Source organism: Streptomyces sp. NPDC043680 (assembly GCF_056436685.1).
The window spans coordinates 1-56,721 of sequence record NZ_JBWKCE010000022.1 but is presented as its reverse complement, the minus strand read 5'-3'; the positions used below and the strand labels follow the sequence as shown (position 1 = coordinate 56,721).

General features: G+C 68.3%; 48 protein-coding genes, 8 pseudogenes and 3 CRISPR repeat arrays. Of the genes and pseudogenes, 24 read left to right on the top strand and 32 right to left on the bottom strand.

What is annotated here, in order from left to right; genetic code table 11:
* Positions 1-22 precede the first annotated feature (22 nt).
* Together AC0666_RS29930 and AC0666_RS29925 are read left to right on the top strand one after the other, a co-directional pair.
* Positions 23-346 carry a hypothetical protein gene (locus AC0666_RS29930; protein WP_478708724.1) on the top strand — a complete coding sequence of 108 codons (324 nt, stop codon included), beginning with the start codon at positions 23-25 and terminating at the stop codon, positions 344-346.
* 111 nt (positions 347-457) lie between these two features.
* On the top strand, positions 458-1,591 hold the full coding sequence (locus tag AC0666_RS29925; protein ID WP_478708764.1) for a UDP-N-acetylglucosamine--N-acetylmuramyl-(pentapeptide) pyrophosphoryl-undecaprenol N-acetylglucosamine transferase: 1,134 nt from the start codon (positions 458-460) through the stop codon (positions 1,589-1,591).
* Between the two features lie 17 nt (positions 1,592-1,608).
* On the opposite strand, the gene AC0666_RS29920 is transcribed toward AC0666_RS29925, so the two are convergent.
* The 4 genes from AC0666_RS29920 to rfbB are packed head-to-tail and all read right to left on the bottom strand — an operon-like array spanning position 1,609 to position 5,183.
* Positions 1,609-2,037, bottom strand: a complete 429-nt coding sequence (locus AC0666_RS29920) for a low molecular weight protein-tyrosine-phosphatase (RefSeq protein ID WP_478708723.1) — start codon at positions 2,035-2,037, stop codon at positions 1,609-1,611.
* Positions 2,034-3,176 carry a DegT/DnrJ/EryC1/StrS family aminotransferase gene (locus tag AC0666_RS29915; protein ID WP_478708722.1) on the bottom strand — a complete coding sequence of 381 codons (1,143 nt, stop codon included), beginning with the start codon at positions 3,174-3,176 and terminating at the stop codon, positions 2,034-2,036. The genes AC0666_RS29920 and AC0666_RS29915 overlap by 4 nt, the downstream gene beginning before the upstream one ends.
* A gap of 2 nt (positions 3,177-3,178) precedes the next feature.
* A complete protein-coding gene (locus AC0666_RS29910) occupies positions 3,179-4,162 on the bottom strand; it encodes an ATP-grasp domain-containing protein (protein WP_478708721.1) in 984 nt (327 codons plus the stop codon).
* On the bottom strand, positions 4,152-5,183 hold the full coding sequence (gene rfbB, locus AC0666_RS29905; protein ID WP_478708720.1) for a dTDP-glucose 4,6-dehydratase: 1,032 nt from the start codon (positions 5,181-5,183) through the stop codon (positions 4,152-4,154). Before rfbB ends, AC0666_RS29910 begins: the two co-directional genes overlap by 11 nt.
* A gap of 253 nt (positions 5,184-5,436) precedes the next feature.
* Here rfbB and AC0666_RS29900 point away from each other — a divergent pair, with 253 nt between their 5' ends.
* Positions 5,437-6,828 carry a sporulation protein gene (locus AC0666_RS29900; RefSeq protein WP_478708719.1) on the top strand — a complete coding sequence of 464 codons (1,392 nt, stop codon included), beginning with the start codon at positions 5,437-5,439 and terminating at the stop codon, positions 6,826-6,828.
* A 267-nt stretch (positions 6,829-7,095) separates the two neighbouring features.
* Positions 7,096-7,934: pseudogene (locus AC0666_RS29895) on the top strand (hypothetical protein).
* 182 nt (positions 7,935-8,116) lie between these two features.
* Here the strand turns inward: AC0666_RS29895 and AC0666_RS29890 are convergent.
* The 3 genes from AC0666_RS29890 to AC0666_RS29880 all read right to left on the bottom strand — a co-directional run bounded on the left by AC0666_RS29890 (position 8,117) and on the right by AC0666_RS29880 (position 10,564).
* Positions 8,117-8,614, bottom strand: coding sequence for a DUF4265 domain-containing protein (locus AC0666_RS29890; RefSeq protein ID WP_478708718.1), 498 nt, complete (start codon positions 8,612-8,614; stop codon positions 8,117-8,119).
* Positions 8,615-8,733: 119 nt separating this feature from the next.
* A complete protein-coding gene (locus AC0666_RS29885) occupies positions 8,734-9,306 on the bottom strand; it encodes a hypothetical protein (protein WP_478708717.1) in 573 nt (190 codons plus the stop codon).
* Positions 9,307-9,541: 235 nt separating this feature from the next.
* Complete coding sequence (locus AC0666_RS29880; RefSeq protein ID WP_478708716.1) at positions 9,542-10,564, bottom strand: alcohol dehydrogenase; 1,023 nt, start codon at positions 10,562-10,564, stop codon at positions 9,542-9,544.
* 200 nt (positions 10,565-10,764) lie between these two features.
* On the opposite strand from AC0666_RS29880, the gene AC0666_RS29875 reads away from it, so the two are divergent.
* Entirely contained in the window at positions 10,765-11,298 is a 534-nt protein-coding gene (locus AC0666_RS29875; protein ID WP_478708715.1) for a helicase associated domain-containing protein, read from the top strand.
* A 45-nt stretch (positions 11,299-11,343) separates the two neighbouring features.
* Here the strand turns inward: AC0666_RS29875 and AC0666_RS29870 are convergent, their stop codons facing one another.
* Positions 11,344-11,907, bottom strand: coding sequence for an HNH endonuclease family protein (locus tag AC0666_RS29870; protein WP_478708714.1), 564 nt, complete (start codon positions 11,905-11,907; stop codon positions 11,344-11,346).
* A gap of 510 nt (positions 11,908-12,417) precedes the next feature.
* Between AC0666_RS29870 and AC0666_RS29865 the strand changes: the two genes are divergently transcribed.
* A complete protein-coding gene (locus AC0666_RS29865) occupies positions 12,418-12,789 on the top strand; it encodes a hypothetical protein (RefSeq protein WP_478708713.1) in 372 nt (123 codons plus the stop codon).
* Between the two features lie 978 nt (positions 12,790-13,767).
* Positions 13,768-14,244, top strand: a complete 477-nt coding sequence (locus tag AC0666_RS29860; RefSeq protein ID WP_478708712.1) for a hypothetical protein — start codon at positions 13,768-13,770, stop codon at positions 14,242-14,244.
* A 481-nt stretch (positions 14,245-14,725) separates the two neighbouring features.
* Here AC0666_RS29860 and AC0666_RS29855 read toward each other — a convergent pair whose 3' ends face one another.
* Positions 14,726-14,860, bottom strand: coding sequence for a hypothetical protein (locus AC0666_RS29855; protein WP_478708711.1), 135 nt, complete (start codon positions 14,858-14,860; stop codon positions 14,726-14,728).
* A gap of 35 nt (positions 14,861-14,895) precedes the next feature.
* On the opposite strand from AC0666_RS29855, the gene AC0666_RS29850 reads away from it, so the two are divergent.
* The 4 genes and pseudogenes from AC0666_RS29850 (at position 14,896) to AC0666_RS29835 (ending at position 17,307) form a co-directional block, all read left to right on the top strand.
* Positions 14,896-15,096 carry a hypothetical protein gene (locus AC0666_RS29850; RefSeq protein ID WP_478708710.1) on the top strand — a complete coding sequence of 67 codons (201 nt, stop codon included), beginning with the start codon at positions 14,896-14,898 and terminating at the stop codon, positions 15,094-15,096.
* 427 nt (positions 15,097-15,523) lie between these two features.
* Positions 15,524-15,877 (top strand): annotated as a pseudogene (locus AC0666_RS29845) (hypothetical protein); the annotation flags it as partial.
* Positions 15,783-16,367, top strand: a complete 585-nt coding sequence (locus AC0666_RS29840) for a DinB/UmuC family translesion DNA polymerase (RefSeq protein ID WP_478708709.1) — start codon at positions 15,783-15,785, stop codon at positions 16,365-16,367. The pseudogene AC0666_RS29845 and the gene AC0666_RS29840, both read left to right, overlap by 95 nt.
* Positions 16,368-16,839: 472 nt before the next feature.
* Entirely contained in the window at positions 16,840-17,307 is a 468-nt protein-coding gene (locus tag AC0666_RS29835; protein ID WP_478708708.1) for a hypothetical protein, read from the top strand.
* A 53-nt stretch (positions 17,308-17,360) separates the two neighbouring features.
* Here AC0666_RS29835 and AC0666_RS29830 read toward each other — a convergent pair whose 3' ends face one another.
* The gene (locus AC0666_RS29830) at positions 17,361-18,626 is read right to left on the bottom strand and encodes a ricin-type beta-trefoil lectin domain protein (protein WP_478708707.1); all 1,266 of its coding nucleotides are present in this window, start codon (positions 18,624-18,626) and stop codon (positions 17,361-17,363) included.
* Positions 18,627-19,582: 956 nt separating this feature from the next.
* On the opposite strand from AC0666_RS29830, the pseudogene AC0666_RS29825 reads away from it, so the two are divergent.
* Positions 19,583-20,197: pseudogene (locus AC0666_RS29825) on the top strand (IclR family transcriptional regulator domain-containing protein); the annotation flags it as partial.
* 147 nt (positions 20,198-20,344) lie between these two features.
* Here the strand turns inward: AC0666_RS29825 and AC0666_RS29820 are convergent.
* A pseudogene (locus AC0666_RS29820) lies at positions 20,345-20,947 on the bottom strand (transposase family protein); the annotation flags it as partial.
* A 192-nt stretch (positions 20,948-21,139) separates the two neighbouring features.
* Here AC0666_RS29820 and AC0666_RS29815 point away from each other — a divergent pair.
* Positions 21,140-21,451, top strand: coding sequence for a hypothetical protein (locus AC0666_RS29815; RefSeq protein ID WP_478708706.1), 312 nt, complete (start codon positions 21,140-21,142; stop codon positions 21,449-21,451).
* Position 21,452: 1 nt separating this feature from the next.
* Here the strand turns inward: AC0666_RS29815 and AC0666_RS29810 are convergent, their stop codons facing one another.
* Complete coding sequence (locus AC0666_RS29810; RefSeq protein WP_478708705.1) at positions 21,453-22,295, bottom strand: IS5 family transposase; 843 nt, start codon at positions 22,293-22,295, stop codon at positions 21,453-21,455.
* 604 nt (positions 22,296-22,899) lie between these two features.
* Between AC0666_RS29810 and AC0666_RS29805 the strand changes: the two genes are divergently transcribed.
* Positions 22,900-25,281, top strand: coding sequence for a hypothetical protein (locus AC0666_RS29805; protein ID WP_478708704.1), 2,382 nt, complete (start codon positions 22,900-22,902; stop codon positions 25,279-25,281).
* A 292-nt stretch (positions 25,282-25,573) separates the two neighbouring features.
* Here AC0666_RS29805 and AC0666_RS29800 read toward each other — a convergent pair.
* Positions 25,574-25,928, bottom strand: a pseudogene (locus tag AC0666_RS29800) (Tn3 family transposase); the annotation flags it as partial.
* 970 nt (positions 25,929-26,898) lie between these two features.
* On the opposite strand from AC0666_RS29800, the gene AC0666_RS29795 reads away from it, so the two are divergent.
* Together AC0666_RS29795 and AC0666_RS29790 are read left to right on the top strand one after the other, a co-directional pair.
* Positions 26,899-27,264 carry a hypothetical protein gene (locus tag AC0666_RS29795; protein ID WP_478708703.1) on the top strand — a complete coding sequence of 122 codons (366 nt, stop codon included), beginning with the start codon at positions 26,899-26,901 and terminating at the stop codon, positions 27,262-27,264.
* Positions 27,261-27,965, top strand: coding sequence for a nucleotidyl transferase AbiEii/AbiGii toxin family protein (locus AC0666_RS29790; protein ID WP_478708702.1), 705 nt, complete (start codon positions 27,261-27,263; stop codon positions 27,963-27,965). Before AC0666_RS29795 ends, AC0666_RS29790 begins: the two co-directional genes overlap by 4 nt.
* 255 nt (positions 27,966-28,220) lie before the next feature.
* Here AC0666_RS29790 and AC0666_RS29785 read toward each other — a convergent pair whose 3' ends face one another.
* Positions 28,221-28,451: an e9imm peptide gene (locus AC0666_RS29785; RefSeq protein WP_478708701.1), complete on the bottom strand. Its 231-nt coding sequence runs from the start codon at positions 28,449-28,451 to the stop codon at positions 28,221-28,223.
* 316 nt (positions 28,452-28,767) lie between these two features.
* On the opposite strand from AC0666_RS29785, the pseudogene AC0666_RS29780 reads away from it, so the two are divergent.
* Positions 28,768-28,944: pseudogene (locus AC0666_RS29780) on the top strand (transposase); the annotation flags it as partial.
* A gap of 18 nt (positions 28,945-28,962) precedes the next feature.
* Positions 28,963-29,235: a CRISPR direct-repeat array (repeat unit 29 nt; unit sequence CGGACGATCCCCGCGGGCGCGGGGACGAC).
* 91 nt (positions 29,236-29,326) lie between these two features.
* Positions 29,327-30,577: a CRISPR direct-repeat array (repeat unit 29 nt; unit sequence CGGACGATCCCCGCGGGCGCGGGGACGAC).
* A gap of 21 nt (positions 30,578-30,598) precedes the next feature.
* On the opposite strand, the gene cas2e reads toward AC0666_RS29780, so the two are convergent.
* The 8 genes from cas2e to cas3 all read right to left on the bottom strand — a co-directional run bounded on the left by cas2e (position 30,599) and on the right by cas3 (position 40,316).
* A complete protein-coding gene (gene cas2e / locus AC0666_RS29775; RefSeq protein WP_478708700.1) occupies positions 30,599-30,904 on the bottom strand; it encodes a type I-E CRISPR-associated endoribonuclease Cas2e in 306 nt (101 codons plus the stop codon).
* Entirely contained in the window at positions 30,901-31,908 is a 1,008-nt protein-coding gene (gene cas1e, locus AC0666_RS29770) for a type I-E CRISPR-associated endonuclease Cas1e (protein WP_478708699.1), read from the bottom strand. The genes cas2e and cas1e overlap by 4 nt, the downstream gene beginning before the upstream one ends.
* A 6-nt stretch (positions 31,909-31,914) precedes the next feature.
* Complete coding sequence (gene cas6e, locus AC0666_RS29765) at positions 31,915-32,670, bottom strand: type I-E CRISPR-associated protein Cas6/Cse3/CasE (protein ID WP_478708763.1); 756 nt, start codon at positions 32,668-32,670, stop codon at positions 31,915-31,917.
* A gap of 5 nt (positions 32,671-32,675) precedes the next feature.
* Complete coding sequence (cas5e, locus tag AC0666_RS29760) at positions 32,676-33,473, bottom strand: type I-E CRISPR-associated protein Cas5/CasD (protein WP_478708698.1); 798 nt, start codon at positions 33,471-33,473, stop codon at positions 32,676-32,678.
* Complete coding sequence (gene cas7e / locus AC0666_RS29755; RefSeq protein WP_478708697.1) at positions 33,470-34,627, bottom strand: type I-E CRISPR-associated protein Cas7/Cse4/CasC; 1,158 nt, start codon at positions 34,625-34,627, stop codon at positions 33,470-33,472. The genes cas5e and cas7e overlap by 4 nt, the downstream gene beginning before the upstream one ends.
* Before the next feature lie 102 nt (positions 34,628-34,729).
* A complete protein-coding gene (gene casB / locus AC0666_RS29750) occupies positions 34,730-35,335 on the bottom strand; it encodes a type I-E CRISPR-associated protein Cse2/CasB (RefSeq protein WP_478708696.1) in 606 nt (201 codons plus the stop codon).
* Positions 35,336-35,455: 120 nt separating this feature from the next.
* Positions 35,456-37,159 carry a type I-E CRISPR-associated protein Cse1/CasA gene (gene casA / locus AC0666_RS29745; protein ID WP_478708695.1) on the bottom strand — a complete coding sequence of 568 codons (1,704 nt, stop codon included), beginning with the start codon at positions 37,157-37,159 and terminating at the stop codon, positions 35,456-35,458.
* A 271-nt stretch (positions 37,160-37,430) separates the two neighbouring features.
* Entirely contained in the window at positions 37,431-40,316 is a 2,886-nt protein-coding gene (cas3, locus tag AC0666_RS29740; protein WP_478708694.1) for a CRISPR-associated helicase Cas3', read from the bottom strand.
* An 818-nt stretch (positions 40,317-41,134) separates the two neighbouring features.
* Positions 41,135-41,896: a CRISPR direct-repeat array (repeat unit 29 nt; unit sequence CGGACCATCCCCGCGGGCGCGGGGCCGAC).
* 114 nt (positions 41,897-42,010) lie between these two features.
* Between cas3 and AC0666_RS29735 the strand changes: the two genes are divergently transcribed.
* From AC0666_RS29735 to AC0666_RS29720, 4 genes are all read left to right on the top strand, one after another.
* Positions 42,011-42,259 carry a hypothetical protein gene (locus AC0666_RS29735; RefSeq protein WP_478708693.1) on the top strand — a complete coding sequence of 83 codons (249 nt, stop codon included), beginning with the start codon at positions 42,011-42,013 and terminating at the stop codon, positions 42,257-42,259.
* Between the two features lie 624 nt (positions 42,260-42,883).
* On the top strand, positions 42,884-43,498 hold the full coding sequence (locus tag AC0666_RS29730) for an RNA polymerase sigma factor (protein ID WP_478708692.1): 615 nt from the start codon (positions 42,884-42,886) through the stop codon (positions 43,496-43,498).
* 731 nt (positions 43,499-44,229) lie between these two features.
* Positions 44,230-45,174 carry an IclR family transcriptional regulator domain-containing protein gene (locus tag AC0666_RS29725; RefSeq protein WP_478708691.1) on the top strand — a complete coding sequence of 315 codons (945 nt, stop codon included), beginning with the start codon at positions 44,230-44,232 and terminating at the stop codon, positions 45,172-45,174.
* Between the two features lie 748 nt (positions 45,175-45,922).
* Positions 45,923-47,158 carry a NucA/NucB deoxyribonuclease domain-containing protein gene (locus AC0666_RS29720; protein ID WP_478708690.1) on the top strand — a complete coding sequence of 412 codons (1,236 nt, stop codon included), beginning with the start codon at positions 45,923-45,925 and terminating at the stop codon, positions 47,156-47,158.
* 50 nt (positions 47,159-47,208) lie between these two features.
* Here AC0666_RS29720 and AC0666_RS29715 read toward each other — a convergent pair whose 3' ends face one another.
* Together AC0666_RS29715 and AC0666_RS29710 are read right to left on the bottom strand one after the other, a co-directional pair.
* A complete protein-coding gene (locus AC0666_RS29715) occupies positions 47,209-47,664 on the bottom strand; it encodes a hypothetical protein (RefSeq protein ID WP_478708689.1) in 456 nt (151 codons plus the stop codon).
* A gap of 314 nt (positions 47,665-47,978) precedes the next feature.
* Positions 47,979-48,178: pseudogene (locus AC0666_RS29710) on the bottom strand (GlsB/YeaQ/YmgE family stress response membrane protein); the annotation flags it as partial.
* A gap of 17 nt (positions 48,179-48,195) precedes the next feature.
* Between AC0666_RS29710 and AC0666_RS29705 the strand changes: the two are divergent.
* Positions 48,196-48,507, top strand: a complete 312-nt coding sequence (locus tag AC0666_RS29705; protein ID WP_478708688.1) for a hypothetical protein — start codon at positions 48,196-48,198, stop codon at positions 48,505-48,507.
* Positions 48,508-48,660: 153 nt separating this feature from the next.
* On the opposite strand, the gene AC0666_RS29700 is transcribed toward AC0666_RS29705, so the two are convergent.
* The 3 genes from AC0666_RS29700 to AC0666_RS29690 all read right to left on the bottom strand — a co-directional run bounded on the left by AC0666_RS29700 (position 48,661) and on the right by AC0666_RS29690 (position 50,932).
* On the bottom strand, positions 48,661-49,332 hold the full coding sequence (locus AC0666_RS29700) for an Lsr2 family DNA-binding protein (protein ID WP_478708687.1): 672 nt from the start codon (positions 49,330-49,332) through the stop codon (positions 48,661-48,663).
* A 227-nt stretch (positions 49,333-49,559) separates the two neighbouring features.
* Positions 49,560-50,333, bottom strand: a complete 774-nt coding sequence (locus tag AC0666_RS29695; RefSeq protein ID WP_471234510.1) for a DNA/RNA non-specific endonuclease — start codon at positions 50,331-50,333, stop codon at positions 49,560-49,562.
* 323 nt (positions 50,334-50,656) lie between these two features.
* Complete coding sequence (locus tag AC0666_RS29690; protein WP_478708686.1) at positions 50,657-50,932, bottom strand: helix-turn-helix domain-containing protein; 276 nt, start codon at positions 50,930-50,932, stop codon at positions 50,657-50,659.
* 61 nt (positions 50,933-50,993) lie between these two features.
* Here AC0666_RS29690 and map point away from each other — a divergent pair, with 61 nt between their 5' ends.
* Positions 50,994-51,761 carry a type I methionyl aminopeptidase gene (gene map / locus AC0666_RS29685; RefSeq protein ID WP_478708685.1) on the top strand — a complete coding sequence of 256 codons (768 nt, stop codon included), beginning with the start codon at positions 50,994-50,996 and terminating at the stop codon, positions 51,759-51,761.
* Between the two features lie 117 nt (positions 51,762-51,878).
* Positions 51,879-53,015, top strand: coding sequence for an IS630 family transposase (locus tag AC0666_RS29680; RefSeq protein WP_478708684.1), 1,137 nt, complete (start codon positions 51,879-51,881; stop codon positions 53,013-53,015).
* 254 nt (positions 53,016-53,269) lie between these two features.
* Here AC0666_RS29680 and AC0666_RS29675 read toward each other — a convergent pair.
* The 5 genes and pseudogenes from AC0666_RS29675 to AC0666_RS29655 form a co-directional block, all read right to left on the bottom strand.
* Positions 53,270-53,494: pseudogene (locus tag AC0666_RS29675) on the bottom strand (hypothetical protein); the annotation flags it as partial.
* A gap of 15 nt (positions 53,495-53,509) precedes the next feature.
* Positions 53,510-53,719 (bottom strand): DUF6332 family protein, encoded by a 210-nt coding sequence (locus AC0666_RS29670; RefSeq protein ID WP_478708683.1) that lies wholly within the window; start codon positions 53,717-53,719, stop codon positions 53,510-53,512.
* Between the two features lie 985 nt (positions 53,720-54,704).
* On the bottom strand, positions 54,705-55,160 hold the full coding sequence (locus AC0666_RS29665; RefSeq protein ID WP_478708682.1) for a hypothetical protein: 456 nt from the start codon (positions 55,158-55,160) through the stop codon (positions 54,705-54,707).
* A 79-nt stretch (positions 55,161-55,239) separates the two neighbouring features.
* A complete protein-coding gene (locus tag AC0666_RS29660) occupies positions 55,240-55,740 on the bottom strand; it encodes an alpha/beta hydrolase (RefSeq protein WP_478708681.1) in 501 nt (166 codons plus the stop codon).
* Positions 55,737-56,615: a hypothetical protein gene (locus tag AC0666_RS29655; RefSeq protein ID WP_478708680.1), complete on the bottom strand. Its 879-nt coding sequence runs from the start codon at positions 56,613-56,615 to the stop codon at positions 55,737-55,739. The genes AC0666_RS29660 and AC0666_RS29655 overlap by 4 nt, the downstream gene beginning before the upstream one ends.
* Positions 56,616-56,721: the final 106 nt, after the last annotated feature.

Below are 56,721 nucleotides of genomic sequence, written 5' to 3'. Positions count from 1 at the left end.
GCGGCAGGCATCACGCCCCCGGGTGGCCAGCCTGGCGGCTGTGGGAGGCCTGGGATCCGGTCCAAGCCTGCACGGCGTGCAGCCCGTTCGGGCCGACGGCGGCTCGGATGCCGCCCTGGTGGGCGGTGAGCTGCAGGCCGGCTCCGGCGAGGCCTTGACATCGGCGCTCCAGAACACTCAGGAACAGGCCGCCGCCCTGTTCACCGAATTGCTCGCAACCAAGGAAAGCACCCTTGTTCCTGATAGCCACGTCCACCGACGCAACGTCCAGTCAACGAGGGACAGCCTGGCGTACTGGCTGGAGCGGGAAAGAGCGGTAGGCAACCTCGGACCGCTCGACTTGTAGCGGGCGAGCGTGTAGCGCCAGCCTGATGAGGAATTCAGCTCGACTGCGCACGCAGCCAGTAGGGTTACCAGGGTGGACATTTCCTTGCTTCCTCATCCCTTCCGGCTGCTTGTGACGGGCGGAGGGACTGGTGGTCACACGTACCCGGCCCTGACGGCGATCCGTACCTTGCACAGCCGCCTCGCGGCCGCAGGCAGCACGCTGGACGTCCTGTGGATCGGGACCGCAGACGGCCTTGAGGCGCGGGTCGCTCCGGCGGAGGGCATCGCGTTCAAGACGGTGGCCACGGGGAAGATCCGCCGCTCGGCGAACCCGCTCAAGATGCTGTCGGCCGCGAACGTGAAGGACATGGCCCGAGTGCCGCTCGGCGTCGCCCAGGCGCGGTCGATCGTGTCCGACTTCCAGCCCGACGTTGTACTCGCGACCGGCGGGTACGTTGCGGTTCCAGCCGGTTTGGCAGCACGGCTGTGTCGGCGTCCTCTGGTCCTGCACGAACAGACGGTCCGCCTCGGGTTGGCCAACCGGAAACTCGCGAGCTCGGCGACGCGGATCGCGGTGTCTTCGGAGTCTTCGCTGCCGCTGCTGCCGGCGGAGGTACGAGACCGGGCGGTCGTCACCGGGAACCCAGTGCGGCCGGAGGTGCTGACCGGTCACCCGGACAAGGCGGTCGAGGCCCTGGCCCTGCACGGGTTCGACCGGCGCCTGCCGACGGTCTACGTCACCGGCGGAGCGCAGGGCGCCCAGCAGATCAACGGCGTCATCCGGGATGTGCTCCCGTGGCTTTTGGGTCACGCGAACGTGATCCACCAATGCGGGCCGGCGAACGTGGACGAGCTCCGGGCGGCAGCCGCAGGCCTGGACCCGGTCCTCGCCGGCCGGTACCACCTGGCAGGGTTCGTCGGCGGTGAACTTCCCGACGTCCTGGCGCTGGCCGATGTCGTGGTGTCGCGGAGCGGGGCAGGCACGCTGGCCGAGCTGACCGCTCTGGGCAAGCCCGCCGTGTTTGTGCCGCTGGCCACCTCGGCCGGAAACGAGCAGGCACACAACGCACGGCACCTGGCCGACGCGGGGGCCGCAGTCGCCCTGCTCGGCGAGGTCACCGCACAGACCCTGCGCAACGCCGTCGGCCCGCTCCTGACCGATCCCGCCCAGCAGGCGGCGATGGCGGAACGGGCTCGGGCGTACGGGAGGCCGGACGCAGCGGACCGGCTCGTGGACGTGCTCCTGTCCGCAGCGTCCGGCTGACCCCTCCCCTGCAGGGGCTACCGGAGAAACGCTGCGGCTGCTCGCTCGACCACTTCAACGACCTCGGCGTAGGCCTGCGAGGCTTTCCCAAACGGGTCGGGGACGTCCCGGTCTCCGAGATACAGGCTGATCTTCCGGCGGGTCCGCTCGTCCCGGGCCAGCTCGCAGAGGGCCGCCAGGTTGCCGGCGTCCATGGCGAGGATGACGTCGGCCCACTCCATGAGATCGGCTGTGATCTGGGCCGCGCGGTGAGCAGTCAGGTCGTAGCCGCGCGCTGCCGCGGCGGCGACCATCTGCGGGTGCGCGGGCTCGCCGACCCACTTGTCCCGGATCCCGGCCGACCGAACCTCGACGGCCGGCCCACCGTCCTGGGCGAGGACGGCGGCCGCCAGGGGCGAGCGGCAGATGTTGCCAAGGCAGACGGTGAGGATACGGCGGGGTCTCATCGGTTCGCCTGCCCCTCGGCAAGGGCCTTGGCGAGCCCGGCGGTGACGTGCTCGACGTCAGCGTCCGTCATGTGCTGGTGGAACGGGAGGGTCAGGATCTTCCGGCCCAGTCCCTCGGTGGCAGCCAGGTCCCGGCGCCAAGCGGTGAAGGCGGGTTGCAGGTGGTTGGGAGGGTAGTGCGTGCCGACTCCGATGCCGCGCTCGCGGAGGGTGCGGAAGACGCGGTCGCGGTCGCGAGCGGCGACGAGGACGACGCACAGGTGGGGGACGGAGCGCTCGATGTCGACGTCGACGAGGGTTGCGGCGTCGATGTCGCGCAGGGCGTTGGCGTAGGTGCGCCATAAGGCCTTGCGTTTGGTCTCGGCTTCGGTGAAGTGGGCGAGCTGGGCGAGGCCGACGGCCGCGTTGAGGGAGGACATCTGCACGCGCAGGCCGAAGCCGTCCACGGTGTAGCTGGTCGACTCCGCCCGGCGCGCTGGGGACTCGATGATGCCGAGGCCGCGCAGAAGTCGGCACTTGCCGGCTTCCTCCGCCGTGCGGGGGACGATCATGCCGCCCTGGCCGCAGGTGAGGTTCTTGATGGGACCGAAACTGAAGCAGGTCAGGTTTCCGGTGGCCCCGACCCGGCGGTCACCGGCGTACGAGCCGAAGGCGTGAGCGGCGTCCTCGATAACCGTGATGCCCCGGGCCGTGAGCTCAGGCTCGGCATCGGTGAGGTCTACGGCCCGGCCGCCGTAGAGGACGGGCATGACGGCCCGGGTGTTCGGGGTGAGGGCGTCCAGGACCTTCTCGCTGTCGACGCAGAGAGTCCGGGGGTCAACGTCGATGAAACGGGGCCGGGCGCCACTGGCGAGGATGGCCTGGACGGTCGCGCAGAACGTGAGGGAGGGGACGATCACCTCGTCTCCGGAGCCGACACCGGCGGCGAGGAGCGCGATGTGGAGAGCGGATGTGCCGGAGGCGACGGCCACGGTGTCGGGGACGTCGAGGAAGGCCGCCACGGCCGCCTCGAAGGCGTCGGTGGTGTCGGTGTGGCCGTACTGCCCGCTGCGCAGGGCTGCGGTGATCGCCTCCTGCTCTTGGCCGTAGAGGAAGGGGCGGCCGTTCGGGATGGCGGCCGCCGCCGTGGGGTTCGTCATGGTTACTGCTCCTCGGTCGTGGTGGCCAGCGTCTCGGTGTACTTCGTCAGGCACACGCCCGGCCGGTAGGCCAGGCGGCTGTGGTCGATGGGACGGTGGAAGAGACCGGCGAGGAGCTGGCCGGTGAGGTCGGCGCCGGCGGCCTCGGCCGTGAGGAAGCCGCCGCCGACGCGTGCGTTCACCTCGGTCATCCAGACACGCTCGGAGCCGTCGTCGCAGAGGAAGCCCTGCGCGCAGCAGGCCCCGGCGGCACCAACGGCGGCCAGGGTCTGGCGGACGCGTTCTTCTGCTTTCTCGTCGTGAAAGGTGCGGGATACCACGGCCAGGCCCCCCTTGATGAGGAGGCGGTGGCGGAGGATGACCGAGGCGCGGCCGTTTCGGTCGATGAGGCAGTCTGCGGTGAACTCGCTGCCGGTCAGCCGTTCCTGCACGATCGGGTCGGGGACGACCTCGCACAGGATCCGGGCCTGTTCGCGGGTCTCGCAGAGGATGACGTTCCGTGCTCCCTGGCCGCGGCGCGGTTTGACGACGAGGGGCCGGCCGTCGGGGAGGTCGTTGATGGCGTCCGGCAGGACGGTGCGGGGGGTGGGGACGGTGTTCTCGGTCAGTGCCGTGTGGAATGCGGCCTTGTCGGTGCAGGCGTCGATACCGGCGGCATCCGGCAGCCACGTTGTGACGCCGAGGTCGGCCAAGGGGCGGCGGAGGGTGACCAGCTTGGGGAGTTCCTGCTCGACGGTGGAGACGATCGCGTCCGGGCGCAGTTCGGCGCACAGGCGCAGGAGGTCGGCGCGGTAGCCCTCGTCCGCGGCGGGGGCGGTGACACGGGGGGTGACGGATGGCAGGAGCAGGCCCGGGGCGAGCGGGTTGGAGTCCGCGGCGATGACGTCGCAGCCCAGGCGGAGAAGGGCGCGGGTGAGGTCGAAGCCGGGTGCCCCTCCGACGCCGGTCACGAGGATGCGCTGCTGGGTGCGCGGGTCAGTGGACACGCGCAGCCTCCGCCTGAGCGGGGATGGGGACGGGGGCCGCGGGTGGGGTGATCGTGTGCGCGGTGCGCAGGAGCGGGGCCCAGCGGCCGGGGTGCCGGCGGTACCAGTCGACTGTCTCGGCCAGGCCTTCGTCGAGGTCGCGCGTCGGCCGGTAGCCGAGTGCGGCGATCTTGTCCCAGACCATCGAGTACCGCAGGTCGTTGGCCTGCCGGTCGGGGACGTGGATCACCGAGTCCCAGCCCGCGCCGCACAAGGCGAGGAGCCTGGCGGCAAGCTCGCGGCCGGTGAGATCCGTGCCGCCGCCCAGGTTGTAGATCTCGCCGGGCTGTCCCTCCCGGAGGACCAGTTCGATGCCGACGCAGTTGTCCTCGACATGCAGCCAGTTCCGCACATGCTGTCCCTGGCCGTGCAGGGTCAGCTTCTCACCCTTCAGCAGGCGGGTGACGAAGAGGGGGATGACCTTCTCGGGGAACTGGTAGGGCCCGTAGTTGTTCGAACTGCGGGTCACACAGACCGGCAGGCCATAGGTCTGGGAGTGGCTGAGGGCCACGAGGTCGCTGGCGGCTTTCGACGCGGCGTAAGGGACGCCGGGCCGTACGGGGTCCTCTTCTGTCGCGGAGCCCTCGGCGAGGGATCCGTACACTTCATCGGTGGAGACGTGCACGAACTTTGTGATCCCATGCCTGCCTGCGGAGGCGGCGAGGGTCTGCGTCCCGAGGACGTTCGTCGTCAGGAAATTGCCTGCCGCGGTGAGGGAGCGGTCGACGTGGGATTCGGCAGCGAAGTGGACGACGGCCGTGTGCCGGGACATGAGGTCGTCCACGAGGGGCCCGTCGAGAATGTTGCCGTGGACGAACGTCAGCCTCGGGTCGAGGAACGCCTCCCCTAGGTTCTCGGTGTGGCCCGCGTACGTGAGCGCGTCCAGCACGGTCACGCGAGACACGTCGTTGCTGCACAGGATCCGCCGGACGAAGTGTGAACCGATGAACCCGGCACCGCCGGTGACGAGGATTTCGTGCATGTGACACCACCTTGGTCATGGACCGGGAAGTAACGGCGGATCCCCTGGGGCGCCAGAAGCGCCGGGGCCGGGCCGACCTTGCAGCGGGCCGCCGTCGGTATCCAGAGAACCGCCCAGCGGGCGCGCCCGGGAGGCGAACTAGGGGGGCGAACAACGCACACCCCGTTCCTGGTGCCGCGTCGGCGTCCTAGGCTCGGACCCCGCACCCGCGGCGTCGGCGCCGCTGGGCACCGGCTGGCAACAAGGGGGCTCGGTGGCGTCTACCAAGAACCGCAAGGGCGATCCCAACGAGGATCTGGCCCGGCTCATCAAGCAGGCAGGCGCAAGCCACAAGTCCCTGGCCGCCCGAGTCAACCAGATCGGATCCGCGGCGGGCGTGCCGCTGCGGTACGAGCACACCAGCGTCGCCAGATGGGTGAATCTCGGAATGATCCCACGCGGCCGTGTCCCCGAGTTCGTGGCCGCTGCGCTGGGCGAACGCCTCGGCAGGCCGGTGAGCGTCGACGAGATAGGCATGTACAGCAGGTCCGGTGGAAACCCTGACATGGGGTTGGATTTCGCCCGCGACCCTGTCGACGCCGTCCGCGTCGCCGCCACCTACTGGAGAACCGTGGACCGCACCCGCCGCCAGCTCATCAGCAACGGCTTCGCCATCGCCGCCTTCGCCACCCCGGTCACCCGGTGGCTGGCCAAGCCCGCCGACGCCGCCATCGCCCACGAGGGCGGCCGCCGGGTCGGCCGCAGCGACCTCGCCGAGCTCTGGAAGGCAGCCGACGAAGCACGCCTGTGGGACTCCCGCTTCGGCGGCGGGAACTGGAAGGCCAGCTCCGTCACCGAATGCCTACGCCTGAACGCCGCACCACTGCTGACCGGCACCTACACCCAGGCCGTCGGGCGCGAGCTGTTCGCGGCGACCGCTGAACTGTCCCGTGTCGTGGGATGGTCCGCCGTCGACACCGGCCGCCACGACACCGCCCAGCGCCACTTCGTCCAGGCCCTTCGCCTGGCCCGGGCCGCCGGAGATGTGGAAACCGGCTGCTACGTACTGGCAACCATGGCCCTACAAGCCTTCCTGCGCGGCCACCCGGAGGAGGCAGCCGACATGGCCGAAGGAGCCTACGAGCGCGGCCGCGGGCACGCGGCACCCCGCGTACTGGCCTTCGCCAAGCTGGCCGAAGCCCGTGCCCACGGCCGCACCGGAAACGCCCAGGCCGCGAAGGCCGCGCTCGGCCGGACCGAGGAACTGCTGGACTCCATCCGCCCCGGCAGCTACGACCCCGACCAGCTCGCCTACATGACCCACGCCCGGCTCGCCACCGACGCCACCGAAGTACACCGCGACCTCGCCGACCCCACCGGGGCCTTCGCCTGGAACGAGCTAGCCGACCCCATGCCGGCCGACCGCTTCACCCGCGCCACCGGCATCCGCATGGCCGTCCTTGCCACCAGCCACCTCCAGACCCGCGAACTCGAACCCGGCCTCACCGCCGCGAACGCCTCCCTCGCCGTCCTCACCGACGTCCACTCCAGCCGCGCCCACAGCTACCTCCACGAAGTCACCCGCGCCCTCGTCCCCTGGAAAAACCGTCCCGAAGTGGCCGACTTCATCCACCGCACCCGCACCGAGCTGCCCGCCGCAGCCTGAAAGCAAGCAGCCTCATGGAACTCTTCTCCCGCCTCGAACAGACCCACTGGCCAAGGAACCTGACTCTCCACGTCAACTGACGCCCACCCGCATCCCAAGGCCCTCGGCAGCACGCTGCGAAGCCGTCCCCGAGGAGCTGTTCGCCGCGATCCCCGAGGACGGGGTGGTCGTGACCGGGTTCAAGGAGGCGCTGCTCGCCGAGTACACCCCCGCGCAAGCGGAAGTCGTGGGCCGACTTATGGACGCGTTCATGGAGAGGGGCAGCGGATGAGCGGCCGGCCAAGGGGCGTACGGGCGGCGCGGGTCGCGGTAGCCGCCGTACTGCCGGGGGAACTGGCCCTGGCGGCCTGCCTGGTGGTTGGGGTCCGGCCGCCCGGGTGGGCGCTGGCGGCCGCCGAGGCGCTGGTGCTCGCGGTGCTGCTGGTGGAGGCCTGGGTGCTGCGCTCGCTGTACGTCGCCGCGCGCGCCCGTGGTGCGGACCGCCGGGCGGCGCGGCGGTCCGCCGTGCAGGAGGCGGTGCCGGTGACGGTCCGCCTCCTGGTCCTCCACGAACTGCGCGCCCTCGCCTCCCTGGGGCGGTGGGTCCGGCGTGGCAAGCACGGGGTGCGCCCCGGGGACCTCGCTGCCGCGTACACCGGGCCCCAGACCGCGATGATGTACGGCTGCTCTTCGTGATGGTCATCGAGACGGTGGTCCTGGCCTTCCTCATCCCATGGCCGGCGGTCCACCGGGTGATCCTGGTACTCGACCTGTACGGCGTCGTCCTCGTACTGGCCCTGCACGCAGCCTGCGTCACCCGACCGCACGTCGTGCGTCCCGACGGCTCTCTGCGGATCCGCTACGGAGCCTTCTTCGATCTCGCCGTACCGCCGGACGCGGTCGCCTCGGTCCGGGTCGACCGGCGCTACCCCGAAGGCGGCCTGATCACCCTCTCCGAAGACGGGGTCCTCGACCTGATCGTGGGCAGCCAGACCTCGGTGACCCTGGAGCTGAACCGGCCACTCCCCTTCACCCGCCCGTTCGGCGCAACGGAAAAGGCCCACACCATCCGCTTCCACGCAGACGACCCGCGCGCACTGGTCAGCGCACTCCGTCAGCCCGCCTGAGCACACAGGTTGGTCCTCGCCGCGACCTGGCGCCCGGCAAGGTGCTCCGATCGGGCGCCGCCTGGATGCATGTTCGACTTCTCGGCATTCTCGCAAATGAACATTTGTGAGAGTGGCCCCAAGTTCGCACGGTGGATGGCTCCGCTTCTGATGTCCCTTCGCACGCTTCGTTGTCGCTGTGCTCACTCGTCCTCCGCGTCTGCACTGGCTTCCCAAGCGGCAGTGACACATCCCTCCTCCCAGTGCCACCAACCCTTCGCCTCGCCGTGTTCGAGCAGCTTGCGGATCCGCTGAATGTCCGCTTTCGGCGGGACGTCGAGCGCGACCATCCGGAACTGCTCGATGCCCTCGCCGGTGGTGCCGAGCCGGTGGAAGGTCTCCAGTACGGTCTGCCGGGCTGCCTCAGAGCCACCGTCCTTCAGCACGATCAACCGGATGGTGCAGTTCTCGGAGGGGTGAACGGTCTCCCCGGCCCAGCACAAGCCGTCCTCGTCAACGTCCACGCGGATGACATCGCCGCTCGCGATGCCGCGGACGAACCATGGGGTGTTGTCGAGACGCACCGTTCCGTCGCCGAGGTCCACCGCCCAGAGGCTCTCGACGCTTGCGGGCGGCCAGCCGTCCTCATCAATCTCCATGCGGAAGTGGACCTTCACATGGGCGTCGCTGATGTTCGTCACCGCGCCATCATCCACGCGGCCTGGAGGGGACCGATCCGCGGGGCTGAAGGCAGCGCGCCTCTGCGCTCCGACGCCCTGTCGGTCTCGGTCTTCTGGACCGCAGGGCGGTTCGTTGTCGGTCAGTCCCGGCGGGCACCCTGGACGATCCGGTCGATGACGGCTGCGGCCCGCTCAGGGTCTTCCTTCAGCCACCTGCCGAGGTGGTCCTGGACGGCCTGTCCGACGCAGTCGCGTACTTCGGTGTTCTCCAGCACTCCCCGCGTGGAGCCCGAAAACTCGGGACGGTCCAGCTTCACCGACACGACCGCCGTCAGGCCCTCGCCGATCCGATCGACATCGAAGTTGGGGTCCGCAGCTGTCAGCAGCCCGCGCTCCCGCGCGTAGGCGGTGATCGCGGCCGTCATCCCGTTGCGAAAGCCCACCGTGTGCGTGCCGTTGATGGTGGGCCGGCTGTTGGCGTAGCTCCGGACCCGCTCCTCAGGACGGCTGCACCAGCGGAAGGCGACCTCCATCACCCCCGCCATCCGAGGGTCCTCGTACTCGAAGGCGATGGTGTCCATGGGGGCGGACGCCGCCGCGTGCCCGTCGAGGAAGGCGACGAAGTCCCTTGCCCCTCCCGAGATCGGTGCCCCGACAGGGATCGGAGACTGGTGTGTCCTCAGCAGCCTTCCCGGTGACGCTGGTGTGTGCATCCGGAACCTGATCCGGCCCGTCGACAGGTCCCGTCAGGAGGGTGACGGTGCAGGACGTACCGGCCCGCGACCATCCCGGCCGCGGGCCGCGCCGCCCCGCGGCCGGCACGGCGGACGAGGGCTCCGCCCCCCGGGCCTTGGACCCCGTGACCTCCGCACGTGACAACGCCGCGAGGCAGACGCCCGGCGGCGTGGGCGTGAGCTTCCCGGGTCCCACGGGGCCGGCGTACCCGGGTCAGCCGGTGAGGACCATCCGGAAGCGCGCGGCACCCGAGAGCATCTTCCGGTACGCCTCGTCGGCCTGGCCCAGCGGTACCGCCTCGACGATCGGGCGGATTCCGTGCAGCCCGCTGAAGGCCATGGTGTCCTCGACGTCCTGCGAGGTGCCGGACGGGTGGCCGCGCACGACGCGTCCGCTCATGAGCAGCTGCATCGGGCTGATTTCCAGCGGCTCGGGGGCCGCGCCGATCACCACCAGCTCCCCCCGGTGATCCAGGCCGTCCACGGTCGCGGTGATGGCAGCGGAGTTGGCGGCGGTGGCCAGCACGACCTTGGCGCCGCCGAGGGACCGCAGTGCGTCCGCAACGCCCGTAACCGCCGTGCTGTCGACGTAGTGGTGTGCACCGAGCTGCTCGGCGAAGGCCGCCTTGTCTGCCCCGCGGGCGATGGCCACGGTTTCGAAGCCCATCGCCACCGCATACTGCACGGCGAGATGGCCGAGGCCGCCGATGCCGAGTACGGCGACCAGGTCGCCCGGCCGCGCGGAACTGCGCCGCAGCCCGTTGTACGTGGTCACTCCCGCGCAGGCCATGGGTGCCGCGTCGGCGGCGGCCAGCGCGTCGGGGATCCGGGCGAGGGCGTCGGACGGTGCGATCACCGCCTCCGCGAACCCCCCGTCGTATGCCCAGCCCGGGACCTTGAGGTTCTCGCATACGATGAAGTCGCCCTGCCTGCAGGGAGTGCAGTGGCCGCAGCTCCCGCCGAACCAGCCGACGGCGACCCTGTCACCGATCTGCCACCCCCGGTCCTGTGCCCCTTCGCCTAACACTTCGATCCGGCCGGCGACCTCATGGCCGGGAACCAGCGGGAACCGTACGCCCGGCACCTTGGCGCCCACGAAGACGGCGTCGCTGTGGCAGATCCCGCAGGCATCGACGGCGATGCGCACGTGGCCGGGCCCCGGCTGCGGCACCTCGCGCTCGACGATCTCGAACCGCCCGTCGGGGGAGGTGACCTGCGCGACGCGATACGTACTCATCCGACCCTCTCTCAGACACGACTCGGTTCCCCTGCGTTCCAGCAGAACAGCTCCGTCCCGATCGCGCACGCGCACGGTCGCACGCCGACGGTCACCTGTGTGCGCTCAGCCCGGCCCCCGGTGCGAACGGTCTATAGCCGCGCGGCCGGCCACCCCGGCCGCGGTACAGCCGTGCAGCGGCCCGCACGGCCGCGGTCACGATGTGCGCCGCATCCGCCCACCCCGGCGCCCACACAGCCACCGCGGCCGCCACCACCTCACCGCCGAGCGTCACGACCACCCGACCCACCGTCCATCGCCGGCCGGACCGGCGGCGGCGCAGGGCCGGCTCCCCGTGGCAGATGGTGTCGCTGCGCGTGATCGACTGTGAGCGGCAGGACTGGACGCGGGGCTACTGGGCGGCGCGGCGGTGGTCGTCGCGTGAGGGCCACCTGCGGGTGCCGCTGGGCGCGGTGGTGGAGTGGGGGTATCCGCTGGGGCGGTGGATCCGCCCCAGCGGGGCCGCGTACGCGTCCGGTCGGCTGGATGGCCGGCGGGCGGCGCGGCTTGAGCGTCTGGGGATGGTGTGGGAACCGCCGAGGCGGACTGGCAGGACAACCTGTAGGCCAGATCGGGAGCTTTCGCGCGTCGAGACGAGACCCCGGGCCGGCAGAGCAGCCAGCCCCGAAGCAGACCGGCCGCCGCCGGCTTGCGCCTGCGGCGGCCGCCGCATGGGGTTCACCCCCACCGGGTAGCACAGCGTCGCCCCGGCTCCTGCACCGGGGCCGGGGCACGCCGGGTTACGGGACTTGCTCGTAGGAGACCGTCGTGCCCGGGCAGTCCTCCGCCAGCCGGGACAGCGCGTCGCGTTCGGCCGGGTCCGCGGTCAGCCTCCAACGCAGCTTGTCGGCCACCCAGTCCGCGGCGTACTTGCACTGGTCCGCCTTCACCGGCAGCCAGTCCGCCGGATCCTTGTCCGCTTTTGACCTGTTTGAACTGCCGGAGACCGCGATCAGCGAGTTCGGCGCGCCCTGATCGTTGGCGTACGCCTCGCGCCGGGCCGCCGTCCACGAAACCGCCCCGGAGTCCCAAGCCTCTGCCAGCGGGACCATGTGGTCCACGTCAAGCGACGACGCCGAGGTGATCCACACCTGGTCGTACTCCGACCACCACCGGCCACCGGTCAGCGCGCATTTCGCCCCGACCTCCGGAGCCAGCAGCGCCTCCGCCAAGATCACCTCTTTGCGCGTGTCACAGCCATCACCCAGATTGAGGCCCGCGTTCCAGTGCTTGAACTGCGTGCGGCTGTAGCCGTCACGCGAGCCTTCGGGGCCCTCCTCGATCCACGCCAGCGCCTGGAACAACGGCGCATCGACAGCCGACGACGGAGCCGGCGCCCGCGTCAAACCCCCGGCGCCCACCGCGACTGCCTGCGCAACCCGTCAACCAGCGGCATGTGCCGGAGGCTACCCGGCTGGCTGCCGGTCGGCCGCAGGAGAACTCAGTGCCCGTCGGCCGGCGGGCCGAGCGGAAGAAGGCAGCCCACGCACTGGTCCACGAGCTGCTTGCCCGAGGCCACTCACGCCGGGCGATCGCCCGGCACCTGAGCTGGGGCCTCAACACCGTGCTCCGATACGCCAACGCCGCACGCTGGCAGGACATCTTCCGCGAGAACCGGCCCCGACCCAGCAGGCTGGACCCCTACAAGCCCTTTGGAGCGGCGATTCGCCGAGGGATGCACCAGCGTCACCCGACTGCACAGTGAGCTGGTTGCCGAGCACGCTCCCGTCACCTACGCCATGGTCCGCGCCCATGTCGCCACCTTGCGCGGGGCTCCGTCCGCCGGGCCGCCGCGGCCGCCGACGGTGCGGCAGGTGACCGGCTGGCTCACCCGTCACCCCACCGCCCTGACCGAGGAGGATCGCGCCAGCCTGAAAGACGTTCTGACCCGCTGCCCCGAACTGGAAACGGCTGCCGGACACGTCCGCGACTTCGGCGAGATACTCAGCGGGCGCCTCGGCAGCACGCTCGCTGTCTGGATAGACGCAGTCGACGCCAGCCAACTACCCGGTCTCACCGGCTTCGCGCTCCACCTGCTCCGGGACCTCGACGCCGTGACAGCAGGGCTCACACCCTGGACTGGAGCTCCGGCAGCATCGAGGGCGCCGTCAACCGCATCAAGAAGATCGACAGCTCTACGGCCGGGCCGGCTTCCACCTGATCCGAAGATGATCCTGCTCCAGTAGCCCCGCAATACTCCCTTGCTGATGCGGGTTCGGCGGGCTAGAACGTCGTGTGATCAATTTTGTGTGTGCCGCCTGTGCCCGACCTCTGACCGGGGCTGTTCAGGTCTCCGAGACACTGGTCAGGCCCGAGTTCGACGGGCGGATCGGACCCGACGGGTATCGCCGGGCCCCGGCCACCATGAATGAGGGGTTTTACGCCCTGGAGCCCGAGCCATGGGGCGCCCCATTTCTGCCCACGGACGAATGCGTCGCAGTGTTTCCCGGGGGACCGGCTGTTGGCGATCCCGACGGGGACGGGTTCCTCACTTCCGCAGGCCCCCGAGACACGATCGTTCTCCATCCCAACGACGCCCCAGACCTGTTGCCCGACCTTGAAGGGGACCACGCAGGCTGCTGCGGGTTGCATGGCCGGGGCGGACTGAATCGACTGTGCCCATGCGGCGCTGCGGTGGGAACCGAGATCAGCGAGTGCTACACCGCTTACGAACTCCATCTTGACCCAGCACGGGTCCATGCACGGGATGCCACCTCCGCCTGATCACTGTTCGTGGGACCGAACAACAAGCACGGAGCCGATGCTCAAATCCTCCCGCATCCGAACCAACGGGCGGCACAGAGGCTGTCCAGGAGCTGCCGGTCGCAGGTGAGATGATCTCGGTGTGGCTGGTGTGCCGCCAGTACCCGCGGCCTTGCAGCCCGTTCCCACAGCCAACCATGACGGCGTGGGGATGGGGAGGTCGCAGACACCCTGTGGGCCCGGCGCCGCCACGTGCCTGCACCCGGCAGCGACTCGGTGCCGCTGAGACCGACCCGGTACACGAGCCTGGTGCGCCGCGGGGTGTCGGCCGGCGACGTCGCGGCCGGCCAGTGGCGGACGGTGACCTGCAAGCTGTCTTCGGGCGTGGTAGACCGCCTACAAGCACCGGTTCGTACGGGCAGACCGCTCGCCTTGCCACGGCCCGGTCGTAGGTTCACCGGGTGAGTGACATTTATGAGTTGAAGATTGCCGTCAACCTGACGGGCGAGATCTCCGAGGAGGAGCTCGCCGAGCTCAGATGGCATCTGGGGCTCGGACCCCAACCGAAGCGCCTGTCCATCGTCACCGCGTTCCCGACCGTAGTGGTCGACGACTCCGGGATCCCGGTGATCGAGGACGACCCCTATCCGCTGCTGGCCGGGCACGACGCGGCTTGGCGGGTGGGTGGTGTGCTCTGCTCGGCACTGGCCCCTCACGCGGACGCGACGTGGAAGGGCTGGTCGCTGACGTCCCGACAGGAGATCCATCCGGACGAGTTCGAGAAGGTCGGCGAGCTGCTGTGCTGGCTGGCCACAAGGGCACACCAAACCCACCTGCCCGGGGACAGCGCAGTGGAGATCGGATCCCTCAGGTTCTATGAAGCCGAGGCTCCGGATGTACTTCAGGTAAAGAGCGGGCAGGTCAACTGGCCAGCCTGAGGATGCTGCCCACCCAGGCCGACACCGATGACGACCTGGACGGGGTCGTCGCGGCGGCCTGGGAGCCGTCAGCGCTCGGCGCGGATCACCTCTCCGTGGTCCTTCGTCCAAGTACGCAGGGGTGCCGGATACCGTCCGTCTCGGCCCACAAGGCGATGGCCACGCCACCCGAGCCGTGCGTCCCGACGAAGCCGCGGAACCGCCTCACCGCATACGCCTCCGCTTCCCAGGTCCCCTCGACCTTCGGTCCCCCGGGAGTGAAGGTCATCGACACACTGATGCCAGCCTCTCAACCCCACTGACAATTCCGCAGGCGCTACCAGGGCCGGGTAGTCCAGGGTCAAGCGCAGGATGAACAGGGCCGGCCGGTACTGACGGCCTCGCGCTGGCGTGCGCTTGAAGTGCGTCCGGGAGGCGAGCACCCACCTGGGCCTCTTGGCTGGCAAACGGCAGCCTGGGGTTTAGCCCCCCCCACCGGGGGTCACTCGCCCATCGTGGGTCCCAGTCCCGGATCGTCGCGTTCGTCGGCGACCGGCAACGGCGCGGCCCCGGCCAGGTACCCGCCCACGAGCCGGTGGACGAGCACGAGCTCACCCCGCCGGGCACCGCCCTTCATTCCCTCGGCACCCCGGTGCCCAGGTCCGGATCCGCGTGGTCGACGACCGCGGCCGCGCCCTCACCTGCTACCGGCCCGGCGAACTCTGCGTCACCGGCCCCGCCCTCCCCTTCACCGTCGTCCACCACCCCAGACACTCCGCCCCCGCCTGGGAGGAGGTCCTCTTCCTCCGCTCCGGCGTCTCGGCCCGCCGCCTCCCCGACGGCAGCCTTGAACTTGCGGCGCCGGCCACCTGACCGCCCCGCCGCCCCACCCACCAGCAGCGTGTTCCCAGTGCGCGCACGCGGTGACGCAGTGCGCGGTCGGCGGTGCGACCAGCACCGGCCGGCCTCCACACCCAGGCTCCGAAGGCGGTGAATAGGGCGCCGTCCACGTATACACAGTGGCTGCCGTGGTTCCGCCAACGGGTTTTTCCCGACCCGGACCAGTCCGATCCCGACCGATGGCCTCCTCGTCGAGTGCCTGGCGTTCCGTCTCATCGACGGCCCGACCCCAAAGAGCTTCAACCCGCGCGCGGCCGAGATGCGGTTCCGCCTCGGATCCCGCCTCGCCTGACCGATGCTGCGCAATCGGGCCCGCAGACGACCTCGGGGGGCGGGCGGTTGAGTTGACTGCTGCCTCGTGTGCTCGGGAGGCCTGCCGGGGTCATGTCATGGCCTTGGCATGTCTTCGGCGACATGGGGACCACGTGTTGCGGGCCAACCGGGTCGAGCCGGAAGGCTGCTTCCCTACGGCCTCCCCGTGAGCGTCGGGGTCGGACCGACCTGGACGGTGGCCGCGATGGCCTCCCGGGAAGCCGGCACCAGCGGGGTCCTCGCCATCGGCTCCTCCCCCGACGAGGTCGCCCGCTTCCTGCACCACCGGCCGGTCGGCGAGCTCCACGGAATCGGCCGCGCTCAGGCCCAGCGGCTCATCGCGTTCGGTGTGCACACAGTCGGGTTGTTGGCGCAGCTGCCAGAGGGCACGGTGCAGCGGGTCCTGGGTGGCCAGGCCGGGCGCATGCTGCAGGAGCGGGCCCGGGGCATCGACCGGCGGATGGTCGTGCCGGCCGAGCTGCCGCACAGCGCCGCGGCCCAGCGGCTTCCCGACAGACACCCTGGCCCCCGACGTTGTCCGGGCCGCTTTGCTGTCGCTGGCTGTCGAGCTCGGCGACCGGCTGCGTACCCGCCGCCAGGCCGCGCGGGCTCTGACGCTGACCGTCACCCTGGCCGACCGCTCCCAGCTCCACCGCACACGCCAAGTCCCAGGAGGCCTCTCCGCCCACACCGACGATCTAAGAGACACCGCCTACGAGCTGTTCCGGACACTGGGTCTACAGCGGGCCCGGCTCCGCGGCGTCGCCCTACGCTGCGAGCAGCTGATCGACGCTTCCACCGTGGCTGAACAGCTCACCTTCGACCCGGGACGCGAACTCCGACTGCGCGCGGAGAAGACCGTCGATCTGCTGAACGGCAAGTTCGGAGCAGGCACTGTCGGCCCCGCCTCCACCTACCCACGCGCTGGCTGAGCGGGTGTCTGCCTGTGGTGCGGCTGGTGGTGACTTCCGAGACGGGCCTCAATCGGCTGCGTACACCGCCGTCGATCGCGGCACCTGCCGCCATCCCTTGAGTGATGCCCGACTGCGCCTGTACGTCGCCGGTCGGATCCCCGTCGCGTGAGGGTGCCGTCGAGCGCTGTCCCGGAGACCCAAGCGGAAGTGGAACGGACGCCAGTCCATTGCATGGTCGGGAACGACGGGCGAAGGTGTTCGGGTGCCGGCTCGCGGCTTGGCGCAGAGAAGGTCTGTCGGCGTCGCGCAGCTTGCTGTTGCGGTCGTATCGTTCCGCGACCCGTGGGGCGGCTCTGGCCCGTGAGATGTGTCGGCAGATTCCGGACACCGGCAGTTGTCTGAAAAGCTCGTTCTGCGCTTGGATGCCCTGGGTCATACTCGCGTAGCGATTTCAAGGAAGACGCGACGGTCCAGCTAGTACTCTTTCATCATGCCAGACGATGCCCTGCACAAGGAATTCCAGCTTCCCATCGACCGCTCCATCTTCGGCATTCAAGAAGCCAGGTCGTCCGACGAGGCTTTGTCCCCTGCCTGGCTTGATCTTGAGATGGACGAAGTTCCGGTTCGTATAGCTCGCGGCGCCGTCCGCATTATGAGCCTTATCGGAACCCATCGACTTACTGTCAGAGTCGAAGTTCGAAAGGGCCAGCCTAAGCCTCCGGCAACGGATTTCGAGGAGATTGGTCATGGGCGTTATAAAACGTTTAGCGGCGACGCCTCTTTCTTCACTATCGACGGCCCCCACGGATCCTTCCCTTTGATCCCAGACAGCGAGTATGAACTTACTGTTTGGCGTAAGGGAGGCGACACGGCACGGGAACGATACGACGAAATGCTGGGGGTCATCTATCCTATCGAAGGGCTCGAAGAATACGTAATTCAGTTCACCGAACTGTAAACGATCCGCTGACCCGCAGGGAGATTCCTGCGGGTCAGCGATTTTTCATCGCACTATCCAGCCACGCGCCACTTCTGATTATCCGCCGCATTGCACTGCCAGAGAATCAGCGGGGTTCCATTGGCAGTGCCCCAGCCACTGACATCCAAACAAAGCCCTGATGGAACATGGAAGATCGCCGGAGTGGAGGTGGGGATCGTTGTGCCTGCTACCCACTTCTGCGAATCAGTTCCTGAACAGGCCTGGCTCGTTACCGGCGTACCCGGGGTCCCGGCACCACCATCAAGGCAGTTATTTCCGAAAATGCGCAGCTCATTATCGTCATTGTATGTCAAGTCTTGATTAGGGCCGCCCCAATAGTCCCAGATTTGCGCAGGCGCCCCAGCAGCCCACCCCGCGACGTCGAGAGCCTTTCCGGAATGGATTGAGATCAGTGAGTCAGGTACGAGTTTTCCGTGATTTTGGATTAGGACCTGGAATTTATCGCCGTCCAAGATTCGGTCTTGGGCATACCACGCAGCCAGCTTACCGCCCGCACTACCGTTCGCCGACTGGGGAACGTAACGAACAGAGAAGTTCTCGCCAGATCCGGCACCCTCCTTAGTGGACGCGAAAGGAAATTCGTCACACTGGTAGGTAGGGTTGCCCTTCACCAGTTTTCTACAGGCAGCGTCTTTTGCCCTCTCGTTACTGTCCCGAATTTGTCCGGATGCGGCATTGAAGTTGGGGTAGTTCCTGGTAAGCATGGTGGAGCTGCCATACTTGCCGGGAATCTTCTTGGGAACGTCGACTCGCGGTTCAGTACTCAATGGGTTCTCGTAGGCGGAGAAGATGTGCTCTGCCACCTGCTTCACGCTTGAATCGTTGTAGTCATAGGTGAACCATGGGGTGACCCGACTGAAGATCGCGCCCTCTGCTCCCGTTCCAAACTGCTTGAGATAGTCAGCAGAATCCATGCGCATGGCCTGCTCGGGCGCATGGTACCAGTCCGACGCACCCTTAGCTCCATTCACCTTCCAATTACTTTGGAAGTTGCATGATAGAGGTTTGTCGATTCTACTCTGGTCACCAGAGAGGGCATTCCCGATGACGTCATATGAAATATAGGTCTCTCCCCACCCAGCCAGTGGCTTCGTGTAGGAGGAGGACGTGCCGAATGTTGTGGTACAGGCGCCGGGGTAGCCAGCTGCCGACGGCGACATGGTCATAGAGGCGCCGACAAATACACCCGTCACATTGACCTCTGTGACCTTGGTGTGGATCGTGCCCACGCGGGCCTCACTGGAGCCCCTCCCTACTTCGGTCTCCTTGAACTTCACCTGCCCCTCAACACGCCCGCTTCCGTCGAGCTTCGTTAGGATGTTGTAGCCCCACCGGCAAAACTCGAAGTGATTTTTAATGAAACCGGCGTCGGCAGGGTTATGGCCTGCCGGATTTGCATTGCATCCACTGAAGTCAGGCAGGACTGGCCCGGCCGCCCTCAATGAGGCTGGGGGAGACCCGTCGCCGGTGTAATGAGCTTTGCTGTGCTCTTTGGCCTGAGCCTCGTACTCAGGGGTAGGCACTACAGGCTTCGGTGGCTCCTGGGAACCGTCAACTGGGGAGGACTGGACGGAATTCGTTCCTAACACATAGGGGGCTCCCAGCACCGCAAGCGACGGTGGTTCAGCCGACCTTGTCCAGACCCATGAACCTGATCCCTTGCCTGACGCAACAGCGTTTGGAGACAGCATCGCCGCCATTGCAGCGGCGAGACCGAGAGCTGCTGTCGCAACTCGGCCTGTTCTCATTCCGCTAACCCCCCACCTCTCGCCCATCATGACATCGGCAGCCTAACCATGAGGCGAGCTCAATCGATCACTAGATCGAATATTGGCGAGAAGTCACCGCTCAGAGCCATCAACCGACTGAAAGCACTCCCTCTTTCTGCGCCATAGACAACCGATGGATATCGGCTAACCCAAGAGGTGGACCCCTCGTTGCCAGCGCCAGCGGGTGAGGTCTTCGGAAAGCGAGATGTGAACCTTCGATGCGAGCGTGATCGTCGCCGGGTAGATCCGGGCCGCTCCTGCAGCATGAGCCTGTCGACGGCTTCCGGTCAGTACGGGGCGGCCGTGTCCGGCTTCGTGCGAACGCCGCCCACTCCTTCCGTACGTTTCCCCGCGGCTGCCAAGGGCCGGACCACAACGAGCCTGCCGCTACTGTCCCCGGGACGGGTGCGGTCAAAGAGGGGCGGTGGTCGGCCAACGCCCTGCGCCCGGCGGTCCTGATCGACATGGCCCGCTCCCGCGTACTACCCGCACAGGCACCCCGCCAGCAGGCCGCCGCCCTACGCGCCCGTGACCTGCTCCACCACATCCAGACCAGCGGGGCAATCACCACCCGCGACCTCGCCCGCCGCCCCGGCATGTCCGTGACCTCCACAGCCTGGCTGCTGCACTGGCTGCGCGCCCAGTACCTCGTCGAGACCACCGCGGGCGCACACCGGCCCGGGCCCGTCATGGAGATGGCCGGCCGCCCCGACCAGCACGAGCTGCTCATGCAGCGCACCCTCGACGGGCTGCGCGACCACCTCGGCGCAGCCGTCTACCTCTCCACGTACACCAGCGGCGAAGTCACCATCCTGCAGTCCTCACACAACGCCAGCGCACCGCCCGTCCACGTCGGCGCCGCATTCACCGACACCGCCCACGCCAGCGCCGTCGGCAAAGCCCTCCTGGCCGACCTCAACTTCGAAGCCCGCATGGAACACCTCGCCCGCTACCAGCCCATCGCCCTCACCGACCGCACCATCACCGACCCGCGGACCCTCTTCGACAACCTCGACAACCACGGCCCCAACGCCCTCCAGTTCGACCTCCTGGAGTACTCCGAACGCAACCTGTGCGCCGCGTTCTCCCTCACCCTGCCCGGCCATGACGCCACCTGCATCGCCATGGCCCTGCCCACTGACCAACACCGCCGCCTACGCCGCACCGCCACAGCCCTCAGCACAGCCTCCACCGGCCTCCTCCTCGCCCGTCTCCTCACCACCCAGCCCGCGCAGGAGGGGACGTCCGGCCCTTCTGCGGTGGGGGACGATCAGGCCGGTGCCGAGGTAGGCGCCGTCTGCGATCACCCTCGTCCCGGCAGCTTTGGCCGGCAGGTCCGACTCCCGCCAGACATGCGCGTCGGCCTTGTTGCCCGGCGCCGGTCGGGCGCTCGCGACGACCAGGCGGCTGTCGGCGTCGATGATGACCTGCACGTTCGCCGAGAAGCGGTAGTTGCGGGAGGAGGCGCCGACCTGTCGGTCGCGGACCGGGATGAGGGTGCCGTCAACGATCCACAGGCGTTCGATCTCCGCGACGGGCCGCGGGGCCGGCTCCAGCGCGAGTAACGGCCCCAGGCGCTGGATGACCCGGCAGACCGTCGCCGAAGAGATCCCGAAGAGCGGGGCGAGCTGCCGCATCGTGAGGTTGGTGCGGTAGTACACGGCTACCAGCAGCACTCGGTCGGCCAGCGGCAAGCACCACGGCCGGCCGCCACCGGGACCATTCCCGCCCCGCTCCCGGACCACCTTCACCAGCTTCGCGAACCGGTCCATCCGCAAGCCCGTGAACGTCTCCACCCACACCGGCTCAGCCCGCAACACCCCACCCATACAGGCAAAATGCCCAAGACCGAGCCTTCTGCAACACCCTTTAAAGAGCGTTTTATCCCGGCAGGGCTGTTTGATATCTCGGGTGGCAGGGCGGCTTCAGGTAGTCGTGCGTGCGTGACGATCGGGTCGTGCGGGCCCGTACTCTGCAGCTGCGTGCGGGATCGCCCGTAGAGGCAAGGAGGGGTGCCAGGAATGGGCAGTGTCGGAACAGCGCGGCTGTTGATCAGCAATGGAGGTGAGTCCGCGCTGGAGTTGACCGTGGAGCCCTGGGCAGAGACGCACCAGATGCTCCCGAAGCAGACGTGGGTCGTTGTCACCCACTCGCCTGCAGCGGATGGCTCATGGTCCGGAACTCTGCGGGAGGACGAACCATTCCAGGTCGACCATCGGCCCGAATCGATCACGGTGTGGGTCAACGGAAACTGCTTCCACCTCAGTGACACGGAGGAGAACCTGATCGACTCGGCCGACTGGCACTGCCCTGCTCAGGGCGCTTTCTCCTGACTCAGGAGTCGCGCCAGTTCGAGGTGGATTCGTGGGTGAGTCGTCGGCTCATGAGGTCGACCATGGCCACCTTGATCATGGCTTCAGAGCGGTGGGGGTGGGTTTCGTAGTCGCGGGCGAGCCGGCGGTGATGCATGAGCCAGCCGAAGGTCCGCTCGACGACCCAGCGTCGCGGAATCACCTTGAAGCCCTTCTGGGCGGGGTCGCGGCGGGTGACTTCGACATCGATGCCCAGGCGGGCGCCGTGGTCGATGACCTTGGTGCGATAACCGGTGTCGGCCCACGCCTTCGTGACGCGGGGGTGGCCTTCGGCGATGTCCGAGAGCAGATGGATGCCACCGGCGTTGTCGGAGACGCTGGCGGCGGTGACCAGCACGGTCAGGAGGAGGCCGAGCGTGTCGACGCCGATGTGACGTTTGCGGCCCGCGATCTTCTTGCCCGCGTCAATGCCCTGGCCGGCCGCGGGCACATTGGCCGAGGTCTTAACGCTCTGGGCGTCGAGAACGCAGGCGCTGGGCTCGACATCGCGGCCTTCGGCCTTCCGGACCAGGCGTCGCAGGAGGCCGTTGAGCTTGTCGAAGACCTCGTCCTTCTGCCAGGCGGCGAAGTATCCGTAGACGGTTTCCCACGGAGCGAAGTCGTGCGGCAGATACCTCCATGGGATCCCGGTCCGGTCGACGTAGAGGATGGCGTCCATGATTCGGCGCAGATCGTGTTCGGGCGGCCGGCCGATGTCCAGGCCCTTCCCTCTTCGCTCGGCCCGCCAGGCCGTCAGAGTTGGTTCCAGCAGTTTCCAACGGGCATCGGACAGGTCGCTCGGATACGGTCGCGGTCTGCGAGGCATGTTTCTGTAGTAGCGATGGCGGCCTTCTCGTTGCAGGGCGCAAACAGGCGCGACCGGGGGCGCGTTGGGATCAGACAGGAGCGAAGGGATCGAAACGGACCCTCGAAAGACGGCACCCGCCCCGCCTGCCACAACAGACGTCCGAAGCCTCAGCCGACCCGAACCGTTCTGCCACCTGAACTGCGATGAAGCACCCATGCCGGGACAAAACGCTCTTTTAGGAGACGTTTTCAAACGACCTGTCTTCTGATGCTTCTGTCCTCGATGGCCCGACACGGGGCAAGGTTGTGTTCACATAAGCCGCGGCTCGGCAACCGCGTCAGCGGGACTGATAACGGCGCCGCCGCGGCCGCGAGCACCCCACTCCTACCCTGGACGTGTGGCTGCGATGCGCCTCTTGGAAAGTCGGCACCGGCGGGGTGCTCGCCGTCGGGCCTCCAGGAGGTCGCCCGTTTCCTTCACCACCAGCCGGCGGGCCCCTAGCATCGACCGGCGGATCGCGGGGGAAGCCGACCGCCCGCAGACAGGGACAGACAGACCAGCCGAGCTGGGCGGAGGCGCCTGTTCTGCTTCTTGTTATGATCCGCTCACTTTGCCGCGGGGGGTGGCGAACACCACGGATGCCCTGCACTTCAAGAGGTGGGACATCATGAAACGATCACACATGATCAGCGTAGCTGCGCTGACCATGGTCATGGCCGCTGCTATGCCGGGAACAGCCGCGGGCGCCCCGCCGGGTGGAGAAGCGATCCTTGCCGCAGTGCCAAGCGGTTCGGCGCCCCAGCGTAACCTCGTCGCGGCCGGTACCGGGCTGCAGATGCAGCCCGAGATAAACGCGGCCACCTACTGGCGGAGCCTCGCGGACGGCCAAGAGGTCAACGCTGAACATTGCCAAGGCGCAACCAAGTGGACGAGACGTCTGGGTGACTCGGTGGCCTGCACCTCAGACACCTACACCGGCAGCCAGGGCTCCCTCGCCATCCACGACTACGTCTCGGGCACAACCGAGTACCTTCCCTCTCAGGACAACAGGACCTGGGTGGACGCCTTCTCCGCCACCCAGGTCCTGGCCACGGAAAAGCGCGAGGACGGGCGACTTGTCCTCCACCTGCTCGGCCGCCAGAACGAGCCGCGCAAGGACGTCCTGGTGACGACGAACGAGCTCGTCACGGATTTGGCCGTGCGAGAAGTTGACGCCCGGGGTGCACTGGTCACGTATGCCAGCCCCGCAGGCAAGCAGCTGGGTGTGGTCGACTTTCCCACGGCGACGCTGCGCTCCTTGCCCATGCCGACCTCGGCTGGCCCGGATTCCTACATTCATGCCGGCCTGGGCGAGAAGTGGAATGCCGTCGAAGGTGGCACCGCTGGCAAGGTTATCCTCACGGCTCGGACGGGCACCCCTGAGACGCGTACGTTCCCTACCACGGTCGGCGTCGTTTACGAGCAAGTCCGTCAGATGGGGGACTGGTTGATCATCGCCGCCGCCGCCAGCAGTATTTACGAACAAGAGATCTTGGCGTTCCCCCTCGCCGGTGGCACTCCTCGCTCTGTCTTGCCGGCGCTGGCACGCGAGTTCGTGATCGGGTCCGATGGGAACTTGTACGCGATCGGTGGTCCGGACAGGCAGCACTGGGGCATTTACCGCATCGCTTTGAACGCGCAGGGGGTCCCGGCAGCGGAGCAGCTCCTATCGCTTCCGTCCAAGCCGGTCGTGCGATACGGCCCCAAGCTCGCGAACGGGGAGCTCACCCTCAGCCAGAGGGACAACTACCAAACCAGTGTCCAGGGCTACCGGACCTCCGTGTCCGGTCCTGTGTCCGTCGCCCAGGCGCCTGCATGGCGCTGCAGTAAGAGCAACTTTGACGCGATCTGCTCCAATCCTCAAAGCTATGGGCCCCTGGCAACCGGTGATGGACGCCTCGTCGAAGTGACGCCTGGCCCTCAGACTTCATGCCTTGGGTGTCAAAGCGAGGTCCATGTTCAGGATGCCCGCTCCGGTGGCGGACGGCGCACGTTCCCCCTCGCCACATCCACTGCCGCCCTCAGCTGGCCCAGAGCCATAGCCGCCTCAGGTCGCTACCTGCTCTTTTCCGCAAGTACCCCCTCCAACACCGCCCAGTTTGTGGTGGACCTCGATACCGGCAAGGTTCTCGACCACACCAAGGTGCCTCAGTTCGGCGCTGCTGCCCTGTGGGGCGCCATGCTTTGGCAGCCCGAGGGTGATTCTGGAGTGATCTCCGCAACGGATCTGCGAACAGGCCAGATCGTCCGGCGCATCGATCTCCACACGGGCTGCCGCCCGTATGACCTCCAGGCCGCCGGTGATTGGTTCTACGTCGTCTGCCTGCAGAAGCGCTATACCTACGCCGCTTACCACATCCCATCGGCCAAGCTGATCGCCCTGCCCTTCGAAGAGGAAAGAAGCGAGGTTCAGCTCGGGGACGGTTTCGTTGTGCGCCGGGCACAGGGCGGTCTGGAAATCTTCAACCTGCGCTCCGGCAGTGTCGTACGCGAACACGAGGCACTGGGGGCCACCAATTGGACGAAGTGGACCGTCGACCGGTTCGGCGGCCGCCTCGCCCACATCGACACAAACGAAAACGTCCACTTGGTGGGCGTGACCGGCAATACCTCTCCGCTGAGCGTCATCGACCAGGCGATCCCGTCCACGGTCATCGCCAACAACCCCACCAGCGGACAGACCCGCTGGTGGCTGTCCAAGCCCGTCGCTTCCTGGAAGCTGCGGCTACGCAGCAAAAGCTCGGGCCTCACCACCGTGGTCCGCAGCGGCGGAGAGGCGCGGGGGCTGATCGGCATCTCCTGGGACGGCAGGGACCAGAACGGCAAACACATGTTCAGCGACACCTACGAGTGGACCCTGACAGCCCTCCCCGCCGACGGACACGGCCCCGCTATGCAATCCACTGGAACGCTCAAACTCTCGACCAGCATCAACACAGGACGATCTCTCCCAGCTGCCTATTGATTTCTCGACACGGGGCCGGCCGCCCCACCCTGGCAGGTTGAGGCGGCCGCCCACCACGGCCGCTTTGCCACAACAGCTGTGACACCGAATCCGGTGCGGCGCCCCGGGGGCGAGGCCCCGAGCGGAGGCGTCGAGAAAAATGTCCAGGAGCCAAGCAAGGGAGTCGGGCAAGCTCCCCCACTGTGGCGCCTCCGGCTGTGCCTGCGGCCTCCTCGCCCCTGGCTATTCGAATCGCCGCTGGGGCTCGACGTCATACGTCGTTCGGGGCATCCGGGTTACTCAGGAGCCTCAATTACACGGGCCTCGCGGGCAGCAGGAACGAGTATCGGCCGGGCATGTTGACGTGGTGCCTGCCGCACGAACGGGGAGAGGCGAGCGACGTCCTAATCACGGACGTCGAAGCCCTCGATGTGGAGCTTGGCGAGGGCGGCGTCCATGTAACGGGTGTTGAACAGCACCAGGGCGTTGAGGATCAGGCCGAGCGCGCCGATCTGGTCCTCCATTCCTTCCTGGTAGTGCTGGTAGAGCTGCCCGGCGTGGCCGTGGAAGATCTTCCGGGCGAGAGCGTGGCGGCCTTCCTGCAGCTTGGCTTGCGTCTTGATGTGCCGCCGGTAGGACGGCTCGTCGGCCAGGCGCAGGATGTGCAGTTCCCACCTTCCGAGATCAAGAAAGCGACCCCGCACGGCCGGCGAGCAGGCCTGCTGACCCGCAGCCTCACGAGGGCGGCATGTGCGCAGGCCTCTGCACGTCCGGCCCCCCACTGTCGGCCTGAGGCAGGCAAGAAAGGGCCTCGGCCAGTTACGGACACGGCGCCAGCCTCCGGGAGGCCTGCCTTCGACCACGCCCGTTGTGCCGTGGCCGTGTCGCCTTCGGCGGCCGCGAGGACGTTCTGCCGCGCTGTTCTCGTGGATCGGGTCGGTGTCGAGGCCGAAGTCGGCGAGGTGTACCACGATCCGCACCTCCAGCTTGGGATTGGAGGCCATCCGCTCGTTCAGGCGGTACACCCGGACCCGGTGACCGATCAGGGCGCGGGCGCGTTCGATCATTGCCAGGCCTGCTTCGGAGTCACCGCGGTCGGTGCGGATCGGCTGTTCCAGCTCGCCGGAGGTGTTGCGCAGTACCAGTACGCCGCGGGTGCTGGACGCTTCCACCCGTACGTCCGGCAGCGTTGCCGTGAACTGCTTCGCGGCGTCGAGCCGGGCGATGTCCTGCCCGGCCGTGTCTCTCAGGACGTAGAGCTCACGGCCCGTTCGCGGACCCGGTCGGTCCAATCGGCTTCCTCCCCCGGTGAGCACGCCCCAACGGCATGGACAGCAGCGATAACGAGGTCGAGGTCACGAGGGTTCACGACTCCATCATGACTGGGCTGAGGGTCAGCCCGGCATGTGCGGGGAGCAGCGACGGCCTGCCACTCTAGGCGGACAGAAGGCCCCGTCGAGGCACTTTCATCGAAACCGGCATTTCGGGCATGCCCTCGTCCCGTCGGGATCCCAATCGCCGGAAAGCTCGACGTGGGGGTGGCTCGGATGGCCCGGCACACGTTGCACGGGATCGTCGCTGGGCGCGTGCGTCGCGTCTGCGGTACCGGAGACAGGCGGGACGCGGGATAATCACTGCATGGTCATGCTCTCCTCCGATAGCGCAGCGCCCTCGGCCGCCGAGGTGCTCCACGCCCGGTACGCGGGCCGGCTGCCCGCCTCCCTGGAGAAGCTGGCAGGTCCGCGGCACGGCGTGGTCGAGCTGCCGCTGCACGTGGCCTGGTCCGGGCTGCGTGCCTACGACCTGGACCGGCCGCGACTGCGCATGGGCCTGTACCGCACCGTCCTGGCGGAAGGGCAACACGAGGACCTCGTGACCCTGCTCAACCGCGACCTCCTCATTGAGCAGTGGCCCGTCCTGCGCACCCTGGTCAGCCGGCACATCCGGCAGGTCTGGGAGGAAGCCTTCCCCGAGCTCGCGACCGCAGGGTCCGCCGCCGCGTGAAGCTGAGCGACCTGCACCGCCGGCTCCTGGCCGCCGTGATCGACATCGGCACCCCCTACCCCCTCGTGATCACCGGCGGCTACGCCGTCCAGGCCCACGGCCTCGTCGAGCGCCTCAGCCAGGACCTCGACGTCGCCACCGAAAACCCCGCCCCGATGTCGGAGATCGTCACCAGCCTTGAGCGGGGCCTGGCCGAGCGGGGCTGGCAGATCCGCGTGATCGACGTGGACACCCTCTCCGCCCGCCTTGTGGCAACCGACCCGGACACCCGCGAGGAGTGCGAGGTCGACGTGCTCAAGGAGCACTTCTGGGCGCCGCCTGCCCAGACCGAGTACGGGCCGGTACTCGCCTTCGACTCCGTCATCGGCACCAAGGTCCGCGCCTTGGCCGACCGCGGCGCCGTACGCGACCTCATCGACGTACACGCCGCCTCCCGCCACCGCACCACCCACGAGCTCGAACGCCTCGGCGAGCGGCACGGCCGCGACGAGTTCCGCCTCCAGGACCTCCGCGACCGCCTCGCCGGCGCCGACTGGGCCGACGACCTCGAGTTCGCCGCGTACGGACTGGCCGAAACCGAGACAGCCGAGCTGCGCGCCTGGGCCCAGCGCTGGGCCACCGACCTCGACCAGCGCCTGCACCACCACGACCAGGACCAGGACCAGGGCCAGGAGTCGTACTACGACGAGGACGAGACCTGACAGGACCGCTCCTGTGGGACACGGGGTATAGCGGTGCTGCTTACCGCTTACCCATGTGGTGTCGGGACGGTAGAGGTTCTACGGGGCAGGGAGCGGTCGCGCCGGGCAGGGCGGGCAGGAGGCCGTTGGCTCGCCACGGCCGCGGTCGACCGGCTCCCGCACCACGCGCACATCGTCCTGACCGAAGGCACCGGCTCCGGCTCACCCAGGCAACCACGGGCGGGGTCAGGCCACTGCACTAGGACGGCGTCGGCTTCACAGGGCGATCGGCCGATACGCCAGGGCCGAATCGACGACCTCGTCGGCCGAAAGCGCCCGCTCCGGCGGCCAGAAGATCAAGGCGCTGACATGGCCGGACGGACACACCAGGGCTCGGTCGAGCCTGTCCAGCCAGCCGTCCACCTCCTCCTCGGAGGCGTAGTCCCCATCCATGATCCGCTGCACCATCGCGGTCGCCTCCGCGTGGCTCATCTCCACTGCACTCATCCGGGCCCCCTCCACGCGGGCCACCCTAACGACACACACGATCCGCCGGACAAGTCGCCCGGCTGAGGGACGAAAAGTCACATCACAGAGGGAGATCAGGTGTCCGCCCATGAGGACATCAGATGTCCACCCAGAAGGACGCGGCCGTGTACGTGGACACGCACGTCGCCCGGTCTCACCGGCCGGTCCACCCCGGGTCACCGCCCCGGAAGCGTCACCGATCCCGAGCTGCAGGACCACGTTGCCGACCCAAGCTGCTCACGCAGGCCGAGAGCGGGCTCATCCGAACCGAAAACGGATTATCCGGGGGTGCGGGGTGGCGCGGCCGAAGCCATGGGAAGTCGACGACGAGCTGTGGGCGGTGGTCGAGCCACTGCTGCCGAAGGTCGAGCGTCGGGCCCGGCACCCCGGGCGTTAGCGGCGTCCTGACCGGCAGGCGTTCCAGGGCATCCTGTTCGTTCTGCGGGCGCGGGGGCGACACGAAGTGGTCCCGTCCTCGGAGCGTGCGTCCCGGACGATCCGCGCGGGCGCGGGGGCGACATCCGGGACATGCACTGGCCGACGCTGGACGGCGGACGATCCCCGCGGGCGCGGGGGCGACGCAACGATCTACCCCACCGGCGGCGGTGTCCTCGGACGATCCCCGCGGGCGCGGGGACGACGAGGGCGGTGTCGGGCCGGCAGTGGGTGCAGGCGGACGATCCCCGCGGGCGCGGGGACGACTTGAAGGCCCGGCTGATGCGGTGTCAAGCACTCGGACGATCCCCGCGGGCGCGGGGACGACACTCTGCGGTCCGTCCATTCCCTCAGGGCTTGCGGACGATCCCCGCGGGCGCGGGACGACTCGCCGACTCCGTCGTTCTCAGATTCCCAACGCGGACGATCCCCGCGGGCGCGGGGACGACGGATACCTCCGTGCGAGTCGCGTGGTCACCCTCGGACGATCCCCGCGGGCGCGGGGACGACATATCCCAGGCGCTCCAGGCCCTCGGCCCCGTCGGACGATCCCCGCGGGCGCGGGGACGACAAGAACCTGGCGATGTCCCCAATGCCGTACCGCGGACGATCCCCGCGGGCGCGGGGACGACAAGGCCGTATGCGTCGGTGGCCACGCGAGCCCCGGACGATCCCCGCGGGCGCGGGGACGACGGGGTATGGGTCGACCTGACCGGTGAGCACAACGGACGATCCCCGCGGGCGCGGGGACGACGGAGCCGACGTGACCCGCATCGGGGACATGAACGGACGATCCCCGCGGGCGCGGGGACGACAAGGCAAAGGCCGAGGCCGGCTGCGAGATCCGCGGACGATCCCCGCGGGCGCGGGGACGACCGGTCGCGGGTCTGTCGCAGGACCCCACGTTGAGGACGATCCCCGCGGGCGCGGGGACGACGGATCCGTGAGGCGATATCCCGCGTCGTAGATCGGACGATCCCCGCGGGCGCGGGGACGACTCGAACGCTCCGGACGGGTAGTCCGGGCCGGGCGGACGATCCCCGCGGGCGCGGGGACGACGGTGCGGGTTGGAGTATCCGGTTTTGATCGAACGGACGATCCCCGCGGGCGCTGGGACGACGCGCGGTTGACCTGACCGCCGCGGAGGGCGACCGGACGATCCCCGCGGGCGCGGGGACGACTTGGCCAGTGCCTCCAGGTCATCGGTCTTGCCCGGACGATCCCCGCGGGCGCGGGGACGACCGCGTTCGCCCTGAACACCCCGCCGTTCCCCAGCGGACGATCCCCGCGGGCGCGGGGACGACCCGGTCAGCGTGGCCGTGAAGACACCGGCAACCGGACGATCCCCGCGGGCGCGGGGACGACTCATCGCTACCTGGGCATATGCCAGGTCTAGACGGACGATCCCCGCGGGCGCGGGGACGACCCGGGGTCCCCCCGGTTTGTGGGGGAGTTGGGCGGACGATCCCCGCGGGCGCGGGGACGACCTACAACCATCAGGGCGACGATGTCCCCGCGGCGGACGATCCCCGCGGGCGCGGGGACGACATGCCGTCGGCAGCGGCGCCGGAGTACAGGAGCGGACGATCCCCGCGGGCGCGGGGACGACTGGGACACCGAAGAAGCACGGAAGCTGCCGACCGGACGATCCCCGCGGGCGCGGGGACGACACTTTCTGAGCTGGGGCTTTATCAGGCTGGATGGCTGTTTTCGTTTGGTTGCTTTGGTGGGCGGGCGGAGAGGATCAAGCCGTCGAAGTCGACGGGCTGCCAGCGGTCGCGGCCTGCGGTGCGGACGGCCCAGCCTTGTTCGTTCGCGGCAGGTTCGATGAGGATGACCTGGCCGTCGCCGATTCTGGCGGCCAGTAGCTCCCAGAGGCGGTCGCGGATGCGGCGGGTGGGGTTGCCGACGAATACGCCGGCGCTTGCCTCGACCATCCATCGTGTGAGGTGTCCGCGGAGGCCTTCCGGGGCCGCGATGAGGATGATGACGGTCATGATGCCGGACCGGCCTCGTCGATTTCAGGTCCGATGACCGCGATGTGGTTGTCGGTCGTTCCGTGTGCTGCGAGATCCGCGTGACTGGCGTAGTTGGTGCCTCCGGGGACGGCACCGAGGTGTTCGTCCCAAAGGAGGTTCGCTTCGGAGTCCTCGAAGTCTGTTCCTTCAGGGGTGAGAAGGTTCTTGACGTCGGTGACGATGCGGCCAAGAAGTTTGTCGCGGGCAATGAGGTCTCGTAGGCCGAGTCGGGCGTCGCGCTCTTCTGTGAGGTCTTGCGCGGCGAGGTCGAAGGCGAGCGGGATGGTGTATTCGGCTTTGTAGAGGTCGGCGATGTCCAGGACGAAGGACGTCGCCTTACCTGTGTGGACGAAGCCGAGTCCTGGGCTGGCGCCGAGTCCGATGATGACAGCATGGCAAATGCCGTAGAGGGCGGCGTTGGCCGCGGACAGAAGGCGGTTGAGATCGTCGCCGACCGCTAACGCGTCGCCGGCCTTGTAGAGGCGGCCGTTCCAGGTGATACCGGTGCGGGCGGCCTGGGCGCGGTAGTACTTGCGGATACGGGTGCCTTCACGACCTCGGAGTTGCTGCATGGTGAGGCCGGAGACGTCCTCGCCGGGAAAGCGCATGCCGTACATGGTGCGGGCAACGGCGAGGCGTTCCTTGGGACGGGTGACGAGCCAAGCTTGGCGGTGGAGGAGGCCAGCTCCTCGGCTGGGGCCAAGGCCGGCGGCGTACATGCGGACGCCTTGCTCTCCCACCCAGCACACGGTGGTGCCGGAATCGGCGAGCAGGCGGATGGCTGCGTGGGTGACGCGTGTGCCGGGGCCGAGGAGCATGACGGCGACCATGGCTGCCGGGACGCGGACCGTTTGGCGTTTGTTGATGATGACGACGGCGTTTTCGTCGCGGTCCAGGTGGCTTCGCTCCACGTAGATGCTGGAGACGCGGTCGATAAGGCGGTGGAGGTCTTGGGGGTCGGCCTTCCACCAGATATCGGGCACGGGTGGTCATTGCCTTTCGGGCAGCGGGGCGAGGGTGAGCAGTCCGCATCCGTAGGCCTTGGAGGGGCCGATGCCTGACAGGAGGTTTTCGGTGAGCAGGGCGGGGTCGGTGATGCGCAGGCGGCCTTCGAAGGTGACGGAGTTCATGACGACCTGGGCTTCTTTTGTGGTGCTTGGTCCTTTGCCGAAGGTGCGGCGTTGGCGGGTGGTGATGCGGATGTCGCGTGGGGGCTCGTTGTCGGCGTTGTGGGTTTGGCCGAGGTGGGGGGCGGTGGGGACGTCGAATCCCCACCGTGTGGTGCGGGTGAGGAACCAGTCGAGTTGGGCGGCGGCGGTGCGGTGGCCCAGGCGGAAGCCGCGCCGTCGGCCTCCGGCGTCGATGCGTGTCTGTTGACTGACAGTGGGTTTGTCGGGGTTGGTGGTGTTCTGGACGGGGTTGGCGGTGAGACGGAAGGCAAAGGTGCGGCCGGGTGCCAGCTGTTGCAGGAGGGGGGTGTAGTCGCGTATGGCGTAGTGCTCGCCGTCGGCGCCGGGCCAGCCTGCTTGTTCGACGAGGTGGGTCCAGTCCGGTTTATCGGTGGTGAGGACGAAGAGGTGGGGGCGGTGGGGGTTGTCCGGGTCGAGCCGCCACAGGGTGCGCGCTTGTTCGGGCAGGCCGGGGAGGCCGCCTTGGACGGCGGCGTGCATGGCGCGGGGGCTAGCGAGGAGCTTGCGGCTTTCTGCGCGCAGGGGGTTGATGCGGATGCGGGAGAGGAAGGGCATGTCGGTCACCAGCCCAGGAGGGCGAAGGGGTCGTGGCCGCCGGTGGTGTGGGGGCGGGCGGGGTCGGGTGTGAGGCCGGTGGGTGTGTGGAGGTAGGTGTGGCGGATGCGGCGGGTGGTGTAGGTCCGGCTGTGGGGGGCGAAGGAGAGGGGCACGTCGTCGCGGACTTCGTCGCCTTGCGGGTCGTCGAGGGTTGCGGGCAGGTCGATGTGGGCTCCATCGCCGTTTTGGCGGCCCCATCGTTTGCGTACGGCTGGGGCGGCCTGCCAGGTCTCTGTGCGCAGGGCGTCTTCGAGGGGGGCGGTGCGTTGTCCCAGGGACAGGGGGTGCGTAGGGACGCAGGAGCGGCGGCCCAGGGCGAGGGGGAAGGCGGGGTGGTTTATGGCGTGTTCGAGTGTGGCGATGAGGCTTTGGGGGCCTTGGACTGCTGCGAGGAAGACGGCGTCTTGGAGGTAGAACCGTTGGGTGATGTGGGTGTGTTTGGCGGGTGAGGTGAGTTTCTGCTGGCCCTTGGCGGTTACGGCGGCGGACAGGAGTGGCTGGCCGCGGTAGTCGCTCACGGTGTGGTAGTCGCGCAGGATGCTTCCGGGTTGGTCGATGCGGATGCCCAGAGCGAGGTCGGCGAGGTCGTTCAGGGGCGCGTGGCGTGAGCGGCCAGCGGCTGCGGCGAGGAGGCCGACGATGCCGGATTTGGTGGGTTCGGGTCGGGTTTCACGCCGGTTGAAGGTGCTGCGGTCCCCCCATGCCTGGAGGGGGCCGGCAAGGCGGATGAGGAGGACTGCGTTGGGGCCGGGGGTGCTCACGCCTGGGCTCCCAGGGCGGTGGTGATGCGGGCGCGCAGGGTGGTGCGCAGGTCAGCGAAGGTGACGGGGGTCCCGAAGGCCTGGGCGAGGGTTTCGGCGGTGTCCTTTGTGCGGGGTTCGTCTGTGGTGAAGGTGTGGCTGGCGGCGTTGTAGAGGGGGGTGTCTCCCCATACCTGTGTGGCGGTGATGTGTTCCTCGGCGAGTCGGCGGGCGGAGGTGGCCTGGATGCCGGCTTGGGCGGTCACGGGCTCCTCGAAGGCGGAGACGAGGTTGACCGGCTGATCGGTGCGTACCACGACGGCGACGAGGCTGGGGCGGGTGCGGTGGGCGAAGGAGTTCTGGTAGCCGGTGGGGGCGGACAGGGCGAAGCTGTCGACGAAGTGGTCGAGCGCGTCGAGGGCGGCCTCGTTGTCGCCGCCGAGATTGTCGGTGAGCTGGGTGAATCCGACGGTGGCGTAGCGGTAGAGGGTGGCGCTGTTGAAGCCGATGGTGCCGATCATTCCGGCGCCGGTTTCGTCTTTCTCGTTCTGGTCGTCGACGGCGGTGAAGTAGTCGAATTCGAGCTGTGTCTCGTGGGTGGAGAGCGCGTGGGCGACCTGGACGGCGGCGTCGACGTTGAGTTTGGGGATGTCGGCGACCATCCGGCCGAACAGGGCGACGCCCATGGGGTGTCCGGTGGTGAAGGCTTGTGCGACGGGTAGCTCTTTGACCGCTTCGGCCAGGGCCTTTTCGTCCAGGGCTGCCAGAGCGGCGGCCCTGTCGTTGACCAGGGCGGCGACCTCGTCGAGCTGGGCGTTGCCGTAGAAGAGGAGGTATGCGGTGTCTCCGGCTTTTTTGCCCTGGCTGAGGCCGAGCTGGGCCAGCAGGGCGGCGGCGATCCGCCGGGCGCCATCGTTGTCCACGCCGCCTGCGTTTGTCTTGATGCGGGTGGCGAGTTCGTTGGTGATGCGCTTGGTGCGGGTGGCACGCTGGGGCTCGGGGGCTTGGGCGTCGAAGTGCCGGCGCGCCGCCCGCTTCCATGCCTGGGAGGACACCCGGGAGCGGCGGACTCCTCCGTAGACGGCTTCCTTCGGGTTGCCTTGATCGTCGCGGTTGAGGTTGGCGGGCGGGACGGTCTGGACGATGTGCACGTCGATGTAGAGGCGCTGGTTCATGGGTTGGCTCCGTGCTGTGAGTGTGGGCAGTGCGCGGCGAATCTGCGGAGCCCGGGATGGGTGGCAGGCCGTCTGCTCCGGGCATGGCGGGGTGACCCGTGGTCAGGGATGGGGTTGGGCCGATGGCGGCTTCTGGGTCCAGGCGTAGTAGTCCAGGCCCCAGCGGCGCCGCACGCGGGTGCGTGAGTCGGGCCGGTTCCAGTGGAGGATGTCGTTGGTCAGCTGGTTGTAGTCGAGGGGCTGCTTGATGTCCCTGAGCTGGGTGATCAGCCCGCGCAGCCGGAGCTGGAGGGCGTGAGCCGATGTCGCGGAGAACGTCTGCTGGAAACGGCTGTCGACTGCCGCCTCGCTGGTGCGGTCGTGGCGGCGAAGTTCGAGCATGGCCCGGCCGAGGCCGACCTCGTCCCGGTGCATCGGCTGGTCCTGGCTCTGTTGGTGCAGTCCGTAAAGGGCCAGCGCGATGTGTTCGGCCTCCTGTGCGGGCGAGACCTCTCCACGGCGGGCGGCGAGGTCGTCGACCGGGCAGGTGTAAAACGCGAACATTTCCAGCACGGTTCCGGCCGGGCGGCCGAGCCCCCTGCGCAGCGCCGCGAGGTCTTCTCCGGGCGGGCGCTTGTCGGCCGCTGTGCCGGTCTTGCGACGCCAGGTGCCGTCCGCGGCGGTGTAGCGGTGCCAGATTCTCTGCTGTGTGCGGTCTTCTTCGGTCAAGGCCGTGTCCAGACGTGATGAGGTTCGGTGTCACAGGAGGGCGTGCGGGATGCCCTGGGGCGTGCTCGGGATCGGCCCGGCCGGGGCTCGGCCGGCTGACGAGGCTGCGGCAGGTGTTGCCTACTGGCCGTTGGAACGCGTGCTGGTGCGGCGAACGGCGTCGGCCCGGTGGAGGATTTCCGCCCGTCGCCGCAGGAAGGAGGCCTCGGCCAGCGGGACGCGGTAGATACGCTCCGGCTTGCCTTCCCCCTGGAAGGTGCTTCTGCCGGCGTAGGCCGCGACCGGCACTGCCTGCAGGAGACGGTCGGCGATGTCCCAGCTCCGGCGCCAGGCGAGTTGTTCCCATGCGAGCTGGCCGGCTTCGATACGGTCGAGGTCCTGCAGACCCCTCATCCCTGCCAGCAGCCGCCGCACCAGCGGGTCCAGGGCGTGCAGGACGAGCTCGCCTGGGCGCTGGCCCTTGTCCCAGGGGATCGGTTCGGTGCCCAGTGCACGCCGCAGGTCTGCCGAGAGATGGTTGACTGCTGTGGCCAGCTGTTCCGCTTGTTCGGCGACTTCGAGGAGGGCGGAGCGCAGGTCGCTGCCGGTGTCGAGGGCGGCCAGCGGCAGGGGCAGGTCGTCGAACATCACGTCGTCGATGACGGCCGACTGGTTGCCGTAGGCGATGCCGGAGAGTTCCACGCGCAGCGGATAGTTCTCGCCGAGCTCGAGCATGAGGGCGCCGGCCTGGTCCAGGAGCTTGCTCGTAGCGAACCCGCTCGTCTTCTCGCCGGCGTCCCGGGCCTGCCGCTCGGGGGCCAGAAGGGCGTCGAGCCCTCGCCAGGCTGCCTTTCCCGGCTGGAGCCGCAACGGGCGGCGTGGGCTGGTGCCGCGTTTGTCCTTTGCCTGGGTGCGGGCGCCGGTCGGCTCTGCACGCCACATGGTGTGCGGCTCGGTCTCGGGCGTATGCGGCATGCGGTCACCGGCGGTAACCAGGACCCGGGTCACCCGCAGGCCTTGGTCGGTCTGCTCCGGAAAGAGGCGGATCCGGCGGGACTGCCAGGTCCACAGATCCAGCAGGCCTTCGGGGACTCGTGTCTGCCATTGGGGGGTACCGGCCGAGCGCGGGTCGGCGGGATCTCGTCGTTCCCACTGCGGCCGGTCGTCCGTTGTCGGTGGTGCGCCGACGGGGATGTTCAGCAGTAGCGTCTCGAAGAGTGTCCTGCCGGCCAGCAGGGTGACGCCCATCTGTCCCAGGGGTCCGGTCGGATTGCCGGTCGTCTTTCCTGACTTCGCCTGCGGGTCGCCCACAGCACCGGTCTTAATCGCAGCGGTGTCCCAGCACTGCGTGTGCAGCATCCAATGGGCCGCCTGCGCCGGAGTCAGGCAGAAGGCGTCGCCCTCGGTACGTGAAGCGAACAGGGGTACGTTGTTGCCGGTGGCTGCGGTCGCGACGATCAGCCCTGCGTTCTTCGTCTCGCCCTTCGCGGTGGACAGAGCGGCCACCTGGCCGAAAGGCTGCACCGGATCGAAAAGGTCGAACCCTCCACGGTGCGCGTCCAGGTATGCATGGAGTCTGAGGCGCTGCTCGGGCGACCACTGCCCCTGCGCGTGCCAGTTCACCCACTCGCGCTCATCGGCCGGGCGGCCCAGGGCGGCGACGATCACGGGAAGCAGGACCTGCCGGAGCACAGCGGCTTTCTGTGTGGGAATCTCCACCACCAGGTCGCCGAACTCGTGCGCTTCCAGCAGAGCCGTGCGTAAGGGGCGTTCCTGTGCCGGTTCTCCCGCGGTGGACGGTAAGAGCAGCCAGGGATCGTCCATCAGGGAAAAGCCAAGAGTCATGGGTACCCCTTGAAGGAATCTCTTATGTTTAACGCTAGCAGCGGGGTTGGTGAGACGGGATGCGTTTCTGTCCAACTGACTGCGACAATCCGCTAGTTGACCCCGCCTGTCGGCCGTCAGGCCCATGCTGCGGGGATGATCCCCTCTTGTGTTTGCCTGGCAGAGCGGGGTTCGATTCGTCCCCGCGCGCCGGCGGGGCATGGAGCCGCCGGGCTCCGGTCGGGCGGCTCACAGAGCCACGCCGCACCCGCAGCGGCAGGCCGCGGACTTTCTACCTCTGCCGGAGCCCGAACTGTTCGTCGTAGGAGACGGTGACGTCGCCCAGGCGGGCTCTGCGTGCGGCGTCCAGTACCAGAGCACGGCTGCGCCGCAACCACGGGTGGCCGTGCCAGCCAGGCAGAGGCCTCAGCCCCAAAGCCGGCCCCGTGAGCGTGGGGGGCAGCCTCACCGTCGAGCCCAAGACCTCCTCCAGCAGGTCCGGGGCGACGTCTCCGTTCACGCTCAGGGCGCGCCCCGCCAAGGTACGGAAAACCTTGTCGCTCTCGTCTTGAACCACGAGGACGACCTCGACGGATTCGTCGCCGTCACGCACCGCCGCCTGCAGCGAATCCTCGTTGCCGCCCGTGGTGGAGCCGCCGTAGTGCAGACCTGCCAAGGTCCGGCGCTCGTGCTCGCCCTGCGGAGTCAGCAAGAACTGCCGCGCATCCTCAGCGCGGGCGCGGTCGCGGTCATGCTGCTCCCGGGCGGCGGCCTCCCCGGCCTCCTGCCACGCGTCCGGCAGCAGCGACACATCGCCTCCGTACACACAGTCCACCAAAGACGGCACGTCCTTGGGAACCGACCATCCCTGGCCTTCACCGGGCAGTACGGCAGCAGTCCGCAGCAGCAGATGACGTCCGTAGATCCCCTCGCTGGCAAACAGGAACGCCGGCTCCCTGCCTTCGCGCGGCTGAAAGCCGGTGACGAACGTCCTGGGCGTGCCCAGCCGCGCCGGGCGTGCGGTGCCCTCGTGCCGGTGGAGCCGTCCGATGCGCTGCAGCAGGAGGTCGACGGGAGCCAGATCCGTCACGAGCAGGTCGGCGTCGACGTCGAAGGACTGCTCGGCGAGCTGGGTCGCCACCACAATCAACCGTCCGCCCGGCAGCCGGGGGGTGCTCGGCCCCAGAAGGCGCAGACACTCCTGCGTCAGATCGGCCCGCTGCGTCACCGTGAACCGGGCGTGCAGGAGGCGCACTTCGTCGTCACCGAAGCGGCCGCGCAGTTCATCGCACAGGCTCTGCGCCCGCGCGACGGAATTGCGGATGACAAGGGCGGTCCCTCCGTCGGCGAGTTCGTCCGCCAGCAGGGCGCCGACGGCGCTATCCGCCTCGATCTGCAGCCGCTCGCGTTCCTCACGGGTGGACCGTGCGCCCGGCATCGTCTCCGGCATGACGCGCACGTCGACCGGGAGGTCTGGACGCCAGCTCTGCGTCGCGTCCGTGTGAAACCGGGCCTCGCCGGAGCCCGGCAGCCAGGCGGCCGTGACGCTCGGATAGCCGTGCGGTACCGGAACCTGCACGCGCAGCTCTTCTTTCGAAGCCGCACCGGCAAGGTAGGACTCGAACAGCGCCTGCCTCTGCGCAGGGGCAAGCGTCGCGGACAAGACGATCACGGGCACACCGGCCTGACCCAGCCAGCGCATCGCTTCCGCCAGGAACTGGCCCATGTACACGTCACAGGCGTGGACTTCGTCCAGCACCACGACCTTGCCCGCCAGCCCGGCCATCCGCAGCATGACATGCCGCGTACGGGTCGCCGCGTACAGAAGCTGATCGACGGTACCCACGACGAACGGGGCCAAGAGCCCGCGCTTCGGCCCGAGGAACCATTCCGCGGGCGCCTTCCGCTCCGGCTCACCGCACCCGTCGTGCGCGAGACCGTAGGGGTCCTCGTCCATCCCGAACTCGTCGACTCCCGCGAACGCCTCGTCCGCGCCGGCTCTCGCGTTCTCCAAGAGGGCCTTCCACTCCCGGTTGAAGGCCCTCTTGCCATGCAGCAGAACCACCCGGGAAGCAAAGTCCGCGTCGATGGCCTCCAGCCACCGCCGGATGCGGGTGAACATCGGGTCGCTCGTCGACTGGGTGGGCATCCCCACAAAGACACCATCCGCACCGAACCTGCCGGCCAGAACTTCCGCCGCTGCCTGAGCCGCCTCCGTCTTGCCCTCCCCCATGGGCGCCTCGACCACCATCAGCCCCGGACCGCCCATCGCGCGCGCAGCAGCGACAACCATCGCCTGCGACGGCCGCGGCCCGTATCCGAACCGGTCCCCAAACGCCTCGGGCGCCGGAGTGGCCAGAGCCCCCCAGCCCCGCTGAAGGCCCAGCGCCGTCCACCCCGCCACCGCCCGTCGACGCGAAGCATCCGCGCTCACCTGCCGCAGGTCGTCCAAGCCGGTGAAGAAGCGTTCGTCACTGGCGATCCAGTCCGCCATGACCACCAGACCACTGAGCTGCAACTGCAGCGCCCGCGACGGGACCACCACAGGCTGCAGATCACCAAGGCTCCCGAACCCCAGCTCGTGGGTGAAAGCATCCAGCACCACCTGCTGAACCTCGCGCCACGGCCCCCTGCCCCTCAACTGGCCCTTGGCCGTGTTGGGCTCCTGAACGTCCCGCAGCGACGGAAACGCACCATGGTGCCCCGCTACCAGAGGCCACACCCAGTCCACCTGCTCCGCCGCCCAGCCGGCCGAGGTCAGCAGCTCACGCGCCAGCAACCCACCGGCCCAGTCGTGACGCCAGCGCCTTTGCTTCCTTGCCCCCGCCACAGCAGCCGACTCGACCCAGGTCAGGCCCGACGCCCGAACCGCCTCCGCCCCCTCAGGCCACAGGCGCTGATGCACCGGCGTCGCCTTCCCGCAATCGTGGATCCCGCACAGCCAGGCAAACAGCCCCCGCCCGCGCCCCGGCCCACCGGCAACCGCATCCAGGGCCGACCGTGTCGAAGGAGCGAGCAAGCCGTCCCACAGCAACTCGCCCACCGCAGCCGTGTCCAAGAGGTGAGCCACCAGAAGATTCGTGGTGCCCCCCGCCCGCTCACGGGACTTGCCCCACAACACCTCCAGAGCCCGCGCCGCAGAAAGGCCGTACCGCTCCTGCAGCTGCTGTAAATCCATGGAAACCCCAACCCGCTCCACCGACAAAGAACAGAGACTAGAGGCCACCACTGACAGCGACCCTCGACCTGCGAAAAGCGAACCTCACCCGTAAAAGCCCCCACGCCAAAGGACCCTGGCAGCAGGCGAATGAGGCCCCTCACCGGAAGCGCAGGGTCCGCACTTCAGATGGCAACGCATCGACGCGTACCGCGAACCATCGCCGCAGACACCGGGCCGACAACGCCGCTTCCAGGCCTGCCGGCCGACACGGGCGAACCATCCCCGCGGGCGCAGGGGCGATGCTGCACGGACCATCCCCGCGGAGACGACGCCGCCAGCGGCCAACTAAAACTGGTGGACCACGGGCCGTCCCCATGGCCGCGGGGTCGACCGGATGTACTGAGCCACGGTGTCGATGTGTTTGGACTATCCCTACGGGCGCAGGACCGACGTGACGCTCTCGTCGAGCCCGCCGAGTTGGTCACCGGACGATCCCCGCACCACTGGGACGACGTAATCATGTTGCCGACTCGGGTCCACCGGCCCGGACGATCCCCGCAGGCGCGGGCACGACTCGCCATCCGACTCCTCGTCGGTACCGGCGTACGGACCCTCCCCGGACGCGGGGCCGACTTCGTGCAGGATCAGGTGCTTGATCTCGTCTCCGGACCATCCCCGCGGGCGCGGGGCCGACGAGCTCGGCGCCGACGCACCGAACCTCCCGGTCGGACCATCCCCGCGGGCGCGGGGCCGACCGCGGGTGTGGGTGGCGGCCCCTCGCGCGGACCATCCCTGCGGGGCCGACCGGGTCCGCGAGTCCTCGGTCGAGATCCATTGCGGACCATCCCCGCGGGCGCGGGGCCGACGTCAGCAGCTTCAGAGGCGGCATGCTGCAGCGCGGACCATCCCCGCGGGCGCGGGGCCGACCCGCCGGTCCCTTTGCTGATGGTGCAGTTCAGCGGACCATCCCCGCGGGCGCGGGGCCGACCTAACGGCCCTGGCTGCGCTCTTGGCCGGGGACGGACCATCCCCGCGGGCGCGGGGCCGACCTGGAGAAGATGTCTCCGCAGGCGCGTGCACTCGGACCATCCCCGCGGGCGCGGGGCCGACTTGTCCTCCAGAGCCGTGAAGCTCTTGGTCAGCGGACCATCCCCGCGGGCGCGGGGCCGACCTCGGGGTCGGGGTGGTCGGTCATGGCGGGTCCGGACCATCCCCGCGGGCGCGGGGCCGACATGGTGACGGCGGCCCAGGCTCGCATCCGACTCGGACCATCCCCGCGGGCGCGGGGCCGACGTGGTGACGGCGGCCCAGGCTCGCATCCGACTCGGACCATCCCCGCGGGCGCGGGGCCGACGTACTGTGAGCACGTGCACCCCCCGCCAAGCGCGGACCATCCCCGCGGGCGCGGGGCCGACCAGGGGGCCATGGAAGCGGCCGTCTGCTGCGCCGGACCATCCCCGCGGGCGCGGGGCCGACTACATGGGCCGCTATCGGGAGCTGTACCACTGCGGACCATCCCCGCGGGCGCGGGGCCGACGCACGATGTGGCTGAACGACAACAGCTCGCAGAGGACCATCCCCGCGGGCGCGGGGCCGACACTTCTTGACCTGGGATCTTATTGACTCAGGTAGCTGTTCTCATTCACTTGCTTCGGGTCTGGAAATCCAGCCCCGACGTGGTGTTACCACAGAATCCCACCCAGGCGCATGCCATGCGTGCCATTGCCTGTACTGCCCTGCCAGGGATCTGCCGGACCGGCACGCCGCACTTCGGCGCGGTCATCGGCGACCACACGCAGACCGGCAACAGCATCAGCCTCGGCCCCGGTCTCGCTGTCGGACGCCACTGCCAGATGGGCAGCGGCGTCAGCCTCGCCGTCCGGACCGTCCGCGACCACAGTGTGGCAACAGCCCCCCACACCGCCCGCACCCATATCCACGCACGGCGGGTGCGCGGGTGACGGATCTGGCCGCCCACTCGGCCGTCACCACACCCCGGCCGAGCTGCAGCCGACGCCGGAAGCCGCCCGGCCCTCGATGCACACCGGCCTTCCGATGTCGTCCACTTCGCGAGCTCCGTGACAGCGGGACCACAGCGATGAACCAAAGCGGGCTGTGAATGTTCGAGCCCGGGCAAGTCCGATCGGCGGTTTGATCAATTCCGGATGTTTGTGAGCTCGGGGGGAGAAGGAAGGGGTCCTGACCGTCAGTGGGACGGAGGAAGCTTTCGTGTTCCTCGCCGACCGAACCCTCAGATGGAAAGCGACTCACATGATGTCGTCCTTGGACTGGGCAGCCGTCGTGCCGGCTGTTGCGTCCCTCGCAACCGCCGCGCATGCGGCGGCCGCTCTGGTGCAGGTGTGCAGGACCCCGCGAGAACCTCGGGTCCGGACGACGCAGACCGCCCCCGCCGACGACGGAGAGGCAGCCGCACCAGCCGGCTCCCACCCCGTTGCAGTGGTCCGCATCGAGGTGACCGCCGCCTGTGTCGCCGATACCACCCTGCTCGCAGTCACTGCTCTGGTAGCCGCGCCCCCGAGTACGACGGGTGGTGCGTCGAGGCCGTCGGCGAAGGAGCGCGCCCCGTGGTAGCGCGTGAGCCGTCGGTGGAGCATGCGGTGGTGGAGAAGAGTCTGGGGCAGCGGCTGCTGGACTACTACGAGACCTTCATGGCCGTCGAGCCGCTGATCCTGTACCGCCACACCGGCGGAGACCTGTCGATGGAAGCCTGCCAAGACGCCTCACAGCAGGCCTACCTCAACGTGGCGACCAAAGCCGCGGCCGGTGAGCTGAAGGCCAGCGTGAAGCTGCCCGCCTACCTGCACACGGCAGCACGGAACCTGGCCATCGATGAACTGCGGGCTCAGACCCGCGCAGAGCCCAAAGGCGACGCGGCGGGCTTGCCGGCCGGCGCGGTCCCCGGGCAGCGTCAGCCGTCACATGAGGACCGTGCGCTCGAAGATCTGGTGCTGCCGGAGATCGAGACCATGCCGCTCAGCCAGCGCCGGCAAGTCGTCTACCTCCAAAGCCAGGGACTGACCGACGTGGAGATCTGTGCGGCGATGGGTATACGCACAGACCGCCTCCACCGGGAGCGGTACGACGCAGTGACGGAGCTGCGGGAAAAGCTGGCCGCGTACATCCGGGACGGACACCAGAAGAAGACACGACACGTGAAGAAGGACAGGTGGCGGTTGTGAGCCGCTTCAACGAGGACAGCGGCGGCCGCGCTCCGGATGTCCCGGCCGGACTGCTGGAGCTGATGGCCCGGCTTGCCGGGCCGGCGGACTTCTGGGACCGGCCCAACGGCGACTTCGGGCCCCTCACAGCCTCTTACGGGCTCAGCGCCGAGGAGCGGGAGCGGGCGAACTCCCTGTATCGGATCGGGTCGAAGGCTCTGGGACGTGGCGAGATGGCTACCGCGGCCCAGTGGCTGGGGAAGGCCGCTGCGGCCGGACACCCCGGAGCGTTGTTCCGCCTCGCCCTGGTCACCTTGCGCACCGGCGACGACTGGGTGCAGGAGGCTCAGTTCCTGCTCGCGGAGGCAGCCCGCCACGGCCACACCGACGCCGCCCGTCTGCTCGCGGCGGCCACAGGGCGCCGCGTCGCTCCCGGCACACTTGTTCCCGCTGTGGAAGACCTGCTCTGTTTCGAAGAGGTCCGCACCCGGCTTGGCGTCCGTGCCCACTTCCTGCAGCCCGAACCCGAACCTGTGGCTGCGTCCGTCGAAGACGCTTCCCACCCAGCAGGGCAGGAGTCCCCGGCTGCGGCCCCAGGAACAGGGGATGCAAGCCGGGGCCGATCGCAACTGGTACATGTACCTGCGCCTGCCCTACCCGCCGGCTTTGCTGCCGCCCGGACATCGCCTGGGCACGACAGCCCACGTCCCCGTCTGACTGCGTTGCCCGGCGGGCAGGGCGGAGGCCTGGTCTTGCCGCTGCCGGATCTGCGGCCCGACATCGCTGCCGCAGCTTGTGCCGTCCGCGCCGCGGCCGAGCCGTCCTGCGAGCCGAACTGGTCGGTGGAGGCGCTGCGGCCCGCGATCCTGACCGATATGGCCCGCCACAGCCGCACTCCCGACACGGTCCCCGCCCGCTGGCAAGCTACACAGCGGGCCCGTGATCTCATGCACCTCATCAGCGGGGCTGAAGGCATCGACTCCCGCAGCCTGGCCAAACGTTGTGCGATGTCGCTGAGCACCACTGCACAAATGTTGGAATGGCTGCGCGCCCAAAACCTCGTCGACACCGTCGCGGGCACCCATTTTCCCGGCCCGCTCATGGCCTTGGCCAGCGGCCGCGACCACAGCGACGGACTCCTCAAGCAGACGCTGGCCTCGCTTCGTGACGAGCTCCAGGCAGCCGTCTACATCAGCAGATACGACAACGGCGAGATCGAGGTCCAGGAATCCGCCTACAGCGACGACGCGCCGCCCGTCGAGGAGTGGGCACCGTTCAAGGACACCGGTCACGCCAGCGCCGTCGGCAAGAGCCTCCTGGCCCAGCTCGACTTCCGCTCACGCATGGACCACCTGGCCCGCTACCCCTCCATCCAGCTCACCGACCGCACCATCACCAGCCGCCGCGCCCTCATCGAGGTCCTCGACGGACACGGCCCTCACGCTGCCCAGTTCGACCTCCTGGAGTACTCCAGCAAGGAAGTGTGCGTCGCCTACTCCCTCGGCCTGCCCGGCCACGCCTCCAGCATCGCCCTGTCCCTTCCCGCCCACCAATACAGCCGCCTCATCACCGCCGCCCGCCACCTCAGCCAACGATCAACAGGGCTCCTCCTCGCGCACCTCCTCACCCGCGACGCCCCGACCACCGAGACCACCTGGGGACAAACCACGCCACAACCACGGCGCGCCCTGCTATAACACACGGCCTTCAGGTACAACAGCCGGCCCTCAACAACTGAGCCCGCCGCACGACCGCCTACGTGCGGCGGGCCCACATCCGCCAACGCAACGCCTCGGGAGCAAGTTTTTGCCCGCCCTGATCCGCGCACCACCCGGGTGCTGGCCGCCGTGTCGCTTCCCCGGTGAACCACCGGCTCAGGCGAGTGAACTCCCCCCGCCACCGCCTCCTACGGGCAACAGTGGGCCACCACAACCAGGGCCCCTGCATGATGCGGGGCGCTACCGCGGCCGCCGCCACCCTCGTCCTAATTCCCCAGTGCCAATCGTCGTGCTTCGGCTCACGGGGGGGCAGGGTGCTCACCCCCGGCCGGAGGTGGCTCAGCGCCGGGCGCCGATGCCGTTGCGGCTGGCTCGCTTGGTGGTCTGTCGCTCCTGCCTGGCGATGGCTGTGGTGTTGATCAGCCAAGGGACTCTTCGCATCTCGCCATAAGGCTCTCCTGACCTTCCCCATTGACTCAGTTGTTCGATATTTCTGAGGAGTTGGGCGAGATCCGCTCATCAGGAGTCTTTGGGGGAAATCATCACTACCGCACCACGAACACGTCGTCATGTTGCCCTGTTAGCTGCCCTGGCTACGACCGTCATCCTGCCTGGGGGCACGGCGGCTGCGGCAGCCGATGGGGGTGACCAGCTGACCGCCAGGACATACATGCTGCCTCCGGGGGCCGCGGTTCCTTCACTGGCAGAGCTCAAGGCCGGCACGGGTATGGCGCAGCTGGTGAGGGTGGGGGCGCAGGAGGATCCTGCGACGACGCCCATGGAGGTGGTCGGTCCGGCGGCCTCCTACGGAAAGCGGTCGAGCACTCCTGCCGCGGTTGCTTCTGGACGGCAGGGCGCTGCGTTGCCGTTTATGGCGCCGACGGCTGTGTCCTATCCGGAGCCGGCCCGCGCGATGACGCTGGACGAGTGCAAGCGCAACATGGCCGGTGACACTCAGGTGTATGTGAAGTCCCGGTTCGCGGTGTGCACGGGGTTGAAGGTTACGACGGTGTGGGAGAAGCAGAGCGGTGCGGTTGGCACCAGTTCGTACGTCGTCTACGTGCGGGGAACTGTTCCCAAGGAAGCCGACCGCACGGTGTATTTCGACTACGACGTCACCGGCTTCACTGCGGTGGGCAGCACGGGGGTTTCGGGTCTGAAGATCGGCCTGAAGGGTGACGTGGCGGCTGACTGGCCGGCTGCTGCGACACCTGTGACCAGTAAGAGCTTGCCGGTGACGAAGACGTGGCTGGAGATGCAGTCCAGCCCTCACTACGCGCACTCGGTGCGATATGCGCCGGGGCAGGGCACCGGGGCCGGCGCGGCAGACGTCGTCGCGGCCGTCTACCAGCCGGAGGTGACTTCGACCTTGCCGGCGGGCTGGGTCGGCGAGAGCCCGAAGACCGGCAAGCCGTTCATGTTCGCCCCCCGCTGGGACGCTGCCTCCTACCTGCGCAACTCCACCGGCGCCGGCAATCCCGCCAATAAGGGGGGAGCGGCATTCAGCATGACCGCCACGCTGGAGTACAGCTCGAAGCCGGGCGCGCCGGAGCAGGCGGTGGCCGAGCACATCAAGCAGGCGTTCACGAACCCGAAGGCCACCAAGCCGCTCAACGCGCTGAAGAACGTGCCCGGCGACACGCTCCAGGAACCGCTGCACCGACTGTTCCTCGACCAAAAGCGCCTTGACCGCAACCGTGCCGTCTCGGTCAGGGAGTGCAAGCGCTACTGGGGAGCCAACTACACCGACGGCGGGAAGGAATGTGACGAGTTCCCCTTCGCCTCGACCTACGAAGGCTCCGCGATTGAGGAGTACGACACGCACGTCGAGAAGAACAACTTCTCGGTCCTGCCCGTCCCCGGCGCGCAGAACGGCGCCGGCGGAACCCTTTTGCGCGGCTTTTACAACGCCAACCGCATCATCGACGGGCCGGAGGACGGCTTCATCGTAAAGATCAACTGATCTTCGTCTCCGAGAGCGGGCCCGGCGCGTTGGAAGCCCGGGCCCGCTCTTTATCCCGCTTTCGGCCAGAAATCGATCACGTACTGCTCCACGCCGTACGCGGTGCCCTCGTCCCGGGTCACACGCTCGGCCTCAGCCCTGCCCGAACACCGCACCCGTACCCTCCACATTCCAGCGCGGCCCAGCCGGATGAGCTCCTCGGAGCGTCCTGAACCCCAGAGCGCGACATCACCGGTGACCGACTCGTAGTCGATCTCGCCTTCCTCGTCCCACTCCCCCTCAGGAGCATCCGGCTGTCCGTCCCAGACCCTGGCTGTCACCGAGGCAGTGTGGGTGTGACCGGCACTGAACACGTCGAACCGATGCACACGCTCCTGCAGGAAAACGCCCCCCTCGAAGTCGTCCGGGAACGGCACCGGCACCGCACTGTCGTCAGACTCCTGAAAGCCCAAAGACCGGAACTCAACCCGGCCATCCAGCTTCTGCTCGCTCAGCAGCGTCGCCACCACTGTCCCCTTCCCTCTCCACCCACAGTGCAACAGGATCCATACGACCGTAGAACACGCCTGGTCACCGTAGGCGGGGACAAGCCACACCCGCGATTGGCGCCATCGTCCGACGTCTCCAAAACACGGCCGTCGTCCCGGGACGCCGCATCTTCGGCGCACCCTCGGCGGTCCAAGCCTCAGGCTCTGGACCCGCTGCAGCCGTCGACGTCCGCGGCCCCGACCGTCATGCCGCCTCAACGCCCCGCGGAGCGCGCCTGCGGGCGACGGGGTAGTGAAGCGGCTCCGCCTTGAAGGGGGGAGCCGTTTCCGTCTCATGCGGGATGCGTCGTTCTGGCGTGGCTGTGGTGGCTCCTATTGCCGGCAACCGGACGGTAGACGGCGAGGAGGATGACAGCCGATGATGGCGGCGATCCACGTGGAGAGGTCGAAGAATCCGTCTGTGGAGTCGACGCCGAAGATGACCTTGCCGAGCCATCCGCCGAGCAGGCCCGCCCGCAATGCCGATGAGCACGACCACCATGGGAGCAGGTGGACGCGGAGCTAAGCGCCTGCCTCGACGCCCTGATCACGGTGTGCACCGCACGCTGGGGCGTTCCGCTCGTTGTCGACCCCTGGGCCGGGTACGGGGGCGGTGCCAGGGAAGACGTGCCCGAGCCGCTCTGCACCCTCAGCCAGGTGACCACGAGCATGCACGCCTGGCCGCTCCCCGGCGGCGACCGCTGGCTCGGCCTGGCCCTCGGCCAGGCCAACAAGGAACTCCCCATGGAACTCCTGGCCGCGGTCGGCCTGCCGACCGCGCTGGACGGCATACGGGATGGCGGGTCCGCGGACGGCGCCTGATCCGTCGGACAGGGCCAGTGAAGTTGTCGGATCCGCCCGCAGCGCCTCTGCGGGGCCCATGGCGACGGAGTTCTCCGGGCGTAGCGCGTTTGGCCATCCGTTTCAGGGCGAACGCCTTGACCGGCCCTTTCTTGCTTTGCTGGCGTGAGCGGCTCAGCTGTTGGCGCGTTCCCACGCTGCGCGGACGTCGGGGGGGATGCGGCCGCGAGCAGGGACGTTGTAGCCATTGGCCAAGGCCCATGCCCGGATGACGCCTGTGTCCACGGGGGGCTGGTCTGGTGCGGCTTGCGGTTTCCACAGGTCTGGGTGCGAAGAAGTGAAGGACGGGCCTGTTGCGAGGAGGTCCCGGGGGAACTGGGGGACGGTGGTCTGGCCGCTGAGTACGAAGGTGAGGAAATCGACGAGGGTTCCGTCGAAGGTGAACCACTGCGGGCCTCGCGCTTCGTTGACCGCGATGCGCCAGCGGTCGGGTTCCTGAAGGGGTTCGGTGATCCAGAAGAGGTGTTCGCCGTTGTCGGTGGCGCCGACGGTGAAGAGGTGCTCCGGGTCGTAGGGGATGGGGTAGGTGCCCTGGTCGTAGTCCTTGCGCAGGTAGGCGCGGATTTTGGCGGGCATGGGGCCGGTGAGGTTGACGTACTCGGTCGGTCCGTGAGGGTGGTAGATGTGGATGTAGTTGCTGAAGGCGCCGGGGCCGTATTGCTCGGCTAGCTGCTTGTAGTCGGTGGGGAGCGTGGTGCGCAGGGTGGCTTCGACGTGGTCCCAGGCGATGTGCATGGCCGGGGTTGGGGGCGGGCAGAGCCGGTTGAGGGTGCTGAGGTCGGTCACGGGTTTCCTCGGCGGCGTCGGTGCTGGGCGGCATGGTCGGGGTTGGGGAAGTCGGTGTCCAGACCGGCCGGGGCCGGACATGGAGCGGGGACGCCCCCTATGACATCGAAGTCGACCCCAGGTCCCCTGCCGAACAGCGCCTGGGCCTTCACCCGGTGCTTGCGTGCCTTCTTCCCACTGCCGTTGACGTAGACGACCGTGGTGCGGGCGTCTCTGGTGCGGGCGTCTCAGCTCTGCAGGACCATGTCGTCGTACGACTCAAGCCGCTTCCAGCGCTCCGCGGGCGCCCGGGTGACGGGCATGAGGTCCGCGGCCGGAAGCGGGCCGAAGTCCAGGCCCGTGAGCTGCACGATGTCGCTGACTGGTACCTGGAAGGTGCGGAACGGGCCCAGCGGCGGCGGTTCGCCGGGCTTGGCGCCCGCCATTGCCCGCTCGAAGGCGCGGGTGAGGTCGGGGCTCTGGTCCAGGATGTACCCGGTCGAGGCCAGCTGCCCGCCCTGGACGAAGGCCGCGACCTTCCAGAAGCGCAGCGGCACCTGGATGCCCCGGTAGGGCGGGTCGGAGTCGTGCAGCACCGGGCCGGTCATGACGGTGAGCTTGCGGTCGAACTGGGCCGCATGGTCGAGCAGGTGGTTCTCCAGCCCCTGCCACAGTTGCTTGCCTTGATTGAAGGTGTCCTGCTGCGGGGCCGCGTTGGTGAAGTGGAAGGTGTCGGTGTTCGCGCGGTTGGCCTCGGCCGTGGAGCCCCAGACCGGGTCCAGCCGACGCACCAGGTGACCCCGGTCCAAGGGGTTGTTGCGGTAGATGTCGTTGCCGGCCTGCTGGGACTCGGGCAGCCGGGGGTCGAACTCCCAGGCGTCGTCGCGGGGCACGTCCTCCAGGAGTTTCGCGCCGTCGATACACACGGCGGTGGACGCGGCCAGCCTGCGGTCGGGGCGATGGACGACGGTGAAGTGAGTGTACGGAAGGACGACCGTCTCGACCGCGGAGTCGGAAGGCATGGGAAGCGGTACCACCGGGCCGAGGAACGATTCGTCGTACCCGGCGCGGTCAGACAGGGAGCCAGCGCGCGCCGCCAGGTCCGGCGGCGTCTCAATTGCGTTCATAGGATGGAAGTACCGCGCAGGGAGAATCCTTCACAGTGCGGTGCGCGGGGCCACCCGAACAGCGGCCACCCCCGCGCGCATCCTGGCAGACCCGATCGGCGGCAGTCGCGGCGGCCTTAGTGGTCGGCGCTCGAAGTCCTTCGGGGGTTGACGTAAGAGTCCAAATCGTGCCGGGTCAGGAACCTCCGATTCTGAGCTGGACGACGCCCGCCTGACAGTCACGCTGACATGGCCTGCTCGTCGCCTTCGGCGTCTTTCGCGCAGGCGGCGGCGAGGTCGTCCAGGGACAGGTGCAGCGCGTGGGCCAGGGCTGCCACGGTGAAGAAGGCCGGGGTCGGGGCCCGACCGGTCTCGATCTTGCGCAGTGTTTCAGCAGACACCCCGGCGGCTGCTGCCACCTCGACCATGCTGCGCTCACCACGGGCCTGGCGGAGCAGGATCCCGAAGCGCTCTCCGCGTTGCCGCTCTTGCGGACTCAAAGGAACTCTCACCATGCCGTGATACTAATACCGGTATAAGTATTGGACTGCGGCGCATGGCAGGGAGTCACGACACATGGTGGAGATCAAGACCGACAGGGCACTGGAGACGATGCGAGAAGCCGGACGCGTCGTGGCCCGTGCACTCGCAGCCGTCCGCGCAGCGGCAGCCGTGGGAGTTCGCCTGCGCGAGCTCGACGAAGCCGCCCGCACCGTTCTCACCACGGCCGGAGCACGCTCTCCGTTCCTGGGCTACCAGCCCGCCTTCGCCCCGATCCCCTTCCCCGCAGTGATCTGCGCCTCCGTGAACGACGCCGTCGTGCACGGCATCCCCGACGACTACCGCCTGCGCGACGGCGACCTGGTCAGCATCGACTGCGGAGCCGAACTCGACGGCTGGACCGGCGACGCCGCGATCAGCTTCACCGTCGGCACCCCCCGCCCCGCCGACCTCGAACTCATTGCCGCCACCCAGCAAGCCCTGGACGCCGGCATCGCCGCCGCCACGATCGGCCATCGCATCGGCGACATCTCCCATGCCATCAGCACGGTCGCCCGCAAGGCCGACTGCGGCATGCCAGCCGACTTCGGCGGCCACGGCATCGGCCGCCAGATGCACGAAGACCCTCACGTCCCCAACCACGGACGACCCGGCCGCGGCTTCCCCCTGCGCCACGGCCTCGCCCTCGCCATCGAACCCATGCTCATGGCCGGAGGACGCAACGACTACCGCACCGACCCCGACGGATGGACCCTGCGCACGGTCGACGGCAGCCGAGCCGCCCACATCGAACACACCATCGCCATCACCGACGACGGCCCCCGCATCCTCACCCTGCCCTGACCTCCGATCCACTCACACCCGGCAGCCAGACACATCGGCCATTGACCGTCTTGAACCATTCCCCCCGAGATTGGCCGCTTCCCATCCATGCCTGTGGCCCGAGCCGTGTCGCTGACCTTGACCGCCTCCGAGCGCCACCGGCTCAAGAAGATGGCCTATGGTCACAAGACCCCGCATCAGGCGCGGCAGCGCGCAACGATCGTGCTGCTGGCTGCCCGCGGGTGCTCCAATGCCCGGATATCCGCGCAGACGCGGCTGCATGTGGACACGGTACGCACCTGGCGGGGCAGGTTCGCCGCCGGCGGCCCGCCCGCCCTCGCCGACCGCAAGCGGTCCGGTCGGCCGGCCTCGTTCACCACGTTGCAGGTCGCCGAAGTCAAGGCGCTCGCCTGTCAGTTACCCGCTGAAACCGGGACCCCGCTGTCGCGCTGGTCGTGTCCGGAACTGGCCCGCGAGGTGGTCGCCAGGGCCATCGCCCCGGCCATGTCGGCCTCCACGGTGCGCCGCTGGCTCAAGGCCGACGCGATCAAGCCCTGGCAGTACCGGTCCTGGATCTTCGTCCGCGACCCGGACTTCCAGGCCAAGGCCGCCCGCGTGATGGACCTGTACGCCCGTACCTGGCAGGGCGAACCGCTCGGCGAGGACGAGTACGTGATCTCCGCGGACGAGAAGACCTCCATCCAGGCCCGCTGCCGCTGCCACCCCACCCTCGCCCCCGGCCAGGCCAGAGCGATGCGCGTAAACCACACCTACCGGCGCGGCGGCGCGCTGGCCTACCTGGCTGCCTACGACGTCCACCAAGCCCACGTCTTCGGCCGCAGCGAACCCACCACCGGCATCGTGCCGTTCATGAACCTGGTCGAGCAGGTCATGACGCAAGAGCCCTACGCAAGCGCGAAACGCGTCTTCTGGATCGTCGACAACGGCTCCTCCCACCGAGGGAAAAAGGCCATCAACCGCCTAACCAGCAGATTTCCGAACGCCGTCATGGTCCACACCCCCGTACATGCCTCCTGGGTGAACCAGGTGGAAATCTTCTTCTCGATCGTCCAACGCAAGGTCGTCTCGCCCAACGACTTCACCGACCTCAACGAGGTCCGGGACCGGCTCCGAACATTCGAAGACCGCTACAACGCCACGGCACAGCCGTTCCAGTGGAGGTTCACCACCTCCGACCTGGACGATCTGCTGGCCGGGCTCGACCGACACGCCGTCGATCGACAGGAACAATCCTCCGCCCTGCCAACCGAGTGATCAACCCCCGAAGGACTTCGAGCGTCGACCACTTAGTTCAGAGCGCGGCGACACGGAACACATGCGCTACCGCGACGCTGCGGTGACTGGGCCCGATGCAGAGATGGAAGGCATTCGAGGCGCTGAGTAACGAGGTGGGGTGGATCGCTGGCGTCGGGGCGTGCGCCTGAGCGGTTGCTTGGTCAGCGGGCGGGATCCGTGGTTCCGACGACCGAGAGGAGCTCCAGTTTGCCGCCGGTTTCGGAGGTGGGGGTCGTGGCGCCGGACGGGGCGAACGACGCAACGGTCAGCTGCTGCCACGTACGGCCTAACGTCGCCCCGACCACGATCGCCGCCAGTACCTCGCGGTCACCGTAGCGACGCCGGCCACCACCTTGTGGCCGCGATGGTGCTTCCGGAACCACTCGCTGAAACAACTGCCACAACCCATCCGGCCCAGCCGCGCAATGATCCCCACGTCGGGAGGCTACCGACCTCAAGGAGAAGGACCGTAGTCAGCGGCCCATTCGGCGCTGATGGTCGAACCGAAGCAGCACCCGTACCAGACGCCACACTCCGGCCGTCGCTCCGAGCAGCGCGCCCCCCACCAGCACGCCCTTCTCCGCTGAACCAGAAATGCCAAGGGCCAGGACGAGATTCAAGGCGACGGCGAAGATCACCGCAGCCAGCACCGCGGCAGTCACCAGGGCGAAAACGATCTCCACGTCATTGCGTCCTTTTCCCACCGCGACTCACGCCCCATGTCCATGCTGCAAGTCTCACACCACGGTCAAGCCATCGCGCCTGGGCCTACCAGCCTTACTCTCACGGGCGACGCCGTCTGAGAGGACTTCTAAGCCCTCGTCGGTGCAGCCGACGAGGGCTCTGGAGGGTCGCTGCCCGGCCCTGCAGTCCATGTCAGCCGATTGCTCGAGTGATGGACCGGGCCGGTGTGCTGCACGCAGACTTCGGTGTTCGGGATGGCCGGTGCAGAGTTGGGCCACGAAGCATGCGGAGCAACACATGTACGACTTGGCCGACGCGCTCGTCCGGGCTGGCAACAGCTTCCGTCCGCGGCCGCCCGGCCCGGGTTCGGACCCGTTTTTGGCTGACCAAAGGCGACCGGGAGTGCTACCTGGAGGCGCCGATCGTGGCCGAGGCTGTACCGGTCAGCCTGAGGATCTCGCCTTTGTTGGGGACAACGACCTGATCTTCTGCGAGCTGTGCTGGACAGCGATCACAGGTCCAGGCCATCGCCTAGCGACGGCGTGGGACCGGAATCGGTGAGTTCAAGACTGACGGGCATGCGTGCGCAGCGTCACGCATTTGCGGCCAGAGCCGTTTCAGAGATGCTCATCATGTTGGACGATCCCCTGGTGGACTGACCACGAGGAATCGCCTGGCAGCGGACGGTCATTGTCGACCGCTCGCGTTCGTCATAATCCCCCAACCGGGCCAGTGACGGACCTACATTCGAGAAGGTGATGGCTCGGGTCCGGGTGCCCGCTCAGTCGGAAGGCCCCGGACGACTCCGCCCCGTGGTCCTGGTACCTGCTCGGCCTGGAACCGAGACGAACGCGTCCGAGCGTTCATGCGCAACGGCACCGCTGCCCTCACAGCGGGGGGATGAAGCCGCCGCAACGGGCACGGTCGGCTCCCTCGAGGGTTCGTGGCTCCGTGCTCTTTCGCCTCGAAAATCCGGATCGGCTCTCAGAACTTCTGTTGTTCGGCATCGGGTGGCAGGAGGCAGGGAGTATCGACGGACAGGCTCCATTGATCGTCGGCCACGTCACCCGCGGAGACGTAGTGCTTGTCCTTCGGGTGGCGGGCCTGCACACCGTAGGCGCCACGTTCCTGCCCGGGGCCTTCCTGATAGCCGACGATCTTGAATCCCTGGGCTTCAAGTTCGCTTCTCAGTGCCCTGGCTGCCTCAATGTACTGGGCCCGGGGCAGCTTGGCGCGTGCGTTGAACATCAGTGTGAACCGGCCGTCGGCGGCCGTCTCACCGCCCTTGCCGGTGCAGCTGGTGAAGTTTGCCTTGGTCGTGTCGGGGATGATCTCGGCCTTCGTCGTCCGGGCCATGGACTCGACCCAGTGCTGAGCCCACGCCTGCGCCTTCTCCTTGCTCATGCGGGGAAGGGGATCGTTGATGCCGTTGTCGGACATGCAGCCTCCGAGAAGCAGTGTGAGGGCAAGGGCAAGGGAAGCCCTCCGTGTTGTGGGCATGGTTTGGGTCTCTCTCAGATCAGTTGGACGGCCCGGGGCGGGGCTTCAGTCCGGCGATGATGCGGCCTTGGTTGTCGAGGCTCTGGCTGCCGTCGTCCCAATATCCGCTGTGCCCGGAGGTATCGACATACATCCTCTGGGCTCCGAAAGCGGGATCCTTGGGGTCCACCGAGAGGGTGAGTCCCGAGGTCCAGTTGGAGACGAAGTCGTTCCCGGCAGCTCCGACCCACAGGTGTTGGGGATTCACGTGTAGCTGGTCGGCGCGCTCCACGGTGAGGCCAGGGCTGCCGACAACAACGACATCGTCCGCGTCCAGTCCGGTGCCGCCGGCATCGGCGGCACCGGTCATGGACGACCCGTAACTGTGGCCGATGACGGTGAGGTGTCCGCGCTCGCCTTCGTGTGCGGACCGCAGGCCGTGGGTGAAGTTACGTAGATCTTCTTCACCTGCTCTCGCCCGACCCTGGGTGGTTACGCTTCCGTCGATCTCGGGGGCGTCGTAGTCCATCCAGCTGATCACGGCGACGTCCTCCCCGGGTGTGGTTGAGTTTCCCGCCGCGTTTTGCAGTTTTTGATGCGGTTCAGCTGTCCGCCGTAGTTGTCCAACTGGTTGTCTGTTCCCGGCACCAGGACCGCAGTGTGTCGGGCGGTGTCCGGGTTGCCCAGGGCCACGATGGCGCGGCCGTCCTTCTCGGTGCCGAAGCCGAGGAGGTACATCTGCTTGTTCGCCGGGCCGCTGTCGGTCTTCTCCAGACGGTCCTTGAGTGCGGTCAGGTTCCGGTAGTTGTACCGGTCGTGGTAGCCAAGGCTGCCTTCCCGCAGTGCGTAGTCGTTCAGACGCAGGTCCAGGGCTGAACGGTTGGCCTCATCGCGGGTGGGCGTGGGCAGACCGTCCAGCGCGCCAATCCTGTCCGGGTAGGCGGCGAGGTAGAACTGCCGCTTCTCCTCGTCCAAGCCGGCCCACCACTCCTTGGACTGCTGGGGGTTTTTGCCGTCGGGAATGTCCTTAGGGTTGATGCCGGCGAACTCGGCGACCCTCGCCACGTCCTCCTGGGCGTGTGCGCCGCCGTACCGCTTGTCGAGATCGAAGGGGTCCAGCTGGTGCAACGCCTCAGCTGCCCCCTGACTGGCCGTCTTGGCTTCCGCCACCGCATCGTCGATGCGGGCCCGGAACCCGCCAAGACCGGCGTTCGCCTGTTGTTGCAGGCCCTGGTAGTCGGGATCGTTGTGGTACCGCGAGTCAACGGCCTGCTTGGGTTCAACCCAGCCGTCCTCATCGCGGACCTTGTGGCCGGCAGCCTCGGCGTCCGCCACTGCACTGCGCAGCTTTCTCTGGGCGTTGCGCATCTTGGTGGCCAGTGTGTCCAGAATGGTGGCAATGAGGCGGGCGTTCACCTCGGCTGTGCCTAAGGGTTGTCCCGTAAGTGATCTTGCCGTGGGATGATCTAGGCCGTGGCTGGTGTGATCACGGCGTCTGAGCCGTCCTGGATAGCCCCGTTCG

What these genes read in the sequence shown, in the direction of transcription:
- AC0666_RS29920 (WP_478708723.1), bottom strand. Translation starts at nt 2,037, where the DNA reads ATGAGACCCCGCCGTATCCTCACCGTCTGCCTTGGCAACATCTGCCGC.
- AC0666_RS29915 (WP_478708722.1), bottom strand. Translation starts at nt 3,176, where the DNA reads ATGACGAACCCCACGGCGGCGGCCGCCATCCCGAACGGCCGCCCCTTC.
- rfbB (WP_478708720.1), bottom strand. Translation starts at nt 5,183, where the DNA reads ATGCACGAAATCCTCGTCACCGGCGGTGCCGGGTTCATCGGTTCACAC.
- AC0666_RS29885 (WP_478708717.1), bottom strand. Translation starts at nt 9,306, where the DNA reads ATGCACACACCAGCGTCACCGGGAAGGCTGCTGAGGACACACCAGTCT.
- AC0666_RS29880 (WP_478708716.1), bottom strand. Translation starts at nt 10,564, where the DNA reads ATGAGTACGTATCGCGTCGCGCAGGTCACCTCCCCCGACGGGCGGTTC.
- AC0666_RS29875 (WP_478708715.1), top strand. Translation starts at nt 10,765, where the DNA reads ATGTGCGCCGCATCCGCCCACCCCGGCGCCCACACAGCCACCGCGGCC.
- AC0666_RS29855 (WP_478708711.1), bottom strand. Translation starts at nt 14,860, where the DNA reads ATGAAGGGCGGTGCCCGGCGGGGTGAGCTCGTGCTCGTCCACCGGCTC.
- AC0666_RS29835 (WP_478708708.1), top strand. Translation starts at nt 16,840, where the DNA reads ATGCCAGACGATGCCCTGCACAAGGAATTCCAGCTTCCCATCGACCGC.
- AC0666_RS29815 (WP_478708706.1), top strand. Translation starts at nt 21,140, where the DNA reads ATGGGCAGTGTCGGAACAGCGCGGCTGTTGATCAGCAATGGAGGTGAG.
- AC0666_RS29810 (WP_478708705.1), bottom strand. Translation starts at nt 22,295, where the DNA reads ATGCCTCGCAGACCGCGACCGTATCCGAGCGACCTGTCCGATGCCCGT.
- AC0666_RS29795 (WP_478708703.1), top strand. Translation starts at nt 26,899, where the DNA reads ATGGTCATGCTCTCCTCCGATAGCGCAGCGCCCTCGGCCGCCGAGGTG.
- AC0666_RS29785 (WP_478708701.1), bottom strand. Translation starts at nt 28,451, where the DNA reads ATGAGTGCAGTGGAGATGAGCCACGCGGAGGCGACCGCGATGGTGCAG.
- cas2e (WP_478708700.1), bottom strand. Translation starts at nt 30,904, where the DNA reads ATGACCGTCATCATCCTCATCGCGGCCCCGGAAGGCCTCCGCGGACAC.
- cas6e (WP_478708763.1), bottom strand. Translation starts at nt 32,670, where the DNA reads ATGCCCTTCCTCTCCCGCATCCGCATCAACCCCCTGCGCGCAGAAAGC.
- cas7e (WP_478708697.1), bottom strand. Translation starts at nt 34,627, where the DNA reads ATGAACCAGCGCCTCTACATCGACGTGCACATCGTCCAGACCGTCCCG.
- casA (WP_478708695.1), bottom strand. Translation starts at nt 37,159, where the DNA reads ATGACTCTTGGCTTTTCCCTGATGGACGATCCCTGGCTGCTCTTACCG.
- cas3 (WP_478708694.1), bottom strand. Translation starts at nt 40,316, where the DNA reads ATGGATTTACAGCAGCTGCAGGAGCGGTACGGCCTTTCTGCGGCGCGG.
- AC0666_RS29735 (WP_478708693.1), top strand. Translation starts at nt 42,011, where the DNA reads ATGCGTGCCATTGCCTGTACTGCCCTGCCAGGGATCTGCCGGACCGGC.
- AC0666_RS29720 (WP_478708690.1), top strand. Translation starts at nt 45,923, where the DNA reads ATGGCGCAGCTGGTGAGGGTGGGGGCGCAGGAGGATCCTGCGACGACG.
- AC0666_RS29695 (WP_471234510.1), bottom strand. Translation starts at nt 50,333, where the DNA reads ATGCCTTCCGACTCCGCGGTCGAGACGGTCGTCCTTCCGTACACTCAC.
- AC0666_RS29690 (WP_478708686.1), bottom strand. Translation starts at nt 50,932, where the DNA reads ATGGTGAGAGTTCCTTTGAGTCCGCAAGAGCGGCAACGCGGAGAGCGC.
- map (WP_478708685.1), top strand. Translation starts at nt 50,994, where the DNA reads ATGGTGGAGATCAAGACCGACAGGGCACTGGAGACGATGCGAGAAGCC.
- AC0666_RS29665 (WP_478708682.1), bottom strand. Translation starts at nt 55,160, where the DNA reads ATGTCCGACAACGGCATCAACGATCCCCTTCCCCGCATGAGCAAGGAG.